Origin of the sequence: Streptomyces albiaxialis (genome assembly GCF_039530985.1) — a bacterium.
GTDB lineage: Bacteria > Actinomycetota > Actinomycetes > Streptomycetales > Streptomycetaceae > Streptomyces > Streptomyces albiaxialis.
Genome location: NZ_BAAAPE010000001.1, coordinates 113,227 through 170,897 on the forward strand (window position 1 = coordinate 113,227; position 57,671 = coordinate 170,897).

The following is a 57,671-nucleotide window of genomic DNA, read 5'->3' on the forward strand; positions in this document are numbered from 1 at the left end:
CGCATGAACGGCAGCGGGCCGCACAGGTAGACGCTCGCGTCAGCCGGGATCTCCGGCGCCCCCGGCGCGGCCAGGTCCATCAGCCCGGTGAGCGCGTCCGGCTCCGCACCCGGCTCCACGTCGGGCTGCTCGTACCAGAACGCGGCCCGCGCGCCCGGGAGTTCGTCGAGCAGCCGGTGGGTGTCGGCGCGCAGCGCGTGGGTGAGCGGCGAGGCGTCGGCGTGCAGCACCGTGACGGGGCGCGCGGAGCCGAGCGCCGCGAGATGTTCGAGCATCCCGACCATGGGCGTGCAGCCGATACCGGCCGACACCAGCACCAGCGGCCGGTGGCTGTCGTCGAGGACGACGTCCCCGAACGGCGCGGAGAGCGTCAGCTCGTCCCCGGGCCGCACGGTGCGGTGCAGCAGGCCCGACACCTCGCCGTCGATCCGCTTGACGGTGATCCGGCGGGTCTCCGCGCCGGGCGCCGAGGAGAGGCTGTACTGCCGGAGTTGGTGGACGCCGTCCGGCATCCGCGTCCGTACGCTCACGTACTGGCCCGCGCGCGCCGGAGGCGCCGGTTCGCCGTCGGCCGGGCGCAGGACGAACGAGACGGTGTCGGCGGTCTCCTCGTGCCGCCCGGTGACCGTCCACTGCCGCCACGGGTGACCGGGGCGCACGTGCGCCTCCAGATAGAGCCGGGCCTCCCGCGCGATGAGGGCACCGGCCATCAGCCAGTACACCTCGTCCCAGGCGGCCGTCACCTCCGGCGTGACGGCGTCGCCGAGCACGTCGGCGATGGCCGCGAACAGGTACTTGTGGACGATCGTGTACTGGTCGTCGGTGACCCCGACGGCGGCGTGCTTGTGCGCGATCCGCGACAGCAGGCCCTCGGGGCGGGCCTCCGGGTCGGCGAGCAGCGCGCCCGCGAACGCGGCGAAAGCCCCCGCGAGCGCCTGCCGCTGCGCGCCGCTGGCCTGGTTGCCGCGGTTGAACATCCCGTCCAGCAACTCGGGGCGCTCCTCGAACATCGAGCCGTAGAAGCGCGCGGTGATCTCGTCCAGTGCCCCGGTGACGGCGGGCAGCGTCGCCCGTATCACCGCGGCCGATTCGTCGGAAAGCATGCGTCCTGTCTAGCAGCGCGGACCCGGACGAAAGGGGCTCCGGCGGCCGATCCGGGACCAAGGTCCCGGAAGTGGGGACCAAGCGCCCGGGCCCCCGCCCGGACACGGCCCCGGGTGGCCCCGCCGCCCCGCTCCCCCGCGCGGTACGTTCGCAGCATGAGCGGAGCGGGAGCGGGAGCGGGAGCGACAGAGCCGGTGCGGATCTTCCTCGTCGACGACCACGAGGTCGTCCGGCGCGGAGTGCGGGACCTGCTGGAGGCCGAACCCGGGCTGGAGGTCGTCGGCGAGGCGGGCAGCGCGGAGCAGGCCCTGGCCCGGCTCCCGGCACTCCGCCCGCGGGTCGCGGTCCTCGACGTCCGCCTCCCGGACGGCAACGGGGTCGCCGTCTGCCGTGAGCTGCGCTCGCGCATGCCGGAGCTGGCCTGCCTGATGCTCACCTCGTTCGACGACGAGGAGGCCCTGCTCGACGCGATCATGGCTGGCGCCTCCGGGTACGTGCTCAAGCAGATCAGCGGCACGGACCTCGTCACGGCCGTACGGACGGTGGCCGAGGGCAAGTCGATGCTGGACCCCGGCGCGACGGCCCGCATCATGGCCCGCCTGCGGCAGGCCGACGGGGCGCCCGGGGTCCAGCAGGCCAAGGAGCCGGGCGGGCTCTCCTCGCTGACCGAGCGCGAGCGGGACATCCTCACGCTGATCGGTGAGGGGCTCACCAACCGCGAAATAGGCGCCCGCCTCTACCTCGCGGAGAAGACCGTCAAGAACAACATCTCCCGCCTCCTCGCCAAGCTCGGCGTAGAACGCCGGGTCCAAGCGGCAGTAATAGCCACCCAGTCCACAACTCCAGGGCTCGCCCCATAAGGGGCGCGGGCCTGTATCTGAACTGCGGCTCCGCCGCGCGGGCGCGACCGGTCACCACACCACGGGGCGTGCCCCTCAGGGGCGCGGGGAACTGCGCGACAAGCCACGACGCGGCGGCAGCCTGCGATGCACGCAGCGGGGCAGCCCGAACCCAGCCCTCTGGCACCGGGCACCCGGCATGGGGGCTGCGCTTGCCAGCCCTGCTCCCCCAAGCTCTTCGAGCAGGGGGTACCCCCAGTGGCAGACCTCCCAAGCACAGCGGGGGGGAGAAGCAGGGGCGCAGGGCTTCCGAGCGCCGCAGGGAGAGGTGGGCTGCCCCGAGTTCCGGGGGCGGGGTTAGTCGACGGGGAGGCCGGTGGGTTCCTTGATGCGCTTCATGATGATCTGGGAGTTGACCTCTGTCACACCCGACAGGGCAGTCAGCTTCTCGATCCAGAGCCGCTCGTATGCCCGCAGGTCCTCGACCGCGATGCGCAGCAGACAGCCGGGGCTGCCGAAGAGCCGGTGGGCCTCGATCACGTCGGGGATGTCCTGGAGCGCGGCCTCGAACTCCTCCACGACCTCGCGGTCCCGCTTGACCTCCACGGAGACCAGCACCTCGAAGCTCCGGCCCACCGCCTCGGGGTCGATCACCGCGCGGTACCCCTGGATCACCCCGTCCGCTTCGAGCTGCCGCACGCGCCGCATGCACGGCGAGGGCGTCAGCCCGACCCGCTGGGCCAGCTCCTGGTTACTCAGCCGTCCGTCACGCTGTAGCTCGCGCAAGATATCCCGGTCGATCGCGTCCATGGCGCAATCATCCACCCTTACCAGGCGGTAGCGCTTCCTGAACTAGCGATCGAATTGCGGACGTTTCCGCCTATCCTTGCGGCCGGTCGATCCCTCACCCCCGGATCGGGACGAAGGAGTACGCGCAGTGGGACGAGTCATCGTCATCAGCACCGGCGGCACGATAGCCAGCCGATGGCAGGGCGCCGGGTTCGCCGCCGAGGCCCAGGGCCGCGAGGTCATGGAGTCCACCGTGGTGCCCGACGGCGTCACCGTGGAGGTCCGCGACCTCTTCAGTCTGAACAGCTCGCGCCTGACCACGGCCCACCAGCTCACCCTGCTGCGCACCGTCCAGGACGTCCTCGCCGACCCCGGCGTGGACGGCGTCGTCGTCACCCACGGCACCGACACCCTGGAGGAGTCGGCGTTCCTGCTCGACCTGCACCACGACGACCCGCGCCCGGTGGTGTTCACCGGCGCCCAGCGCGCGTTCGACGCGCCGGACGGCGACGGCCCCAGCAATCTCCGCGACGCCCTGCTGGTCGCCTCGACGGCGCGCGGCCTCGGCGTCCTGGTCGCCTTCGACGGCACCGTGCACGCCGCGCGCGGCACGGTGAAGACGCACACCCTCGCCCCCGACGCCTTCGGCGACCCCTCCGGCGTCCGGCTCGGCAAGATCGGCTTCGGCAAGGTCACCATGCTGCGCCACCCCCGGCGCCCCGAGCCCCTTCCGATGCCCGCCGACGACGTGACGCCGCCCCGCGTCGACGTGATCGCCCACCACGCCGACGGCGACGCGACGCTGCTGAACGCGGCCGTGGACGCCGGCGCGCGGGGCCTCGTCCTCGTCGGCACCGGCGCGGGCAACGCGACGCCCGAGATCGCCGAGGCCGTCGCCGCCGCCGTCGCGCGCGGCGTGCTCGTCGCGCTGACGACCCGGGTGGGGTCCGGGCCCGTCGCCCAGCTCTACACGCTCGGCGGCGCCGTCGATCTCGTCGCCGCCGGTGCCGTGCCGACCGGGACGCTGCGCGCGGGCCAGGCCCGTATCGCCGTCCTGGGCGCGCTGCTCGCCGCCGACGACGCGGCGGGGCGCGTACGGGCCCTGCGGCACGCGCTCGGCCTGGAGCTGGAGCACGGACAGCACGACCTCGGCCGGGAGACCGCCCTCGACCACGGGGCGGGGCACGAACGGACCGTCCCCCATGCGGCCCGTACGTGCCCCGCTCCGCGCACCCACGAGCCCCGCACGGCCCCCGTCTCCTGACTCCGCCGGACCGTGGTCGCCCTCTGCCGTGACCACTGGGCAGGGGCTGCCCCTTCCTGTCCATCGCAGACCGCGGGTCGTGGCTGGTTGCTCGCGCATTCCCCCGTGCCCCTTGAGGGCGCTCCCCCGAGCGCCCCGTACCTCTAGGGGCGCGGAGAACTGCGCGCCCAGCCACGACGACAGCCGCACCCGGCAATGCACAGCCCGGGGCAGCCTCTCTCCCGCCCCAAAACGCCCTAGCGCAAAGGTGCCGTCCACGTCAGGCACGTACCGCCCGTCGGGGGCACCGTCAGGCGGAGCGTGCCGCCGACGTCCTCGGCACGGTCGGCCGCGTTGCGGAGACCGCTGCGGCGCCCGCCGTCGGGCACGCCGACCCCGTCGTCGGTGACGGTGAGCGAAACGCGGCCGTCGCCCGCCCGCAGGGAGACCCGTACGCTGCCGGCCCCGGCGTGCCGGGCCGCGTTGCTCAGTGCCTCGGACAGGACCGCGACCACGTGGTCGGCCACGTGCGGCGGTACGTCCGTGTCGAGCAGGCCCTCCAGGGAGAGCTGGGCCGGGAAGCCGAGCGGGCGGCGGGCGTCCTCGACGGCGCGGGCGGCGCGGGCGCGCAGGCCGCCACCTGCCTCCTCCTCGCGCGAGCGCAGCCCGAAGATCGCCGAGCGGATGATCTTGATGGTCTCGTCGAGGTCGCCCATGACCTGAGTGACGCGCTCCCCCGCGCCCGTCCCCTCGACCTCCGGCAGCCGCGTGGTGCTGCGCAGCGTCATCCCGGCCGCGAACAGCCGCTGGATCGCCAGGTCGTGCAGGTCCCGCGCGATACGGTCGCGGTCCTCCAGCAGCGCGAGCTGCTCCGCGTCACGGCGGTGGTCGGCCAGTTGCAGCGCCAGCGCCGCCTGGTCGGCGAAGCCCAGCAGCGGGCCGATCTCGTCCGCGCTGAACAGCCGTTCGCCCGCGTGCCGCGCCAGCAGCAGCACGCCCTGCACCTCGCCCGTCGCCGCCGCGAGCGGCACCGCGACCGCCGGGCCCAGGTCCTGGAAGCGGCGCGGGCCCGCCGTCAGCCGCGGATCGCCGTCGATGTCGGCGCTCGTGACCGGCGATCCGGCCGCGACGGCGGCGCCGGAGAGCGTGCCCGCCGTCGGTACGGTCAGGCCCAGCCGCTCCGGCGCCCGCGCGCCCAGCGCCAGCTCGACGCGGAGCCGGTCGGCGTCCTCCAACGGCACCGAGACGTCCGCGAGTTCCGCGCCGGTGATGTCCCGCGCCCGCTGCGCGACCAGCTCCAGCACCTCGGCGCGGGGGCTGCCGGACAGCAGGCTCCGGGTGATCTCCGCGCTCGCCCGCAGCCACGCCTGCTGCTGCCGGGCCTCCTCGTACAGCCGCGCGTTGTCGATCGCCACGCCCGCCGCGACGGCGAGCGTCTGGAGGACGGCCTCGTCCTCGTCGTCGAAGTCCTCCCCGCCGCGCTTGTCGGTCAGATAGAGGTTGCCGAACACCTCGTCGCGCACGCGCAGCGGGACGCCGACGAAGGTGCGCATCGGCGGGTGGTCCGGCGGGAAACCGGAGGACGCCGGGTGCCGGGTCAGATCGCTGAGGCGCAACGGCTCGGGGTGCCGGATCAGTTCGCCGAGGATGCCCTCGCCCCGGGGGTAGGGGCCGATGGCCTCGATCTCCTCGGGCGTCAGCCCGACCGTCAGCATCTGGTCGAGGGTGCGCCCGTCGGGGCCGATCACGCCGAGCGCCGCGTACCGCGCGTCGACCAGCGTCGCCGCCGCCTCCACGATGCGCTGGAGGACATGGGTGACGTCCAGCTCCCGCCCCACGGACAGCACGGCCTCCAGCAGGCTGTGCAGCCGGTCGCGGGCGCCCCGCGCGTCGTCGATCCGCGACTGGAGCTCGTCCAGCAGCCGGTCGAGCCGGAGCCGGGGCATCCGGGAGCCCCGCTCGCCGTCCCCGTCCACCCGCGCTCCTCCCGTACTCGTCCACATTTCCGCTCCACGGTATCCACACCTCCGTCACCGCCGCCGTCCGCCTCCGGCCCTAGGGCGGGAGGCGGATCCGCCGCCGTCCCGCGCTCGGTAGCGTCGCCGGGCATGACGATCACGGAACCGGCGCGCGGCGCCGGAGAGCGGAAGCGGAACGTCCTCGACCGGCTGGAGCGGGAGGAGGACATCTGGGTCGCGTCGGCCGACGGCGACGGGGTGCCGTATCTCGTGCCGCTGTGGTTCCTCTGGGACGGCGAGGCCGTCTGGCTCGCGACCCGGCTCACCAATCCCACCGCCCGTAATCTGCGGGCCTCGCGCCGGGCGCGGCTGGCGTTCCCGTCCACGCGGGACGTGGTCCTCATCGACGGCGGCGTCGAGGTCTTCACGGCGCAGGACGTACCCGCGGCGGCGGCCGAGGCGTTCGCGGAGCGGTACGGCTGGGAGCCCCGCCGGGACCACGCCTCGTACGGCTATCTGCGGATCCTGCCGCGCACGGTGCAGGCGTGGCGCGGGGAGCACGAGATGCCCGGCAGACACGTGATGCGCGACGGCCGCTGGACCGACTGACCCCGTACGGGCGGGAGTCGGGCGCGGCAGGGGCTCAACGGTATGACGTGAGCGGGCCGGAGGCGGGGCGGCGGAGAGGACACGGGGGAGCGAACAGGGCGCGGCCCGGCCCTGCGGCACGGGCGCGCACCCTGGGCCGGTTGGTGCCCGGAGCCGGACTCGAACCGGCACGGCCCGAAGGCCAACGAGGTTTAAGCTCGTCGTGTCTGCATTCCACCACCCGGGCACCGGCTCCTGGACCGCTGTTCGCACGCTCCGGAGCGCACGCGGCCCTCCCCAGGGCACGGGGAGAGCCTATCCAGGGTCATCCCCCGAACAGCGGATCGACAGACCGATGTTGTCTTATTTTATTGGCAACTGACGGCGCATCAGTACACCGTGTTCCACTTCGGAGCGATGCGCTGTCCGTGCCCGGCTCGCGAGAAATGACGGAAAGTCGCCGCTCGGTCACGCGTTCTGGGGGACGAGCCCCTCAGGGTCGCCCTCATCCCAGAGGATGACCGGAGTCGCGGGGAGTACCTCCCAAGGCTCCCCCGGAAACCGGAGCGCGGGCTGATCCGCGACGGCGGATCGGACGGAACGATGGAGCCATACGGAAAGTTCCGCCCGTCCCCAGTACCCGTCCCGACAGGAGCACCGCGCCGTGACGACCAGCACCCGCCCCCAGCACCCCGCCGGGAGCCCGCAGCAGGGCTTCCCCGCAGCGCCGTACGGAGCCGGTGGTCCCGCGGCGGCGCGGGCCACGGACCTCTCGAAGGTCTACGGACAGGGAGAGACCCAGGTGGTCGCCCTCGACCGGATCTCGGTCGAGTTCCGTAAGGCCGAATTCACCGCGATCATGGGCCCCTCGGGCTCCGGCAAGTCCACCCTCATGCACTGCATGGCGGGGCTCGACACGGTCTCCAGCGGCAGCGCCATGATCGGCGACACCGAGCTGACCGGCCTCAAGGACAAGAAGCTCACGCAGCTCCGCCGGGACCGCATCGGCTTCATCTTCCAGGCGTTCAACCTGCTCCCGACGCTCAACGCGATCGAGAACATCACGCTGCCGATGGACATCGCCGGCCGCAAGCCCGACAAGCAGTGGCTCGACCGCGTCATCCAGACCGTCGGCCTCTCCGACCGGCTCAAGCACCGGCCCAACCAGCTCTCCGGCGGCCAGCAGCAGCGCGTCGCCGTCGCCCGCGCCCTCGCCGCGCAGCCCGAGATCATCTTCGGCGACGAGCCCACGGGCAACCTCGACTCCCGCGCGGGCGCCGAAGTCCTCGGCTTCCTGCGGAACTCGGTGCGCGAGCTGGGTCAGACCGTCGTGATGGTCACCCACGACCCGGTCGCCGCCTCGTACGCGGACAGGGTCGTCTTCCTGGCCGACGGCCGCATCGTCGACGACCTCGCGAACCCGACGGCGGACTCCGTCCTGGAGCGCATGAAGTCCTTCGACGCGAAGGCTCGTACGAGCTGAGGCACCGCCCGAGACCGCACTGACGACAGGACCTCCAGGACTTCCCCATGCTCCGTACCGCCTTGCGCAATGTCTTCGCGCACAAGGCCCGGCTGTTGATGACGATGCTCGCCGTGCTCCTCGGCGTCGCCTTCGTCTCCGGCACCCTGGTCTTCACCTCGACCATCTCCGACGCGTTCAAGAGCAGCTCCCAGAAGGGCTACAGCAGCGTCGACGTCTCCATCCAGCAGGACGGCGACAGCGACAGCGACCAGGGCCGCCCCGACTCGGACACGCCGCTGACCCAGCACACCCTCGACAAGGCCGCCGCGCTGCCCGGCGCCAAGTCCGCGACCGGTGACGTCTCCGGCTTCGCCGCGCTCTCCGACAAGAAGGGCAAGCTCGTCGGCGACGGCTTCGCGACGAACGGCGGGAACTACTACACGGGCCGGGACGGCTCCGGCGACGACCCGCGGTACGCGATGAAGAAGGGCCAGGCCCCCTCGGCGCGCGGCGAGATCGCCATCGACCAGAAGACCGCCGACCGCACCGGTTACAAGGTCGGCGACACCGCGCGGCTCTCCGTCAACGGCCCCGTGCGCGACGAGAAGATCAGCGGCATCTTCTCCACCGACGACGGCAACGTCGCCGCGGGCGGCACCCTCGTCCTCTTCGACAACGCCACGGCGCAGCGGCTCTTCGCCAAGCCCGGCGAGTACACGAAGATCAACGTGCAGGCGAAGAGCGGCGTCTCGCAGGCCGCGCTCCAGAAGCAGGCCGCGAAGGTCCTGCCGCACGGCACCGAGGCCGTCACCGGCAAGAAGCTCGCCGACGACGAGGCCAAGGCGATCGAGAGCGGCATGTCCGGCATGCAGACCTCGATGCTGGCCTTCGCCGGGATCGCGCTGTTCGTCGGCATCTTCATCATCGCCAACACCTTCACCATGCTGGTCGCCCAGCGCACCAAGGAGCTGGCGCTGCTCCGCGCCGTCGGCGCGAGCCGCCGCCAGGTGACCCGCTCGGTGCTGATCGAGGCGCTCGTCGTGGGCGCCGTCGCGGGCCTCGCCGGGATGGGCGCGGGCATCGGCATCGGCGCCGGACTCCGCGCGCTGATCGGCAGCATGGGCGAGTCGATGCCGGAGGGCCCGCTCGTCATCGAGCCCGCCACGGTCGTGATCTCCCTGATCGTCGGCGTCGTCGTCACGGTCCTCGCGGCCTGGCTGCCCGCCCGCCGCGCCGCCAAGATCCCGCCGGTGGCCGCCATGAGCAGCGTCCACGCCCCGGCCTCGACCCGCTCGCTGGTCGTGCGGAACAGCATCGGCGCCGTCTTCGCGGGCCTCGGCACCGCCCTGGTGCTCTACTCGACGTCGATGGACGACGGCAAGGCCCCCATGGGCTTCGGCGCCGCCCTGCTGCTGATCGGCGTCTTCGTGCTGACGCCGCTGCTGTCCCGTCCGCTGATCGCCGCCGCGGGCCCGGTGCTCCGGCTCTTCCACGTCAGCGGCAAGCTGGCCCGGCAGAACGCGGTGCGCAACCCGCGGCGTACGGCGGCGACCGCCTCCGCGCTGATGATCGGGCTCACCCTGATCACCGGCCTGACCGTCATCGCGGGCGGTGTCCAGAAGGGCATCGACAAGATGGCGAGCGACTCCCTCAAGGCCGACTACACGGTCTCGATGGCCAACTTCACCCCCCTCTCGCCGGACGTGGAGAAGAAGGTCACCGCCCAGCCCGAGGTCACCGCCAGCTCCGCGCTGCGCAACGCCCCGGCGGCCATCGGCTCCGGCGAGGAGAACCTGACGGGCGTCAACGGCCGTACGATCGGCCAGCTCACCTCCCTCGACTTCCGCGAGGGCTCCTTCGCCGGGCTCTCCGGCGGCGGGAAGGCCGTGGTCGACATGGACACGGCCAAGGAGAAGGGCTGGAAGATCGGCTCGCAGTTCTCCGCGACGTTCCAGGACGGCAAGAAGGAGAGCCTCACGGTCTCGGGCCTCTACAAGGGCAACGAGATGATCAAGGGCATCATGGTCGACAACGCCGTGGTGACCCCGCACATGGACAAGATCGTCGACATGCAGGTCATGGCGAAGACCAAGGGCGGGGCCTCGACCGAGACCAAGGACGCCCTGGAGAAGGCCCTCGGTGACAACCCGGCGGTCCAGGTCCAGGACAAGAAGGACATCTCCGAGGGCATCTCGCAGATGATAAACATCCTGCTGAACGTGCTCTACGGCCTGCTGGCCATGGCCGTCATCGTCGCCGTCCTCGGCGTCATCAACACCCTGGCGATGTCCGTCTTCGAGCGCAGCCAGGAGATCGGGATGCTGCGGGCCATCGGCCTCGACCGCCGCGGCATCAAGCGGATGGTCCGCCTGGAGTCCCTGGTCATCTCCCTCTTCGGCGGTGTCCTCGGCATCGGCCTCGGCGTCTTCTTCGGCTGGGCCGCGGGCGACCTGATCGCCGGCGCCGGGATGGACACCTACGAGCTGGTACTGCCCTGGGACCGGATGGGCATCTTCCTCGGACTGGCCGCCGTGGTCGGCGTCCTGGCCGCCCTCTGGCCCGCCCGCCGCGCCGCCCGGCTGAACATGCTGTCGGCGATCAAGAGCGAGTGAGCGAGCAGCGGCACGGACCGCACACGACGGAGGCCCGCCCCGGGAAGGGGCGGGCCTCCGCTCGTTCAGGCGTCGTTCCACTCCCGGGCGCGCAGGGGCAGTCCGGACGCCCCCGACTCCGGGGTCTTCACGGCCAGCACCTGGTTGACGCCGATCCGGTTGCGTTCGAAGGCGAGCGCGGAGGCGGCCATGTAGAGCCGCCAGATCCGCGCCCGCCCCGGCGAGGAGAGCCGGACGGCCCGCCCGAAGTCGGACTCCAGGTTCGCGACCCAGGCCCGCAGCGTCAGCGCGTAGTGCTCGCGCAGCGACTCCACGTCCCGCACCTCGAACCCGGCCTCCTCCAGGGCGCCCACCGTGCGGCCCACGGGCGCGAGTTCGCCGTCGGGGAAGACGTACGCGTCGATGAACTCGTCGACCTCGTACGCCTCCTCGTCCGCGAGCGGGCGGCGCGCGATCTGGTGGTTGAGGAGCCGCCCGCCGGGCCTGAGGAGTCTGTGGAGGTCCGCGGCGTACTCGGCGTACCGCGCCTTGCCGACGTGCTCGGCCATGCCGACCGAGGAGATCGCGTCGTACGGACCGTCGGCCACCTCGCGGTAGTCCTGCACCCGGATCTCCACGCGGTCCGTGAGGCCCTCCTCCGCGACCCGCTTACGGGCGTACGCGGCCTGCTCGCGCGAGAGCGTGACGGCGACGGCGCTCACCCCGTACTCGCGCGCCGCGTGCAGCACCAGCGAGCCCCAGCCGCCGCCGACGTCCAGCAGCCGCTGGCCCTCGCGCAGCGCGAGCTTGCGGCAGATGAGGTCGATCTTGTCGCGCTGGGCGTCCTCCAGCGAACCGCCGTCCTGCCAGTACGCGCAGGAGTAGACCATGGACGGGCCCAGCACCAGCTCGTAGAACTCGTTCCCCACGTCGTAGTGGTGGCTGATGGCCGCGCGGTCGCGGCGGAGGGTGTGCCGCAGTCCGGTGCGGCGGCGGTTCTCCTCGCGGGGCGGGGGCGGCGGCAGTCCGGGGCCCGCGAGCCGCGCCAGGGAACGCGCCGCGGCGCGGACCTCCGGGTCCCGGGCGAGCGCGAGCGCCCCGCGCCCGGACCTCTCCCCCTCGGCGGCCTCGGGCCGCTCCCAGATCAGTTCGGCCAGCAGATCGAGTGCCTCGTACAGATCGCCCTCGACGTCGAGCTCCCCCGCCACCCACGCGCGGGCCAGGCCCAGCTCGCCCGGGCGCCACAGGATGCGCCGCAGTGCCCGCCGGTGCCGGATGACGAGGACGGGTGCGCCCGGCGGACCCGCCTCGCTGCGGTCCCAGGCCCGGATCCGTACCGGGACGGGACCTCCCAGGAGCTTCTCCGCCAGCGCGAGGAGCTGCGGCGCGGCAGCCGACATACGAACACACCTCCGTGGAATGAAGGGGTGGATTCCCCATACACGTAACGCGTTCGGGAACCGTCGTATGCCCACTGTGCACAGAAATCCATGGACACGCGAAAGGGGCGCGAGCCCCACGGATGGCTCACGCCCCTCGGCGTACTGTCAGCGGACGGAAGCGCCCCCTGAAGAGGCCGGAAACGTCCGGCGAGGACGCGTCCGGGTCAGGACGCCTTCGCCGTGTCCTTGTTCTTCGACTCGTCCTTCGCCACGATGCCCTCGGCGGACTGCGCGGGCACCGGAGCGGCCCCGGCCTCCGCCTTCTTGGCGGCGGCAGCGGCGGTCACCGGGGCGGCCGCCTCGTAGAACTCGCCGCGCGGGTGCTCCATGGCGCCGAGCGAGACGACCTCGCGCTTGAGGAACATGCCGAGCGCCCAGTCGGCGAGGACCCGGATCTTGCGGTTGAAGGTCGGGACGGCCATGCCGTGGTAGCCACGGTGCATGTACCAGGCCAGCCGGCCCTTCAGCTTGATCTTGGTCTTGCCGAAGACGATCATCGCGACGCCCTTGTGCAGGCCGAGGCCCGCGACGGCGCCCTTGTTGGCGTGCTTGTACTTGCCCTGGGGGAAGCCGCGCATGCCGGAGATGACGTTGTCACCGAGGGCCTTGGCCTGCCGCAGCGCGTGCTGCGCGTTCGGCGGGCAGAAGGCGTTCTCCTTGTCGGAGGCCAGATCCGGGACCTGGGCGTTGTCGCCCGCGGCCCAGATGTAGTCCGTCCCCTTGACCTGCATGGTCGCGTCGACGTCGACGTGGCCCTTGGGGCCCAGCGGCAGGCCGAAGCGGGCCAGCGCCGGGTTGGGCTTGACGCCCGCGGTCCACACGATGGTGGAGGAGTCGACCTCCAGGCCGTTCTTCAGCACCACGTGGCCGTCCACGCAGGAGTCCATGGAGGTCTGGAGGTAGACCTCGACACCGCGCTTCTTGAGGTGCTCCAGGCCCCACTCACCGAGCTTCGGGCCGACCTCGGGGAGGATGCCGGGCGCCGCGTCCACGAGGATGAAGCGCATGTCCTCGCGCTTCACGTTCGGGTAGTACTTGGCGGCGTCACGGGCCATGTCCTCGACCTCACCGATCGTCTCGGCACCGGCGAAGCCGCCGCCGATGAAGACGAACGTGAGCGCCTTGCGGCGGGCCTCCTCGTCCTGCGTGGAGTCGGCCTTGTCGAGCTGCTCGAGGACGTGGTTGCGCAGACCGATCGCCTCTTCGACGCCCTTCATCCCGATCCCGTTCTCGGCCAGCCCTGGCACGGGGAAGGTGCGCGAGACGGCACCCATCGCGATGACGAGGTAGTCGAACGGCAGCTCGTACGGGTCACCGACGAGCGGCGCCACCGACGCGACCTTGCGGTCCTGGTCGATGGAGGTGACGCGGCCGGTGAGGACCTCGGCCTTCGGGAGCACGCGTCGCAGAGGGACCACGACGTGGCGAGGAGAGATGCTGCCGGCGGCGGTTTCGGGAAGGAAGGGCTGGTACGTCATGTACGAGCGCGGGTCGACGACGGTGACCGTCGCCTCGCCGTAGCGCATCTTCTTGAGGATGCGCCGTGCCGCGTACAGACCGACGTACCCGCCACCCACTACGAGGATTCGGGGACGCTCCGTGGTGCTCATGAAATCGAGTATCCACCCAGGGGCCGGGGTGACTTCGTGAGGGTCTTCACAAGCATGAGGGGACCCTCTGCTACACTCCCCCGCCCCGCACAGGTCCGCTCCCCCGCGCCCGATCCCACCCCTCGCGAGCTGCACCGATTCCCGAGGGTCATCGAGCGCCCCGGAGCCCTTCCGCCGACACATCCGACTCGCGGATCGCTCAAGCCCTCGGAACGTCTCGTTCCGGCCCCCGTATGGCTCTCACCGGCGCCTTTTTCATGTGAAGAGTTTCACAAAACTCCCCGCGCAGGCTGCTCCGGCGGGCGCCGTGCCTCTCGCACATCCCTATCAGCGGAGTAGGAGGACGCTCAACTGAGACCTTTATGACCTCCTTGGCCCCCGCTCCTTGTCGCGGGGGCCAAGGAGGGACGGATCAGGTCCCCGGCTTCTTGACCCAGCCCTTGGCGACCAGGTTGTCGCACCGGGACACGGCGTCCTTCTTGCCCTGCCTCTTCGCTTCCTTGATGCAGTCCGAGTACGGGAAGGGGGGCCCGCCCGCCCGCGCCTGCGTCTGGTCGGCGGGGGCGGCCTGCACCGTGGCCCCCGAGAACATCACTCCGCTCACCGCAACAGCCGTAGCCAGGGCGAAGGTCATCCGTCGCATCGCTGTCCTCTCTGCCTGTGCCGGAGCCCGCTGCTCCGGACCCGTTCCAGCACAACGAGCCGACCGACCAGGAGAAACGTCCCCGGCCACCAGCCGAGTGCCTCAGGCGAGACTCCAGGCGATGCCGTCGAGGATGTCGTGCTCGCTGACCACCAGTTCCTCCGTGCCCGTGCGTTCCATGACCGTGAGGAGGACCAGGGCGCCCGCGTTGATGACGTCGACGCGGCCCGGGTGCATGACGGGGAGCGCGGCGCGTTCGTCGTGGGTGGCGGCGAGGAGGCGGGTCGTCTGGGCGCGGGCCTCTTCGTAGGTGAGGCGGGCGTGGTGGATGCGGCCCGGGTCGTAGGTGTCCAGGTCCAGGGCCAGGGCGCCCAGGGTCGTGACCGTGCCGGCCAGGCCCACCAGGGTGTGCGCGGACCGGAGGGGGACCGTCTTCTCCACCTCGTCCAGCGCCGACTCGACGTCCGCCCGGATCGCGGCGGTCTGTTCCCGCGACGGCGTCTCCGTGATCGTGCCGTCGGCGGACGTCAGGTGGCGCTCCGTCAGGCGGACGCAGCCCACGTCCACGCTGAGCGCCGCCTCCACCTCGCCGTCGCCGACGACGAACTCGGTCGAGCCGCCGCCGATGTCCACCACGAGGTACGGGGCCGGGTGGGCGGCGCGGTCGAGTTCGCGGGTGGCGCCCGTGTAGGAGAACTCGGCCTCCTGGTCGCCGGTGATGACCTCCGGCTCGACGCCGAGGATGTCCTTGACGCCGCGGACGAACTCCTCGCGGTTCTCGGCGTCCCGGGAGGCCGACGTCGCCACGAAACGGAGGCGGTCGGGGCCCACGCCGAACTCCTCCAGCGCCGAGGCGTAGGTGCGGCACGCCGCGAACGTACGTTCAAGGGCCTCCGGCGCCAGCCTGCCCGTACGGTCCACGCCCTGGCCCAGGCGGACGATCTCCATCCGCCGGTCCAGGTCGTGGAGTTCGCCCGTCGAGGGGTCCAGGTCGGCCACCAGGAGGCGGATGGAGTTGGTGCCGCAGTCGATCGCCGCCACTCGGGTCGTCACGGGGCCTCCCCCTCGTCCACCGTCTCGTCCAACGTCACGCACGGGCCCTTCTTCCACCACTCCGGCAGCATCGCCAGGGCCTCGTCGCCCAGCGGGTTCACGCCGGGCCCGGCGACCAGGGAGTGCGCCACCAGGACGTGCAGGCACTTCACGCGGTCGGGCATGCCGCCCGCGCTGGGGAAGCCGGTCAGCTCCTCGATCGCGTCGCGGCGCGCGAGGTAGTCCTCGTGCGCGGCGCGGTAGGCGTCGGCCAGTTCCGCGTCCTCGGCCAGGCGGGCCGTCATCTCCTTCATCACGCCGTTCGCCTCCAGCGTGCCGATGGCGGAGGCGGCGCGGGGGCACGTCAGGTAGTACGTCGTGGGGAACGGCGTGCCGTCCTCCAGGCGGGGCGCGGTCTCGACGACGTCCGGCAGTCCGCAGGGGCAGCGGTGCGCGATGGCGCGCAGGCCGCGCGGCGGGCGGCCGAGCTGCTCCTTGAAGGCCGCGATGTCCGCGTCCGTGGGCGTCGTCGGCTCGGTCTGAGGCGGTGGGGTGTCCATGCGTTCTTTCGTGAGGAGTCGCGGGGTCGCGGGATCGCGGGGCCGTCGCGGGGTGGTGTCAGTGGGCGCTCGCCTGATCGGCGTCCGCGGAGTCCACACCGTCCCAGAGGTTCTCGTACCAGGCCCGGTCGGCCGGGCGGCGGTCCACGGGGCGGTGCGGGTCGGCGGTGCCGTCCCGCATGATGAAGCCGGTCTCTCCCGGCCGTACGAAGTGCAGGTGCTCGCGGGCCTGTTGCTCGACGTACGCCGGGTCCTGCCAGCGGGCGCGCAGCTCCCGCAGCTCCCGGACCTCCTCGCGGGCGCGGTCGGCCTGGCGGCGCTGGTCCGCGATGTCCGAGCGCTGCGAGACGTACTGCCGCGTGGGGTACGCGAGCGCGACGACGAGCGAGCAGAGGACGAGCGCGAGCAGGGCGGCCCTGCCGGTCAGCCGCCCCTTGCGCGGGGCTCTGACGCGTTTGCTCTGCGCCCGGTAGACGCGCTCGGCGGCGCCTGCTCCCAGCGCGCGCAGCCGCGTGGCCGTCGAGAAGCGGTCCCGTGCCATTTTCCTCCCCCGGAGAGGGGCGATAGGTGCGAGGGGGTGCAACGAGGAGGCCGCCGGGGAGAAGGGGGCGGGCCCCCTTCTCCCCGGCGGCGCGGCGTCACCGCGTCAGCGCTTGTAGCGGGGGAACGCGGAACGGCCCGCGTAGACCGCGGCGTCGTCGAGGATCTCCTCGATGCGCAGGAGCTGGTTGTACTTCGCGACGCGCTCCGAGCGGGCGGGGGCGCCGGACTTGATCTGGCCGCAGTTCACGGCGACGGCCAGGTCGGCGATGGTGACGTCCTCGGTCTCGCCGGAGCGGTGGGACATCATGCACTTGAAGCCGTTGCGCTGGGCCAGCTCGACCGCGTCGAGGGTCTCGGTCAGCGAACCGATCTGGTTGACCTTGACGAGCAGCGCGTTGGCCGCGCCCTCCTCGATGCCGCGGGCGAGGCGCTCGGGGTTGGTGACGAACAGGTCGTCGCCGACGAGCTGCACCTTGTCGCCGATCTTCTGGGTGATGGTGACCCAGCCCGCCCAGTCGTCCTCGAACAGCGGGTCCTCGATGGAGACCAGCGGGTAGTCCTCGACGAGCCGCTCGTAGTACTCGGTCATCTCGGCGGCCGAGCGCTTCTGACCCTCGAACGCGTAGACCCCCTCCTCGTAGAACTCCGAGGCGGCGACGTCCAGGGCGAGGGCGATGTCCTGGCCCGCGGTGTACCCGGCCTTCTGGATGGCCTCGATGATCAGGTCGAGGGCCTCGCGGTTGGAGCCCAGGTTCGGGGCGAAGCCGCCCTCGTCGCCGAGGCCGGTGGCCAGGCCGCGCTCCTTGAGGACGCCCTTGAGCGCGTGGTAGACCTCCGCGCCCCAGCGCACGGCCTCCGAGAAGGACTCGGCGCCGATCGGGGCGATCATGAACTCCTGGATGTCCACGTTCGAGTCGGCGTGCGAGCCGCCGTTCAGGATGTTCATCATCGGCACCGGGAGCTGGTGCGCGTTCGGGCCGCCGAGGTAGCGGAAGAGGGGGAGGTCGGACGCCTCGGAGGCCGCGTGCGCGACGGCGAGCGAGACGCCGAGGATGGCGTTGGCGCCGAGCGAGGACTTGTCCGCGGTGGCGTCCAGGTCGAACATCGCCTGGTCGATCAGGCGCTGCTCGGTGGCGTCGTACCCCACCAGCTCGGGGCCGATCTGCTCGATGACGGCGAGGACGGCCTTCTCGACGCCCTTGCCGCCGTACCGGGCGGTGTCGCCGTCGCGGAGTTCAAGGGCCTCGAAAGCGCCGGTCGAGGCGCCGGACGGCACGGCAGCACGGCCCGTGCTGCCGTCGTCGAGGCCGACCTCGACCTCGACCGTGGGGTTGCCTCGCGAGTCGAGGATCTCGCGGGCTACGACGACGTCGATGGACGGCACGAGGATCTCCTTCGTATGTGTCTGGCTTTCTCGCACCCGAGCCTAACCGCCGGACAGAGCCGACACCCTCTTCCACCCCCTCCCACCCCGTCGCATTCCGGTCGCCCGCGAGTGAGGCACAAAGAAAGAGCACAGAGAAAGAGGGTGCCCCTTCTCCGCTCGGGAGAGGGGGCACCCTCGGTGTCAGTGCTGCCGGAGCAGGCTCAGGCGCGCGCTCAGGCGCAGGCCCAGGCGCTCATGCCCTGGATCGCGGCGAGGTTCTCGGCCACGTTGATCTGCTCGGCCTTGGTGGCGAGGTCCGCGCGCGGCGCGAACTTCGTGCCGCCGGCCGCCGCCCAGCTCGACTGGGAGAACTGCAGGCCGCCGTAGTAGCCGTTGCCCGTGTTGGTGGACCAGTTGCCACCGGACTCGCACTGGGCGATGGCCTCCCACTTGGCGGAGCTGCCGGACTGCGCCGGGGTGGACGCCTGCGCGCTGCCCGCCGCCATGAGCGGCGCGGCCACGGCGATTGCAGCGGCACCGGTGAGGGTCGCGATGCGGGTCGTGGTCTTGCGGGTGGTGAGCTGGCGAAGCATGGATCTTCTTTCTTACGGGGGTGGTGGCAGGTACCCGCTTCGATCAGCGAGTGGTCACGACCGTAAGAGCATCGCCGCAAAACGCTCAAGGGACGGAATACCGTCCCCAAAACGGACATCTTGACAGCTTCGGGGCATCGACCGCGCAGGTCATGGCGCCGCATCCGGACGGGCCGAAAGTCCCTTCAGGGGGTGGGCCGGATGAGGCTTGTCACAGCCACACCCCCCTGAACAGGGCTTTTTCGTGCCCCAGGTCACAGATCAACGGGCTCCTGCGGGCTCAGTAGCGCAGCCGCTGGCCCGGGAGGATGAGGTCCGGGTCGTCGCCCACGACCTCGCGATTGCGCTCGTACAGCTCGGTCCAGCCCCCGCGAATGTCCTGGTCAGCGGCGATCTGGGAGAGCGAGTCGCCGGCCTGGACGCGGTGCTTGCCGCTGCCGTGCCGGGGGCCGTCGCCGCGCGAGGGGTGCTCGCCGCGCTCCCCGTCCTGCCCGCGCTCGCCCTCGTCGGGCTCGCCCCGGTGCTTCCCGGTGCCGTCGCCCTTCTCCGGCTTCCCCGGCTCGGAGGGGTCCGAGGGGTCCGTGGGGTACGAGGAGTCCGGCGGGGTCGTCGGGGTGCCGGAGGGGTCGTCCGAGGGCTCGTCGGACGGGCGGTCCGACGGGTTGTCCGAGGGCGAGTCCGAGGGGCCCTCGGAGGGGCTGCCGGACGGCGACTCCGAGGGGCTGTCGGACGGGCTGTCGGACGGGCCGTCCGAAGGCGAGTCCGAGGGGCTGTCCGACGGGGAGCCGGAGGACGAGTCGGAGGGCTCGTCCGAGGGGGTGTCGGACGGCGTGTCCGAGGGCTCCTCGGAGGGCCCGGAGTCCGTGGGGTCGGAGGGCGAGGGGGCCGGCTCGTCGCCGAGGTCGCCGCCGCCGGGCGCCGGGTAGCCGCCCGGCTCGCCGCCGCTGGGATCCCCGGGGTCCGTGCCCGGGTCCACCTCGGGCGGCTCCGAACCGCTGTCACCCAGGCCCGCGATGTCCGCGCACTGCGGGAACGCCTCGGGGCCCTTGGCCGCGAGGATCTTCTCGCCGACGGATATCTGCTGGCTGCGGCTGGCGAGATCGGGGCGCTCCGCGTACGACGTGCCGCCGTACTGCTCCCACATCTCCAGCGTCAACTGGAGCCCGCCGTAGTACCCGCCGTTGTCGTTCGCGCTCCACAGGCCGCCGCTCTCGCACTCGGCGACCCTGTCCCAGGTGGCGGCGTCGGCGGCGTGCGCGCCGGTGGCGCCCAGCAGCGGAATGGCGATGCCGGCGCCCGTCACCCCGGCGGCGACGAAGAGTGCGGGGGCCTGGCGGGGGCGGCGATGCCGACCGTTCCCGGAGCGCATGGTGGACCTCTCGTAGGGACAGTTCACTTGACGCCGGGAAGGTAGCCGCGAACAGGGGTGCGTCACAAGCCAGTGTCGTGAATATCACGTACAGGTCACGCGGGTGACCTCCCGTCACTCCCGTACCGGCGTGAACTCCACGGGCAGCGTGCGCAGTCCGCGCATGATGAGCCCCCCGCGCCAGCGCAGCTCCTCCGGGTCGGCGGCCAGCCGGAGGTCCGGCAGACGGCGCAGCAGGGTCGCCAGGGCCGTCTGCCCCTCCAGCCGGGCGAGCGGGGCGCCGAGGCAGTAGTGGATCCCGTGACCGTAGCCCAGGTGCTGGTTGTCGCGCCGGGTGAGGTCCAGCCTGTCCGGGTCCGCGAACTTCGCCGGGTCCCGGTCGGCCGCCGCCAGGACGACCAGCACCGGGTCCCCGGCCGCTATCGGCTGCCCGCCGACCGTCAGCGGCTCGGTCGCGAACCGCCAGGTCGCCAGCTCGACGGGCCCGTCGTAGCGCAGCAGTTCCTCGACGGCTCCGGCCAGCAGCCGCTCGTCGCCCGCCGCCACGGCGTCCTGGAGCAGGCGCCGCTGCGCGGGGTGGCGCAGCAGCGCGTAGGTGCCGTTGCCGATCAGGTTCACGGTCGTCTCAAAACCGGCGAACAGGAGGATGAACGCCATCGCGGCGGCCTCGTCCTCGGTGAGGTGCTCGCCGTGGTCGGAGGCGCGGATGAGACCGGAGATCAGGTCGTCACCGAGGTCGGCGCGCTTGCGGTGGATCAGCTCGGCGAGATAGCCGCGCATCTTCTTCACCGCGCGCCCGACACCGCCGCGCGGCGAGCCCGGCTGATGGATCATCATGCCCGCCCAGGAACGGAAGTCGTCCTGGTCCTCCGACGGGACACCGAGGAGGTCGCAGATCGCGTAGATCGGCAGCGGGAACGCGTACTCGTGGATGAGGTCGGCCTCGCCGCGCCCCGCGAAGGAGTCGATCAGCGCGTCCGACAGCTCCTGGACGCGCGGCGCGAACGCGGCCACGCGGCGCGGGGTGAACGCCTTCGAGACCAGCCGCCGCAGCCGGGTGTGGTCCGGCGGGTCGATGTTGAGCAGGTGCGTCATCAGGTTCGCGCTGCGCTCGCCCGGGATGCCGACCTTGCCCTTGCCGTGGGAGCCGCGCTCGCTGTGGTGGTGCGGGTTCTTGCTGAGCCGCGCGTCCGCGAGGGCCTCGCGCGCGTCGGCGTACCGCGTCACGAGCCACGCCTCGACGCCGCTGGGCAGCTCCGTCCGCCGTACGGGCGCGTGCTCGCGCAGCCACGCGTAGGCGGGATACGGGTCGGAGGCGAAGCTCCAGTCGAAGAGCGGGGGCATGGGGGCGGTCTCGTCGTGCACCCCCCGACGTTACGCGGGCGCCGTGCGCTCCAGCCAACCGGTGGCGATCAGGTACTGGCCCGCGAGATAGCCCGCCATGACCAGCACCTCGTGCGTGGCCCTGGACGGCAGCTCGTGGCCCGCGGCCTGGAGCCCGATCAGCAGATCGGAGACGAGGAACGCGGCGGCCCCCGCGCCGACCTTCCCGCCGACGCCGAACGCCGCGGCGCCCATCGCGGTCAGCGCGAGGCTGTACCCGGCCACGGGCAGCCGCATGCGGCGGTCGAGGGCGGGCGCGAGCGCGGCGTTGGCCACGGCCCAGGCCGCGAGGCAGGCCGCCGCGCGGCGCGGGCGGCGGCGCACGCCGCGCACGGCGCCGAGCTGGGCGGCCATGCCCGCCGTGTAGCTGACCTGAGTGCCGAGGAAGGCGGCCATGCCGGTGAGGAAGGCGGTCTCGTGGTCGTCGAAGAGCAGCGCGGTGTCTCCGACGGTGGCGCAGCCGAGTCCGGCGAGCAGCGGCGCGTTGCGGCTGCCGCCGCCCTTCTTGGTGGCGTACGCGGTGAGGGCGGGCATCAGCAGGGGCTTGGCGGCTCTTGCGAGGCCGCGGGGGTGCTTGGCCGTCGCGAACAGGTCGACGGCCGCGAGCGCGCCGTACGTGGCGAGGGCGCCGCGCCCCTTGGAATGAGCCATCCGCGAAGTCTCCGCGCGCCCTTTCTCCAGGTCAACCCCCTGCCCCCAACAAACTACCGCCGGGTAGCGAATTGCCCCGTCCAAGGCACCGGGGCTTGCCCCTTCAGGGGCGCGGGCCTGTGTCCAATGTGCGGCTCCGCCGCGTGGGCGCGCCCGGTCACGACACATCGGGGCTTGCCCACTAAGGGGCGCGGGGAACTGCGCGACAAGCCACGACGCACTCGCAGCCCGCGAAGCACGGCCCGGGGCACCCCGAACCCCGCTCTTGCACGCGGGGCACCCGGCGAAGGGGGCTGCGCTTGCCAACCCTGCTCCCCCAAGCTCTTCGAGCAGGGGGTACCCCCAGTGGCAGACTTCCCAAGCACAGCAGGGGGGGGAGAAGCGGGGCGCGCCCCGCGACGCGCAGAGCAGCCCCTGCCCGGCTTGTCCGCGACGTACAGAGGGCACTCGGGGTCAGTGGGGGGACTCCGCTTCGCGGATCGTGTCGCGGTAGGCGCGGGCCGCCGCGCGGAGCGCCGCTTCGGGGTCGGTGCCCTCGCGAACCGCCCGTACCGCCAGAGCGAGCAGCTCGTACCCGACGCCCTCCCCGGAGGGCAGCGGCACGTCCAAGCCCGCGCCCCTGGCGCGGGCGTCGAGCTTGGCGGCGAGCGCCAGCGCCGGCTGGCCCATCGGGACGCCCTCTGTCGCGGACGTACGCTCGTGCTTCTCGACGGCCTTGCGGTTGACCCAGTGCGCCTTGACGTCCTCCGGCGTCTCGGCCGTCTCGTCGCCGAACACATGCGGGTGCCGGTGCACCAGCTTCTCCACGAGCCCGCCCGCGACGTCGTCGATCGCGAACGGGGACTCCGGGTCGTCCTGCGCGATGCGGGCGTGGAAGACGACCTGGAGCAGCACGTCGCCCAGTTCCTCGCACAGCTCGGCCTGGTCGCCCTCCTCGATGGCCTCGATCATCTCGAAGGTCTCCTCGACGCCGTACTTCAGCAGGTCGTCGTGGGTCCGCACGCTGCTCCACGGGCACTCGGCGCGGATGCGGTCCATGACCTGGACGACGTCGAGGAGCCGCGCGCCCGGCAGGTCGTACGAGCCGGGCAGCAGCTCCAGATCGGGCATCGCGGGCTCGCGGCCCGAGCCCGCGAGGCGGGCGAGGCCGTCGGTGAGCGCGGGCTCGCCCTCGGCCGTGGCGAGGACCACGACCGTACGGCCACCGTCCCCGCCGCGGCACAGGTCCACCAGCTTGCGCGCGTCCGGCGCCGCGCCGGTCTCGACCTCGACGCCCGCCTCCCGCACGTACGGGAGCTGGGGGTGCGCGGGGTCGGCGCACAGCACGCGGTCGGCGGCGCGCAGCGCCTGCCACGCGGGCCAGGACAGCAGGCCGGGGGCGACGCGGTGGGTGGTCGTGAGCAGGACGATACGGCCGGGAGCGGAGGAGTCATTCACCTCTCGAACGTAACCCAGCGCGCTCGGCAGTCCCTCCTGGTTTTCCGGAGGCCCGCGCCCGGGACCGCCCTCACGCGCGCCGCACGCGCTACATGCGCTGCTGCTGGCGGTCCTTCGCGTCGCCGGAGACATCGCGCAGCCAGGGCGTCTTCGCGTTGCCGAGCGTGGACTTGGCCGCGTTCCACTTCCCGTAGCGCGGGTTCACGTCGATCTTCATGTCCTTGGAGACCTGGGCGAGCTTCGCGTTGAGCTGCTCGTTGCCCTGCGGGGAGCGGGGGTCGATGCCGCCGGCCTGGGCGACCTTCTCGACGCGGACCTGCATCCGGATCCGGTCGTCGATCTCGCCGGGCGCGACGGCCTGCTGCTGGAGCAGCGCCTTCTCCAGGGCCTTGCGGCCGCCCGCCTGCTGCTCGATCTGGGCCCGCGCCTGCTGGACCTCCCGGCGCGAGACCTTCACCCCGGCGTCCTCGGCGGCGCGGGCGACGATCTTGTCGCGGATCATGCCGTCGAGCGTCGCGCGGGTGAGCTGGCCGCTCTGCTTGATCATCTGTGCGCCCTGCGGCGCCGCCCGCTGGGCGTCCCGGACCGTGCCGACCTTGGACTGGAGCTGAGCCATGCTGATCCGGTCACCCTCGACCACTGCCGCGGCGCCGGGATGCGCGTCCTTCCCGCACCCGGTCAGCAGCGGCGCCGCGACCACGAGCGCGGCGACGGACGAGAGGGTGAGCGCGGACCTACGGCGATGGCTTTCCATGGGGCCTCCTGGGCGGCAACGCATGCACGACCTAGCGATGATCGATGGTATGGAGTCGCGGGCGGCCTTGACCACCGCTTCGACGCCAAATCGACCAACGATTCGGGAGCAGTTGGGTGCCGCCCCGCTCTCCGGCCCCTCAGCGCTCAGCGGCACTGCGCGAGCATCGTGCTCTTGTCCGGCGCCGTCACCGGGAGGCCGTACTTCTTCGCGACCTGCGCGAAGCGGACCACGTACGCGCAGCGGACCGGCTTGTTCGGCGGCAGCCAGGAGGCGGGGCCCGAGTCGCCCTTGGAGGCGTTGGCGGGGCCGTCGGAGGGGAGCAGGTTCAGCGGGTCGTTCGCTATCTGCTTGCGCTTGTCCTCGGGCCAGCGGGCGGCGCCCATCTGCCAGTTGTACGAGAGCGGCACGACGTGGTCGATCTGTACGGCGATGGCGTGCCGCTTCGTCCAGGAGATGCGCTTGCCGGTGTAGGGGTCGTCGAGGGTCATCGACTCGACGACGCAGTCCGAGCCGGAGCGGTGCCGCACCTTCTCGCCGTCGCGCGCGAGCAGGTCGTTGCGGGTGTCGCAGCCGTTGCGGGCGAGGGGCACGCCGTCGGCGGTGTCCATCCAGGCGTAGCCGAACCTGCTCCGCTCGTACCCCGTCTTCGGTCCGCGGCCCTTGGTGGGCAGCTTGCCGATGAGGGCGCGCGCCTCGGCCCGGTCGCCGTCGGAAGTGAGGGGGGCGAGGCCCGGCTTGGTGCCGTCCGGGTTGTCGAGCGGGCTGACGGCCCGTCCGGAGCCGGAGCCCGGGCCGGAATCGGATCCGGAGCCGGAGCCGGATCCCTGGGACGGCTTCGCCGCGTCGTCCGTCAGTCCCTCGCAGCCGCTCAGGGCGAACGTCACGACGGAGACGGCGGCGAGTGCGGCGGCGCGTGTACGTATGTGCGACAAGTGAGGATCCGTTCCGGCTCGTTCGAGGTGTACCGGAAAAGGATCTCATCGGCCCACGGCACCGAGTGTTCACTCCCGACTCATCCCCTGTGTACCGGTGGGCGGTAGTCGTCTCGTTGGCGATACGGGGACGACCGGCACGACGGAACGACGGAACGACGGAACGACGGGACGACGGGACGACGGGACCATCGGGAGAGGGGGCGCCTTGGCGCCGGGGAGCGTACGCGAACCACGCTGGGACAACGTGCGGTTCTTCTCCGGGACGCTCGTCGTCATCGGGCACACCATCGAACCGCTGGGCCACATCGACGGGCTGCGCTGGCTCTATCTGACGAGCTGGGCGCTGCGCGTGCCCGTGTTCGTGCTGCTCGCCGGGTACTTCAGCAGCGCGGGCCCGCTCACCGCGCGGGAACTGCGGAGACTGAGCGAGTCGGTGCTGCTCCCCTATCTGGCGATCGGCCTGCTGCACACCGCGCAACTCCGGCTGATGTACGGCAAGTGGTCGGTCTTCGTCACCGAACCGGCCTGGGGCCTGTGGTTCCTCTTCGCGCTCTTCGTGTGGCGCATGCTGTTGCCGTACGTGGTGGTGCTGCGCTTCCCGCTGCTCATCGCAGGGCTGGCGGCGGTGGCCGTGGGCATGATGAGCAGCTTCGGCAACGCCTACTCGACCTCCCGCATCGTGTGCTTCCTCCCCTTCTTCCTGCTCGGCTGGAAGCTGCGGCAGGGCCTGGAGGAGACGCTGCTGGAGGCCCGCTGGTCCCGGTGGGCGGCGCTCGGCGTGCTCGCGGCGACGGCGGCGGTCGCCTGGGCGTTCCGGCACGACGTCAACCTCTCCTGGCTCGCGATGCGCACCCCGTACGCGGAGATGCACACTCCTGGCCCGCCCTGGGCGCCCCTCGTGGTGCGGGCTGTGGTGATCGCGGGCGGCGCCGTCGTCGCGCTGGCCTTCGTACGGCTCATGCCCCGGCGGCGGCTCCCCGTCCTCAGCTACCTGGGCGCGGGCGGCCTCTACATCTATCTGCTGCACCCGCTGATGCTCCGCCCGCTCACCGCCTACGGCGGCTTCCTCGGCAAGGTCGGCCCCTGGCACGAGCAGCTCGCGCTCCTCGCCGTCGTCACGGTCCTCTCGGCGGCGCTCGCCTCGCCGCCCGTACGGAAGCTGGCCCGGCCGCTGGTCCAGCCCCGGCTGCCGTGGCTGTACGCGGACGCGCGGCGGCACGGGCGGCACGGCGCGCCCCCGCCGGGCCTGCCCCGGGTCCCGTCGCCCTCCCCCTCGCCCTCGCCCTCGAACGAGGAGACGCTGGAACTGGCCCTCGTCTCCCCCGGCCCGGCCAAGGACACTTGACCTTGACGCTGGCGGGAGGGTCCGAAGGTGGGGCCATGAACACCGCACAGCGCACCCAGGGTCCCGTCGTCCTCGTCACCGGTGCCGGGACCGGCATCGGCAGGGCCACCGCACGGGCGTTCGCCGCCGACGGGGCGTACGTCCTCGCCGTGGGCCGCCGCGAGGAGCCGCTCGCCGGGACCGCGGCGGACTTCCCCGGCATCCGCCCGTACGCCGCCGACATCACCGCGGACGGGGCGCCCGAGCGGATCGTGAGCGCCGCGCTCGACGCGTACGGGCGGCTCGACGTGCTCGTCAACAACGCGGGGATCGTCGGCGACCAGGCCCTCGGCTCGCTCACCCCGGACGGCATCCGCCCCCAGTTCGACACCAACCTCTTCGCGCCCGCGCTGCTCACCCAGGCCGCGCTGCCCGCGCTGGAGGCGAGCGGGCGCGGCGCCATCGTCAACGTCAGCACGTCCGTCGGCCAGCGCGCCTGGCCCGGCAACTCGCTCTACGCCGCCACCAAGACCGCCCTCGAACTCCTCACCCGGAGCTGGGCGGTGGAGCTGGCGCCGCGCGGGATACGGGTCAACGCCGTCGCGCCCGGCGCCGTCGAGACCCCGATCGGCGCGCACCGGGGGCTCAGCGAGGAGGAGGAAGCGCGGGTACGGGAGTGGCAGATCGCGCACACCCCGCTGGGCCGGCGCGGCACCCCGGAGGAGGTCGCCTGGGCGATCCGGCAGCTCGCCGCGCCGGAGGCGTCGTTCGTCACCGGCGCCGTGCTGCCCGTGGACGGCGGTGCCGTGGCCGGGTGACGATGGGCCGGTGAGGATCGGCGAACTCGCCGCGGCCACCGGCACCACGCCGCGGGCCCTGCGGCACTACGAGCGCGAGGGCCTGATCGCCTCGGCCCGCGCGGCGAACGGTTACCGCGAGTACGACGAGGCGGCCGTGACCCGCGTACGCAACATCCGCCACCTGCTCGACGCCGGGCTCACGCTGGAGGACGCGCGGGCCTTCGACGGCTGTCTCGACGGCGACATGTCCACGGCCCCGCCCTCCCCCGAGGGCCTGCGGATCGCGCGCGAACGGCTCGCGGTGATCGACGCGCGCATCGCGGCGCAGGCCGCTGCGCGGGACCGTCTGGCCACCGCCCTCGCCAGAACGTCAGAGGGCACCCCACCGTAGGGCTGCACCCGGGCTGCCCCGTCCTGTGCGTCGCAGCCTGCGAGTACGTCGTGGCTGAGCGCGCAGTTCCCCGCGCCCCTGAAGCGCCTCTCCGGGGCTGCTTCAGAGCGCTGCCAGAAGTGCCCCGCCAGGGGCGCGGGGAACTGCGCGAGCAGCCGCAGCGGCGCGGCAGGCTGCGACGCGCGGGCAGGGGCACCCCGGACGCAGCGGCCCGGCGGAGAGTCAGAGGGCGTCCCTGGCTCGGCGTAGGGCGCCTCGCTCGGCGGTCGTTCCGGTGCGGGCGAGCGCCGTCTCGTAGGCCGTACGGGCCTCGTCCGTACGGCCAAGGCGGCGCAGCAGGTCGGCGCGGGCCGCGTGGAGGACGTGGTAGCCGTCGAGGGCGGGGGCGAGGGCCTCGACCAGGGGGAGGGCCGCCGCCGGGCCGTCCCGTTCGGCGAGGGCCACCGCGCGGTGCAGGGCGACGACGGGGCCCGGGTCGTGGGCCGTGAGCTGGTCGTAGAGGGCGACCACCTGGCCCCAGTCCGTAGCGGCCGCGGTCGGCGCGTCGCTGTGCACAGCGTTGATCGCGGCCTGGATCTGGTACGGCCCTGGGCGGTCGCGGCGCAGGCAGCGGCGGACCAGGTCCTGCCCCTCCTCGATCAGCGCGCGGTCCCAGCGGGACCGGTCCTGGTCGGCCAGCAGGATCAGCGTGCCCTCCGCGTCCGTACGGGCCGCGCGGCGGGACTCCGTCAGCAGCATCAGCGCGAGCAGCCCCGTCGCCTCGGGCTCGTCCGGCATCAGCGCGGCGAGCAGCCGGGCCAGCCGGACCGCCTCGGCGGCGGTCTCCACACGGCCGAGATGGCCCTGATTGAAGATCAGGTAGAGCACCGCGAGGACGCCTCGCAGCCGCTCCGGGAGGTCCGCCTCGTACGGCACCCGGTACGGGATCCCCGCGTCGCGGATCTTCCGCTTGGCCCGCACCAGACGCTGCGCCATCGTCGCCTCGGGCACCAGGAAGGAGTGGGCGATCTCGGCGATGTCCATGCCGCCCAGCAGCCGCAGGGTCAGCGCGACCCGCGCGGGCATGGCGAGCGCGGGGTGGCAGCAGGTGAAGATCAGCCGGAGCCGGTCGTCGCGCACGGCGCCCTCCTCGCGGGGCTCGTCGGCGGCGTGGAGCAGGGCGGCCTGGGCGTGCTTGTCCTCGCGCTTGGCCTCACGGCGCAGCCGGTCCAGCGCGGCGTTGCGGGCCGTGGTGAGGATCCAGCCCGCGGGGCTCGGCGGCGGCCCCTCGGCGGGCCAGCGCCGTACGGCCACCAGGAAGGCCTCCTGGACCGCCTCCTCGGCGACGTCGATGTCGCCGAAGCGGCGGACCAGGGACGCGACGGCTCGCCCGTGCTCCTCGCGGAAGACCCGGGCGACCGTCTCCTCCTCGTGCGGGACGCGCGGGGTCAGCAGCTCTCCCCGTCCTCCATGGGCCGCACCTCGACGGGCAGCGTCGTCGCCCGCGCGAGCTTGCGGCCCCACTCCAGCGCGGCGTCCAGGTCGGGCGCCCGTACGACCGTGAAGCCGCCGAGGTGCTCCTTGCCCTCGACGTAGGGCCCGTCGGTGACGAGCGGCGCCCCGTCCTCGTACCGCACCACGGTCGCGGTCGCCGTCGGGTGCAGGCCCGCGGCGAACACCCAGGCCCCGGCCTCCCGCATCTCCTTGTTGAGCGCGTCGAGGTTCTCGATGATCGGCGCGAGGAACTCCTCGGACGGCAGCTCGTCCTCGGTGGCCGTGACGGGCTGGTAGATGCTCAGCAGATACTGCTTCATGGCGTGCTCCCTGTGCGTACGGGTCTCTTCTCACCCTCTACACGAACGGGCCTCCGCCGAATCGACACCCCGCCAGGCGATTCTCAGGCCGTCACCGTCGTCAGGAACTCGCCCACCCAGGCCAGCAGCTCGCGGCCGACCAGGGGCTTGCCGCCGATGCCGTTCGGCTTCGGGCGGGGGACGAGGACCTGGTGGGTGGCCGTCTTGATGAGCGCGCCGGGGTAGAGCCGCTTGAGGCGCAGCTCCTGGGACTCGCGCAGCTCGACCGGGGAGAAGCGGATGTTGTTGCCCTGGAGGGTGATGTCCGTGACGCCGGCCGCGCGGGCGAGCATGCGCAGGCCCGCCACGAGCAGCAGGTTCTCCACGGGCTCGGGCAGCGGGCCGTAGCGGTCGGTCAGCTCCTCGCGGACGGAGGCGATGTCCTCCTCGGAGTTCGCCGAGGCGATCGCGCGGTACGCCTGGAGGCGGAGGCGCTCGCCCGGGGCGTAGTCGTGCGGGACGTGCGCGTCGACCGGCAGCTCGATCTTGACCTCCAGCGGGGCCTCCTCGACGGCCTCGCCGGATTCGAGGGCCGCGCGGTAGTCCGCGACGGCCTCGCCGACCATGCGGACGTAGAGGTCGAAGCCGACGCCCGCGATGTGACCGGACTGCTCGCCGCCGAGGAGATTGCCCGCGCCGCGGATCTCCAGGTCCTTCATCGCGACGTACATGCCCGCGCCCATCTCCGTGTGCTGCGCGATGGTCGCCAGGCGCTCGTGCGCGGTCTCCGTCAGCGGCTTCTCCGGGGGGTACAGGAAGTACGCGTAGCCCCGCTCGCGGCCTCGCCCGACCCGGCCGCGGAGCTGGTGGAGCTGGCTGAGTCCGAAGTTGTCGCCGCGCTCGACGATCAGGGTGTTGGCGTTGGAGATGTCGATGCCGGACTCGACGATCGTCGTGGAGACCAGCACGTCGGACTTCTTCTCCCAGAAGTCGACCACGACCTGTTCGAGCGCCTGCTCGGACATCTGGCCGTGCGCCGTGGAGATACGGGCCTCCGGCACGATCTGCCGCAGCCGCGCCGCCGCCCGGTCGATGGACTCGACCCGGTTGTGGATGTAGAAGACCTGGCCCTCGCGCAGCAGCTCGCGGCGGATCGCGGCGCCGATCTGCTTCTCCTCGTACGGCCCGACGAACGTCAGCACCGGGTGCCGCTCCTCCGGCGGGGTGGTGATCGTCGACATCTCGCGGATGCCGGTGACCGCCATCTCCAGGGTGCGCGGGATCGGCGTCGCGGACATGGTCAGCACGTCCACGTTGGCCCGCAGCTTCTTGAGCTGCTCCTTGTGCTCGACGCCGAAGCGCTGCTCCTCGTCGACGATGACCAGGCCCAGCTCCTTGAACTTGGTCTCGGAGGAGAAGAGGCGGTGCGTGCCGATCACGATGTCGACGGTGCCGTCGCGCAGGCCGTCGAGCGTGGCGCGGGCCTCGGTGTCGGACTGGAAGCGGGACAGAGCGCGCACGTTCACGGGGAACTGGCCGTACCGCTCGGTGAACGTGCCGAAGTGCTGCTGGACCAGGAGCGTCGTCGGGACGAGGACCGCGACCTGCTTGCCGTCCTGCACGGCCTTGAAGGCGGCCCGCACGGCGATCTCCGTCTTGCCGTAACCGACGTCGCCGCAGATCAGCCGGTCCATCGGGACCGACTTCTCCATGTCCTCCTTGACCTCGCCGATGGTGGTGAGCTGGTCGGGCGTCTCCACGTACGGGAACGCGTCCTCCAGCTCGCGCTGCCAGGGGGTGTCCGCGCCGAAGGCGTGGCCGGGGGCCGCCATCCGGGCGCTGTAGAGCTTGATCAGGTCGGCGGCGATCTCCTTGACGGCCTTCTTCGCGCGCGCCTTCGTCTTCGTCCAGTCCGCGCCGCCCAGGCGGTGCAGAGTGGGCTGCTCGCCGCCGACGTACTTGGTGATCTGTTCGAGCTGGTCGGTCGGCACGAAGAGGCGGTCGCCGGGCTGGCCGCGCTTGGCCGGCGCGTACTCCACCAGCAGATACTCGCGGGTCGCGCCCTGCACCGTGCGCTGCACCATCTCGATGTAACGGCCGACACCGTGCTGCTCGTGCACGATGAAGTCGCCGGGCTCCAGCGTCAGCGGGTCGATCGTCTTGCGGCGCCGCGCGGGCATCCGCGCCGCGTCCTTGCCCGCCGCCTTCTGCCCCGACAGGTCGGTCTCGGTCAGGACGGCGAGCTTCAGCTCGGGCGCGAGGAACCCGTTGTCGAGCGAGCCGCAGGCCACGTGCACCAGGCCGGGCTCCACGGGCCCCTCCAGCGCGCCCTGCTCCGCGAGCCGCGCCGCGACGCCCTCGCCGCCGAGCACCTCGACCGTACGGGCCGCGGGGCCGTGACCCTCCGTGACGTACACACAGCGCCAGCCGTCGGACAGCCAGCCCTTGGTGTCGGCGAGCGCACGGGCCGTGTCGCCCCGGTACGTCTCGGGGGCGTGCAGGCCGAGCTGCAGCGTGTCATCGCCGTCGTCCGTCTCCAGGTCCGCGTCGGACGCGAACTGGCTGACGGACCACCACATCATCCCCAGCTCGCGCGCGTGCTCCCGTACGTCCGCGATGCCGCGCAGCGAGGCCGCGCCCACGTCGATCGGGGCCTCGCCGCCGCCCGCCGTCGCCGCCCAGGAGGCCTGCAGGAACTCCTGGCTCGTCGCCACCAGGTCCGCGGCGCGCGTCCGCACCCGCTCCGGGTCGCAGACCACGGCCATGCTGCCTTGGGGCATCACATCGAGCAGCAGCTCCATGTCGTCCACGAGGACGGGCGCCAGCGACTCCATGCCCTCGACCGCGATGCCCTCCGCGATCTTGTCGAGCATCTCGGCCAGCTCGGGGTGCTCCCGCGCGAGGGCCGCGGCCCGCTCCCGTACGTCGTCCGTCAGCAGCAGCTCGCGGCACGGCGGCGCCCACAGCCCGTGCTCGGCGACCTCCAGCGAACGCTGGTCGGCGACCTTGAAATAGCGGATCTCCTCGACGTCGTCCCCCCAGAACTCCACCCGAAGGGGGTGCTCCTCGGTCGGCGGGAAGACGTCCAGAATGCCGCCGCGCACGGCGAAATCGCCCCGGTTCTCCACCAGCTCCACGCGCTGATACGCCGCTGCCGCGAGCGCGTCCACGACCTCGTCGAGATCGGCGCTCCCGCCCTGCCTCAGGGCGACCGGCTTGAGGTCGCCCAACCCCTTGACCTGCGGCTGGAGCACGGAACGGATCGGCGCGACGACGACCTGGACGGGCCCCGTCGCCGGGTCCGACGGGTCCGGGTGCGCGAGCCTGCGCAGCACGGCGAGCCGTCGCCCCACGGTGTCGCTGCGCGGGCTCAGCCGCTCGTGCGGCAGCGTCTCCCACGACGGGAACTCCGCGATGCCCTCGCCGGGCAGCAGCGAGCGCAGCGACGCGGCCAGGTCCTCGGCCTCGCGGCCCGTCGCGGTCACGGCCAGCACGGGCCGCCCCGCGTCGCGCGCGAGCGCGGCCACGGCGAAGGGGCGCGCGGCGGTGGGGCCGACCAGGTCGACATGGTGCCGCCTCCCGTCGGCCGCCGCCTTGGCGGCTTCGCCGAGTGCGGGGTCCTTGACGACGGCGTCGAGCAGACCGTGCAGGCTCATGGGCTCCTGAGCTTCCATCTGAGGGCAACGCGAAGAACCCGGCACGCGTGCGGACCGGGGGTACCCAGACAGAGTACGACGCGCAAGTGACACCCGCCGTGCCCAGTCGCGCCCCTGGAGAGGCAAGCCCCACTTCTCCCTTCCGCGAAGCTTGGGAGGTCTGCCACTGGGGGTACCCCCTGCTCGAAGAGCTTGGGGGAGCAGGGCTGGCAAGCGCAGCCCCCCTACGCCGGGTGCCCGAGCACGGGGCTGGGTACGGGCTGCCCCGTGCCGTGCTTCGCAGGCTGCGAGTGCATCGTGGCTTGTCGCGCAGTTCCCCGCGCCCCCAGTGGGCACGCCCCGACGTGTCGTGACCCGGCGCGCCCCGCGCCCCTGGCACACCTCGCCCTCGTCACGCCGCCCGCCCCACTCCCGGCCCGGGACGACGGGGCGCCCGGCGGCGTCCGTCGTCTCCACGAAGAGGCTCTCGCGGCGCAGTGCGAAACCGGTCGCCACCATCAGCATCTCGGGGCGGTTGCCCAGCGTCGGCGGGATGGCGTCCACCGCCTCCTCGTACGCGGCCACCGTCGCGCCCCATTCGCGCTTGCTCGCGTGCAGCCCCGCGCGGCGCGCCAGCGCGTCGGCGAGGTTCAGGGGGTCACCGGTCTCGCGGTACGCCCTGGGCATTCTGCCCCGGGGCCGTCCGACTCACCAACGGGGCACGGGAGTTGGGCCGGGCCAGGGGGTGTCCGGGAGTGCAGGGGAACTGATCCGCGTACCAGCCCTGAACTCCTGTCACGCGCGCCGGAGCGCGTGCCAGACTCCGTCTCCCGCGCAGACACGTAGGGACACCAGTGCGTACAACGATCTTCATAGCGACCGCTTCCGCCGCCGCGCTGACGCTCTTGCTGAGCGGCTGCTCCAGCGACGGGGGCGGCGACGAGGCGAGGCCCGAGGCCGGGAAGAGCGCCCGCGAGAAGACCGGGCGGGAGCACACCCGGTCGCCGAGCCCCAGCCCGAGCCGGACGAGCGCCTCCCCGTCCGCGAAGCCGAGCGCGAGCCCCAGCCGGACGAGCGCCTCCCCCGGCCCCCGCCGGACCGCCCCGTCCCGGACGGCCACGCCCACCCGTACCGCTTCCCGGCCGCCCTCCGGCGCGTCCGCCGCCCAGGGCACCTGGTACTACGCGTCCCGGGACCCCCAGGGACGGCTTGTCACGCTCCGGGTCCGCGGAACGTCCTGGACCGTCTCCGCCGCGGGGGGCGACTCCTGTTCGGGCACCATCAGCGGCAGCATGGCCCTGATGTCGGGGAACTGCGACACCACGTCGAAGCCCGGCACGGCCGTGGTCAGCGAGGGCGGCCAGAAGCTCACGTTCAGGTGGAACACCGGCCAGGCCGACCAGATGCGGCGCACCCCGCCCTCCTGAACGGACAACAGAGTGCGGGGCGTGGAGCCCCCCGCGCCCCACGCCCCGCACCCTCGCGCCCCGTAGGCCCCGCGCTACTCCGTAGCGATCGCGTTCAGCACGTTCATCCGGCCCGCGCGGAACGCCGGGACCAGGGCCGCGATCAGGCCGACGAGCGCCGAGCCCGCGAAGACCCCGAGGATCGTGGACCACGGGACGGCCAGGACTCCCAGGCCCTCCAGGGCGAGGATCTGCTGGGCCGTGGCGCCCCAGCTCATGCCCAGTCCGAGGCCGAGGAGGGCGCCGAAGAGGGCGATGACGACCGACTCCAGGCGGATCATGCGCCGCATCTGGCGGCGGGAGAGGCCGATCGCGCGCATCATGCCGATCTCCCGGGTCCGCTCGACGACGGACAGGGCGAGGGTGTTCACGACGCCGAGGACGGCGACGACGATCGCGAGGGCCAGCAGCCCGTAGACCATGTTGAGCATCTGCCCGACCTGGTCCTTCAGCGTCTGCTTGAAGTCGGCCTGGTCGCGCACCTTGAACTGGGGGTACGGCTTCAGGTCGGCCTTCAGCGCCTCGTACGCGGCGTCGGCCCGCCCGTCCTTCGCGGTGCCGAACATGATCGAGTTGAGCGGCATCCGGTCGGCGGGCACATGGGCCTTGACGGTCGTGATGTTGACGTACATCGCGCCCTGGTCGACGGCCGTGTCGTCCTTCGTGATGGCGCCGACCCGCAGTTCCGCGGTCCGGCCGTGCTCGAAGGCGACGGTCAGCGGGTCGCCGACCTTGATCCTGTGGTCCTTGGCGAAGTCCTCGCCGACGGACATGGCGTTCTTCGCGTAGGCGTCGGCCAGGTCGCCGGAGGCCGTCTCGCGCCGCAGGTCCTTCATGTACGAGGGCTGGGTCGCGGACAGCTCGGTGTCGAGCTTCTTGCCGTCGGGCGCGGTGATGTCGGCCTTGACGTTCTTGTAGGCGGTGACGGTCTCCAGGTCGCCGGAGGCGCGGACCTTCTTCTCGACGGCCGGGGTGATCGGCTGGCCCATGTCGGACTGGATGATGAAGTCGGCGCCGACGGACTTGTCCAGCTCGTCCGTGGCCGAGGCCACCATCGAGGAGCCGACGACCGACAGCGAGGCGACCAGCGCGAGGCCGACCATGAGGGCGGCGCCCGTGGCGCCCGTACGGCGCGGGTTGCGCAGCGCGTTGCGCTCGGAGAGGCGGCCGACGCGGCCGAAGGGACGGGCCACGACGAGGGAGAGGGCGCGGACGAAGAAGCCCGCGACGACCGGGCCGATGACGACGAAGCCCACGAGGGTCAGCAGCACCCCGGCGCCCAGCAGCATCGAGCCGTCGCCCGCCTTCTCGGCCTGCGCCGCGCCGTAGAGCGCCGCGGCGCCGCCGCCGGTGAGCAGCACGCCGAGCACGGCCCGCACCAGGCCCGTACGGCCGTCGGCGGGGGTGCCCGCGTCGCGCAGCGCGGCCATCGGCGAGACCCTGCCCGCGCGGCGGGCCGGGAGCCAGGCGGCGAGGACGGTGACGACGATGCCGAGGGCGAGGCCGATGACCGGGGTGGTCCAGGCGACGGTGAGTTCGGAGGTGTCCAGCTCGATGCCCATGCCGCCCATGAGCTTCATCAGGCCGACGGCCAGCCCGACGCCCGCGCCGACGCCGAGGACGGAGCCGAGGACGCCCAGCATCAGGGCCTCGACCAGCACGGACCTGTTGACCTGCTTGCGGCTGGAGCCGATGGCCCGCATCAGGCCGATCTCGCGGGTGCGCTGGGCGACCAGCATCGAGAAGGTGTTGACGATGAGGAAGACGCCGACGAGGAGCGCGATCCCGGCGAAGCCGAGCATGGCGTACTTCATGACATCCAGGAAGCCGCTCATGTCCTCGCGGCTGGCGTCGGCGGTCTCCTTCTGCGTCTGGTACTTGAAGGCGCCCGCGCCCAGTTCGGAGGCGACGTTCTTCTTCAGCAGCTCGTGCGTGACGTTGGTGTCGGCGGAGACGGAGACCTGGGTGAAGCGGCCGGTGGCGCCGAGGAGCTTGCGCTGCGCGGTGGCGGTGTCGAAGTAGACGACGGCGGCGCCGGGGTTGGTGACGCGGAAGGTCGCGATGCCGGTGATCTTCGCCCTGATGTCGCCGGTGACGGCGACGGTGCGCAGCTCGTCGCCCAGCTTGAGGCCGTGCTTGTCGGCGGTGTCGGCGTCGACCATCATCTCGGTCGGCCCGCGCGGGGCGTGGCCGGAGGTGATGTCCATCGACTTGCGGTCGTTGGAGGTCCAGTTGCCCGCGATGGTGGGGGCTCCGGTGGTGGAGCCCATGTTCTCGTTGTCCTTGTCGACGACGGTGACGCTGGTGCTGACGACGTTGCCCTCGGCCCTCTTGACCCCGTCGGCCTTCTGGACGCGGGCGACGGTGGAGGCGGGCAGCGACTCGGGCTTGCCGGTCTCGGGCGTCTCGTCGCCGCCCTTCGTGTTCTTCGGGGAGACGGTGACGTCGGCGGACGTCGCGGCGAACAGCTTGTCGAAGGTGGCGCCCATGGTGTCGGTGAAGACGAGCGTCCCGCTGACGAACGCCACGGACAGCATGACGGCGACGGCGCTCAGCGCCATCCGCCCCTTGTGCGCGAAGAAGCTGCGCATCGAGGTCTTGAGGACGGTCACGACACCCTCCCGAAGGTGTCGAAGTCTCCGGGGGTGTGGGGGTCGTCCCCCACAAAATTCCGCATGCGGTCGAGGACGGCCTCGGCCGTCGGCCGGTGCATCTCGTCGACGAGGCGCCCGTCGGCGAGGTAGAGCACGCGGTCCGCGTACGAGGCGGCGACCGGGTCGTGGGTGACCATCACGATCGTCTGGCCCAGCTCGTCCACGGAGCGCCGCAGGAAGCCGAGGACCTCGGCGCCCGCGCGGGAGTCGAGGTTGCCCGTCGGCTCGTCGCCGAAGATGATCTCGGGCCGCGCGGCGAGGGCACGGGCGACGGCGACGCGCTGCTGCTGGCCGCCGGAGAGCTGGTTGGGCCGGTGCTTGAGCCGGTCGGAGAGGCCGACCGTCTGGATCACCCGGTCCGTCCACTCGCGGTCGGGCTTACGGCCCGCGATGTCCATCGGCAGCGTGATGTTCTCGTACGCGTCGAGCGTCGGGAGCAGGTTGAACGCCTGGAAGATGAAGCCGATACGGTCGCGCCGCAGCCTCGTCAGCTTCTTGTCCTTGAGCCCGGTGATCTCCTGGTCGCCGACCCAGATCCGCCCCTCGCTCACCGTGTCGAGCCCGGCGAGGCAGTGCATCAGCGTCGACTTGCCGGACCCGGACGGGCCCATGATCGCCGTGAAGGCGCCGCGGGCGATGTCCACGTCGACGCGGTCCAGCGCCACGACGCGGGTCTCGCCCGAGCCGTACGCCTTGACGACCTGGCGTGCGGCGGCGGCAACGGCCGTGACTGCCCCATTGCCCCCGGTCCTTGGGTTCGCTACAGCCGTTGACATGGCCTGACTCCTCGTCGGTCCTGTGGTCCAGTGGTGGAAGGCTTCGCTGACTTGAGCTTCCTGGAGTCGCGGGCCGCGGACGATGGTGCGTATCAGTGTCTTCGCGGTGGTGCTAACCCCACCCCGGTGCTGCGGGAGCCCGTATCCGTCCAGGTAGCAGCACGCTACGGAGCGCGAGCACGGGCGGCGTCGTACGCCGGAAGGAAGCGGTGCCCGGTGTTTGTCGGGGCCGACCCGTAGGGGTGGGGAGGGCCGCCGGGCCCGCCGTATGGGGGATCCGGACGGGCGGGCCACACCGTCCTGGGTCACCTTCGGTTCATGGGTGAGATGGGTGGGCCCGCGCCGAACGTGCCGTACGGCCAGTCCAGCAGCACGCTCTACCGCGCCCGGCGCCGCCCGCGCCGCCCCCGGCGCCGCGCGGGCCGTCCCCGGTGGAGCCGGCCGCGCCGTCTCGGGGTCGCGGTCCTGGTCCTGGCGGCCGTCCTCGTGATCACGGCCGTCGCCACGTACTTCTGGGCGTCCGCCCGCCTCCAGAAGACCGACGCGCTCGCCGACTACCCTGGCCGCCCCGGCGACTCGAAGGGCGTCAACTGGCTGATCGTCGGCTCCGACACCCGCGCCGACCTCACCCGCGAGCAGCGCCGCGACCTGCATGTGGGCGGCGGCGGGGAGCGCAACACGGACACCGTGATGGTGCTGCACCACGGCGACGCCGGCCCGTACCTGGTGAGCATCCCCCGCGACAGCTACGTCACGATCCCCGGCCACGGCCGCGGCAAGATCAACTCGGCGTACGCGCGGGGCGGCCCGGAGCTGCTGTCCCGCACCGTCGAGCAGGCGACGGACCTGCGCCTCGACCACTACGCGGAGGTCGACTTCCTCGGCTTCACCCGGATCGTGGACGCCCTCGACGGCGTCCACCTGTGCCTGAAGGCCCCGCTGCGCGACGAGAAGGCGGGTGCCGCCCTCGACGCCGGGTGCCAGACGCTGGACGGCAAGCAGGCCCTCGCCTACGTACGCGCCCGTTACAGCGACCCCGAGGGCGACCTCGGCCGGGTGAAACGGCAGCGCGCGCTGCTGAGTGCGCTCGTCCATGAGGGCACAGGCGCCTCCGTGATCCTCAACCCTTTCCGGCTCTATCCCTTCCTCGGCTCCGCCCTCGACGCCGTCACCGTCGACAAGGGCAGCGGCGTGCTGTCACTCACACGGATGGCCTGGAACGTCAGAGGGCTGACGGGCGGCGACGGCGGTACGACAACCGTCCCGGTGACGAATGCGGGGCTCAGCGTGCCGGGCGCCGGTGACGTCGTCCTGTGGGACCCGAACGGGTCACGTGAACTTTTTGATCAGTTGCGCCGGGATGTGCCGATTACGGCAACGAAGGTGAAGTAGCGCATCCTGGGGTACAGGCTCGGGCGGAGTGTGGCGGTATGGCCCCTTCGCTCGATGTGTCGCTGAGGTGTGTCACTGAGATTGGGGCTCATATGAGTGCGTCGTCGCCGCACGGCTTCGTCGTCGTCCGGGGCCGGGGCTACCGGCCCGAGCAGGTGGACGGCCGTGTGACCGACCTGAACGAGGAGCGGGACGCGGCGTGGGAGCGCGTCGCGAGGCTCACCGTGCTCAGCAAGGACATGGCGGGGGAGGCCGAGCGCCTCCAGGCCCTCGCGGCCTCGCTCCCCCCGCAGACCTACGAGACGCTCGGCGAGCGCGCCCAGTCGCTGCTCGCCACGGCGGAGGCGGAGGCCGCGGACGTACGGGCCGCCGCCGAGGCCGAGGCGCAGGAGCTGCGCGAACGGGCCGAGGCCGAGGCCCGCGCCCTCAAGGACGCGGCCCGCGAGAAGTCCACCCGGCTGCGGGCCACCGCCGAGGCCACCGCCGTCCACACCGTCGACACCGCCCAGGAGCGCGCCGACGAACTGCGCTCCGAGGCGCGCGCCCAGGCCGAGAAGATCAGCCGCGAGGCCGCCGAGGCCCTCAAGGAGATGTCCCGCCGCTGCGCCGCCCTGCTGGCCGAGCAGGAGAAGGAGCAGGCCGCCGAGTCCGAGGCCGCCGACCGCGAGCTGGCCGAGAAGGAGGCCGCCACCGACAGCCACGTCGCGGCCATGGAGGAACAGGGCGAACGCGCCCGCGCCGACGCCAAGCGCGCCTACGCCGAGGCCGAGGAGGCCTCCCGGCACCGCAAGGAGGACGCCGAGGCCCAGGCCGCCGAACTGCTCGCCCAGGCCCGCGTCCGCGAGGAGGGCATCCAGCGCGAGACCGAGCGCGTGCTGCGCGAGCACGAGGAGCGCCGCGAGGAGCTGCGCCAGCACATGGCCCACGTCCGCTCGTCCCTCGCCGCCCTCACGGGCCGCTCCCCCGAGGAGGACACGGCCCTCCCGACCCAGCAGACGGGCTGACCAGGGCTGACCAGGAAGCCGAGTGAGGGCGCTCCCCGGGGCGCCCTCAAGGAGCGCGGGGCGGCCCCTGCCCAGCAGCCACGGCAGAGGGCAACCACGAACCGCCGGGCACGGCCCGGTCCGCGCTAGGGGGTGTCCACGGGGAAGCGCCGGGGCGCCGCGCACAGCGCGAGCACGGCCAGGCCCGCCGCGAGCGCCCCCGCCAGATAGACGTGGCCCACGGCGGACCGCACCACGGCCCCGGACACCTCGGCCGCCTCCCGCCCGGCGAACGTCGCGTTCGCGATGGCGCCCAGCAGCGAGGCACCCACGCTCTGCCCCAACTGCCGGTTGAACAGCACCGAGGCCGTCGCCGTCCCCCGCTCCCGCCACGGCACGGACGACTGCACGCCGACGATCAGCGGAAGCTGGAAGAGGCCCAGCGCCGCGCCCAGCGCGAACGACAGCGCCCCCGCGTGCCACGGCGAGGACGGCGGCCACAGCGGGAACGCCAGCAGCACCAGCCCCGCCAGCCCCATCCCCAGCAGCGCCGACTGCCGGAACCCCACCCGCCGGTACACGTGCTGGCTCAGCGCCGCCGACACCGGCCAGCTCAGCGTCATCACCGACAGCACGAACCCCGCCGCGACCGGGCTCAGCCCCAGCGCGTACTGCGCGTACGTCGGCAGGAACACCGTCGGCGCCACCATCAGCAGCCCCAGCGCCGCCATCGCGACATTGACGGGCGCGATCGTCCGGCGCCGCCACACCCAGCCCGGAATGACGGGGTCCGCCGCCCGGCGCTCCAGCCCGAACGTCACCCCCGCGGCCACCGCCGCGCCCGCGAACAGCGCCAGCGACGGCACCGACAGCCACGGCCACGCCACCCCGCCCTGCACCAGCGCCGCCAGCAGCAGCCCGCAGGCCGTGAACACGCCCAGCGCGCCCGGCCAGTCCACCCGCACCCGGCCGCCCGTACCCGTAGTCGCACGACGTACCGGCTCGCGGAAGCGGCGCGCCAGCAGCCACATGCTCACCGCGCCCACCGGCAGGTTGATGAGGAAGATCCACCGCCAGTCCGCGTACGACACGAACAGCCCGCCCACCGCCGGGCCCGCCACCGCCGACACCGCCCACACCGTGGACAGCGCGGCCTGGATCCTCGGCCGCTCCTCCAGCGGGTACAGATCGGCGGCCACCGTCTGCACCGTGCCCTGTATCGCACCGCCGCCCAGCCCCTGCACGACGCGGAACGCGATCAGGCTCGCCATGTCCCACGCGCCCGCGCACAGCGCCGAGCCCAGCAGGAACAGCGCGATCCCCGTCAGCAGCACCGGCTTGCGGCCGAAGGTGTCCGACAGCTTCCCGTAGACGGGGATGGTCACCGTCAGCGCCAGGAAGTAGCCGGAGAAGAGCCACGAGAAGTACGAGAAGCCGCCGAGGTCGCCGACGATCTGCGGCACCGCCGTCGAGACGATCGTCCCGTCCAGCGCTTCCCCCAGCTACCGCTGGGAGGTGCCCCCAGCGCCATCGCCAGCATCAGCGCCGCGACGACCGGCCGCCGGCTCGGCGGCCGGGCCCCGGAAGGGGAGGGCGGGGCGGCGGACGGAGGCGCCGGGTCGTCCTTCCCCGTACGTTCGCGGCCGCCGCTCAACCGGACCCCCTCCGTCAGCTCAGAACAACCCGTCCCACATCTGCTCCAGCAGCACCGCCCACCAGTTCTCCGGCGACGAGAGCGCCGCCGGGTCCAGCGCCGCGAGCTGCGTCTGGAAGTCGACCGTCCAGCGGCCCGCCTGCTCCTGCGTCAGCCCGTACCGCAGCCGCCACATCCGGCCCAGCATCGCCATACAGCGCGTGAACTCCGGCAGCCCCGTGTTCACGAACTGCGGCTGCGCCGCGGGCTGCCCGGGCGCGGGCCCCTCCAGCGGCACGGCCACGATGTGCGCCGTCCCGTACTGCACGCAGAGCTGCTTGCCGAAGTCCGTGCCCATCACGAGGTACGAACCCGCGTCCGCGGCGGGCTGCACGCCCCGCTCCTGCGCCAGCTCCGCCAGCGTCGGCACCGGGCGGCCCGGCTGGGCCTGGCCCCAGAAGAACGGGCCCATGTCGATCGGCACGCCCGCCCACACCAGCGTCTGCGCCACGATGTCCGGCACTCCGGCCCGCGACACGGCCCGCTGGTCGAAGCGGAACACGCCCTGCGGCCCGAACGACTGCATCAGCTCCTGCCCGATCACATCCGGCGTCACCGGCGGAACGGGCTGGATCTGCTGCGGCGGCGGCAGCGGCACCCGGTTCGGCGCGGGCCGTGCCGGGCCGTCCGCGACCTGGTGCAGCTCGCCCTGGTGCTCGACCAGATGCCGCATGCCCTGCTGCCGCGAGGCGTGGTCCGTGCCGTACGCCGCGGTGTGGCTGACCCGCACCTGCGGCCAGGTCTCGCGGATCATGCGCGTGCAGTACCCGCCCGGCAGGTCGCAGGACTCCAGCTCCGTGTGCAGCTCCACCACCTGCTGCGGCGGGATGTTCATCCCCCGCAGCTCGTGCAGGAGCTGCCACTCGGGGTGCGGCGTGCCCGGCGCGGAACGCCGGATGAGCTGCTGCTCCGAGCCGTCGGGGGCGCGGTAGCGCAGCACCGCCATGTAGCCGGGGCCCACGGTCGGCTGGCCGGTGGGCTGCTGCGGATAGCCGTACGCGGGCGGGGGCGGGGTCCCCGGACCGCCGACCGGACCTCCCGGCCCGCCCGGCATGCCGGGGCCACCGGGTCCGCCGGGACCGGGTCCGCCCGGGCCGCCGACCGGGCCCGGCGGGGCCGGGGGCGGCGGAGCGCCGGGGCCGCCCAGCGAGGGCCCGCCGCCCTGCGAGGGGTCGGCCAGCATCGTCGCGGCCTGGTGCACGCTGTCGCCGCCGCCGGGGCCGCCGCCCGTGCCACCTTCGCCGGGCTTCCCCGGCTTGTCCATGACCGGCTGCTGCCCGCTCTCCTCGATCTGCTGCGCGAGGTCGTCGGCCGACACCATCTGCGTCGGCACATAACCGCCGCCGGGAGCTCCGGGCGCGCCCGGAGCGCCGGGCGCCGAGGGCGGCGGCGGAGTGCCGGGACCGCTCTGGCCACCCTGACTGCCCTGGCCGCCCTGGTTCGGGCGCGCGCCCGGAGCGCCGGGGGCGCCGGGCGGCGGCGGCACGGACGGGCCGCTGCCGCGCGAGGAGCGCGACGGCCGCGGGGGGACCGAGCCGCGCGGCGCACGGCTGGTCGCGGCGTCCGCGATGTCACCGGCGCCCTGGCCCGGCGGGGCCGGGGGCGGCGGAGTGCCGGGGCCGCCCTGCGAGGGGTCGGCCAGCATCGTCGCGGCATGGTGCACACCGCCGCCGTCGGACGGCGGATTCGGCCCGCCCTGCGGCGGCTGCGGCGGCTGAGGCGCCTGGGGCTGCTGCGGGGCCTGCGGAGTCTGGGGCGGTGGCGGAACGTTCTGGCCACGGCCGTCGGAGGGGTCGGCCAGCATCGTCGCGGCGTGATGCACACCGCCGCCCGAACTCCCGCCGTCCCCAGGCGCGTTGGGCCCACCGTGCTGCGGAGGCTGGGGCGCCTGCGGGGCCTGGGGGCCCGGAGGGGTCTGGGGGCCCGGCGGGGTCTGGGGGCCCGGCGGAGCCATCGGCGGCCCGGCCTGGGCGGGCTGACCCGGCTGACCCGGCTGGGCAGGCGGGCCCGGTTGACCCGGTTGGCCCGGCTGGGCCGGGTCCGGGATCTGCGGGGCCACGGCCGTCTTCGGAAGAGCGCTGCCCTCCGGCAACAGCTCGGTCGCCGCCTCCGAACGCGAACTCGGCGGCGGCGGGGTGTCGTCCTCGTCGCTCCCCGCCAGCGGCGGCGCGAAGACCGTCGCGGGCGGCCCCTGCTCCTCGCCCCCGCCGACGCCCGAGGTGTCGGCGGCGTCCCACGGGTTCGCCCCCGCGGGCGCGGACGGCGCCGGAGCGGGCGCCGGCGCGGCAGGCGCGGGAGCCGACGGGGCGGGCGCGGCGGGCGGGGGCGTGCCGGGCGCCGACGGCGGCGGCGCGTCCTGCCTGCGGTCCGGGATGCCCATCTGGTCCGCCGCCTGCTGGAGCCACTCCGGCGGCGACAACAGGAACGACGTCGCCTCCAGGTCGAGCCGCTGCTGCGGCGCCGGGCCCGCGTCCGCCGGGGCCGCGGCGACGGAGCCGTACTCCTCCTCGTAACGCCGGATGACCTCGCCCACCGGGAGCGCGGGCCACAGCGTCGTCTCGCCGCTGTCGCGGGCGATCACCAGGCGCGTGTTCCCCCCGTCGGGGACCGGCACGCCCTCCCTGCTCTCGGCCCAGGCCACGAAGCCCAGGTCGAACTCCCGCACCCGCACCTCGCGGTGCTGGTGCGCGGGCACATCGCCGTTGACCCAGCGCTCGGCGCGCTCCTGGGCCTGCGCGAAGGTCACCATCGCGCCCTCACCTCTCCACAGGGACGGCGCGCGCGAAGCCGCCGTCCACCATCAGGTTCGCCACCGTGTCCAGCTCCGGCGGGCTTCCGGCAAGACGCAGCAGGAACTCGTCGAAGTCCGCGCCGCACGGGCGCAGCAGCCGCTCCACGCGCTCCTGGACGGCCAGCCCGTCGGCGTCCCGCGCGTCGTCGTACGCGCAGAACCACACCGAGCCGATCCCCTCGCCCCGCACCTTCACCGCGATCAGACCGCCCTGGACGAAGGCCACGCCCAGGAAATCCTTGGTGAGGTGGTCGCGCAGACACTTGTTGATGTAGACGACATCGTTGATCGCCGCCTCGTCCCGCACCGTGAAGAACGGCTGGTCGACCAGGAGCCCCAGCTCCGCGTCGAGCGCGACACCGCGCGGCGCGCAGCCGCCCGCCGCCTTCAGGAACGTCCGGTAGGCGCCCGGCAGCCGATAGCCCAGCCGCTCCTCGATGTCCAGGACCTGCTGCTCGCCGACGGCGGGCTCGCTGCCCTTCGGCACCTCGAAGTGCACGGGCCGGGTCTCCTGGAGCGGACGCGTCCCCGTCTTCGCGTGGTCCACGGGCGCCGTCGCCAGCCCGCCGTGGTGCCGCAACAGCGCCTTCACCTCGACCGGCACCAGCTCCATGCGGCGGCTGCGCGCCACGTGGTGCCACGTCCAGCCGTGCGGCGTGGCCACGGCGGGCAGGTCGCGCCACAGCTCGTGACCCGACGCGTGCAGCGCCGCGTTCGCCGAGACGTAGTCCGTCAGCCGCAGCTCGTCGCCGCCGAAGCCCTCGGGGGGCTCGGCGATCTCCGCGGCGGCGCGCGCGTACGGCGAGAAGTCCGGGAAGCCGTCCTGGTCGATCCGCACCCCCCGGGGATGGCGGGCGGCCCGGACGGGGTCCGGGAAGTTCACGACCTGCCCGGCGTATCCCCGGTTCGGTGGCGCGGCGTGCTGCTGCCCGAGCCGACCTGTCGTCATGGCGGTAGCCCCCTGCTGGCATCTGGCTGGTACGCAACAGCCTATGCGGTACGGGGAGAGGCGGTCACTGCCCCTGGTGACCAGGGAAGATCACAAGGATCCGGAGGATCCCGGAAAGCCCCGGTCACGCCGCGGCCCCTCCGGCAGACAACCGCCGCCCCTCCAGCGGGCGGCTGTCAGCCCTCCGCCGCCGACTCCAGCTTCGCCAGTTGCCGGTCCACCACCGGCTTCGCCACCGGCACCGGCTTCCCCGACAGCGACACCGACATGAACGTCGCCGTGTTCGCCCCGGAACGCACCACCGTGAACACCGTGGGCGCGTCCTTCCCCTTCGCGTCCTTCATCGTGAACTGCACCGAATCGTCCCCCGCGTCGGCACTCCCGCCGCCCCCATCCGGCTCGACCCGCACCCGCGCCTGCTCCCCCGTACCGCTCTTACCGGTGAACTCGCGGCACCCGTCCCCCTCCAGCGCCCCCCTCAGCTCCCCCAGCCACTTCTCCGCGTCCCCCGGCGCGTACGCCGACAACAGCACCTGCTGCACCGACTGCCCCGTGCTGAAGTCCCCCTTCATCACCGTCCCGCTCGCATACGCCGTACGCGCCTGCTCCGGCTTCGAGTCCACCGCGTCCGTGACCGGCGCGCACTCCGCCTCGTCCGCCTCCAGCGTGTTCCGCGGCGGCAGCGCGTCCTTCTTGCTGGGCTGCACCCGATAGCCCTTCACCTCGCCGGTCCGCAGCAGCGCCCCGCGCAACGCCTTCTCGTCCAGCGGCGGCACCTGCTCCGACTCGTCGCCCCCGGAGGCCTGCTGCTCACCACCCCTGCCCTTCTTTCCGTCGCCGCCCCCGTCGTCGCTGCACGCCGCCACCGACAGCGCCAGCACAGGAACCGCCACGGCCGCCGCGACCGTACGGCGAAGGGTCGTACCGCGCATCACAAACTCCCGCCCCGGAAAGGCCCGTTCACTCCGACGTCACGCCGGCGCAGCGCCGACGCAGCCCGATGCTGGCCGCCCCCACCGGAACTCACCACCCCTGTTTCACGTCACCCCGAAAACCGTCACAAGGCCATGACATGACCGTCGGAATGATCGACTCATGGAGCACACTGCATACTTGGCGCTGATCCCCGGCACAGAGGGGGACGCACGGGGAGGAAGCTCCAAACATGCACACCGCACAACAAGCCCATACGCCACAAAGCCGCGGGCACCACGACCCGCGCATCGGCTGGACCACCGCCGACGACACCGCCACCACGGCCGCGCCCGCCCTCCGGCAGCGCCGCGACAGCATCCTCCCCGCCGTCGCCGCAGCCCTCTCCATCCGCGGCCAGACCCTCACCTGCACCGGCAGCAGAGGCGACCGCCCCCCGACCCTCCACCCCCTCGTGCAGGACTTCCTCGACACCCTCACCACCGACCGCCGCGTCCGCCAGACCGGCCGCTGCCCCGAAGCCGTGCTCCTCTCCCGCTACCTCACCGCCACCGAGACCGCCCGCTCCACCAAGCGCGCCGTCCGCAAACCCACCAGGTCCGGCAGCAAGCCCGGCAAGAACACCAAGCCCCCCAAGCCGCTCACCCTCAGCGAGGCCAAGCGCGCCCTCAAGCACGCCAAGCTCACCGCCCGCCGCATCCGCGAGGACGGCGACCCCCTCCACGGCACCTACGCCCCGCCGTGCCGCTCCTGCGCCGAGATGCTCGCCCACTTCGGCGTACGCGCCGTCGACCCGGCCGAGGAGCACGCCAAGTGACGACCCGCTTCCCCGTCGCCGTCGACGACCCCCTCCGCACCGCCGGCTGGCAGCCAGGACGCTGGGACATCCGGCAGGCCGAACAGTGGGCCGACACCCTGCGCGGCCACACCTCCCCCAGCGGCCACCGGCACGCCGTCTTCCCCGCCGCCGTCGAGGTCTGGGCCGAGTTCGGCACCCTCCACATCGCCCCCTCGGGCCCCGGCCGCCACATCGCCCCCACGTCCGTCCACGTGGATCCGCTCCACGGCCTGCACGCCGCCCGCACCCTCTCCGCGTTCGGCCGCGCCCTGGAGACCGAGGTCTGCCCGCTCGGCGCCGAGGGCGACGGCGAGTCCCTCCTCGTCATCGACGCCGACGGCCGCGTCTACAGCCTCGACCCCAGCGGCGACTGGTACCTCGGCCCCGACTTCGACACGGCCCTCTCGTCCCTGCTCATGGGCATCGCCCCGAGCCGTCTCGCGGCCCCGGCCACCGACCCGACGACGGCCGCGACGGCTGCGGGCACGAGTACGGGCACGGGTACGGCTACGGACGTACGTACGGAATGATCGCCGACACCCGGAACCCCCCGGCGTCCGTCGGCCCCGACACGAAGCCCCCGCCCAGCGCGGCCACCCGCTCCCGCATGCCCACCAGGCCATTGCCCCCGCTCGGCAGCCCCGCGTCGGCCGCCCCGTCCACCGGCGCGGCCTCGTTCTCCACCTGCAGCGCGACCTCCGCCTCGCGGTGCGCCACCCGCACCCGCGTACGCGCGCCCGCCGCGTGCTTGTGCACGTTCGTCAGAGCCTCCTGCACGACCCGGTAGGCGGTCTGCTCCACCGGCGGCGGACACTCCTCCCCCGGCTCCCCCTCGACGTTCAGCTCCACCGCCATGCCCGCGGCCCGCGACTGCCCCACCAGCGCGTCCAGCTCCGCCAGCGTCGGCGCCGACTCCTCCCGCGCCTGACGCGCCTTACGGGCCTCCCGCACCAGCGAGACCCGGCCACCACCCGGGGCCGAGCCCTCCCGCCCGGCCCCGGACCCGGACGCGGATCCGGACGCGGACTCCGGGGCCGCCTCCGCCCCCGGGCCGTCCGACGCCGCAGGCGCCGACGACGCCGAGGCCGCGGCCGCCACCGCGAACTCCGCCAGCCGCGAAGGCCCCTCCTCCGTCTCGGCCCCGACCTGCTGCTTCTTCTTCTCCGGCTCGCCGCCCTCGCCCGACCGCAGCACACCGAGCATCGTCCGCAGCTCGTTCAGGGCCTGCCGCCCCATGTCCCCCACGAGCGCCGCGTTCCGCGACGCCTTCTCCGGGTCCTTCAGCGCCACCGCCTGCAACGCCGCCGCGTGCACCACCATCAGGCTCACCCGGTGCGCGACCACGTCATGCATCTCGCGCGCGATCCGCGTGCGCTCCTCGTTGCGCGCCCACTCCGCGCGCTCCTCCGCCCGGTCGGCCAGCAGCGACAGCTCGCGCTCCAGCCCGTCCGCCCGCTCCGTCAACGACTCCACGAGCCGCCTCCGCGCCCCTATATAGAGGCCCAGCAGCACGGGCGGCGCCGTCATCCCGAGCGACATCAGGAACGCCACGAGCGGCACGAACCACGAGGAAGGATTGAAGTCCGGGTCCTGCCCGATGTCCTGCTGGAGCCGGATCGTGGTGATCACCATCATGCCCATGGCCGACATCCCGGCCAGCAGCGCGGTGATCCGCCGCGGCACCTCGGTCGCGGCGAGCGTATAGAGGCCGACGACACCGAGCGTGATCCCCATCTCGGCCGGCGACACCGCCACCGACACCAGCACGACGGCGATCGGCCAACGCCGCCGCAGCACCAGCATGGACCCCGCCACGACGCCGAGCACGATCGCGATCAGCGGCGGAATCCCCGCCTGACGCGCGAATCCGACCCCTTGCAGGGCGCACTCGGCCGCGGATATCGCCGCGAGGACGACATCCAGCACCGCGCTCCTGGGCCGCGACCACCACCACGGCCCTCCCCCGGCACGGTTTTCCCCCGTCTCGGTCATACCGCCCAGCGTACGACCGCCCGCCACCCCTTTTCCGCCCGAGCCCCGGAACGCCCGATTCCGCAGCTCTGTCACGGACAGTGAGAATTCGCAGGGGAACGGAGGTACTCCACTCGAACGATTGATGGGAACCCGTTTTCGCAGCGCACGGCCGCGAGAGCGACACAGGGTGACCCCATGAGCACCTACGAAGAACTCCGCGCCCAGGCGGTCGCCCTCCGCCGCGAGGGCCTCAGCCGCCGCCAGATCCGTGAGCGCCTAAACCTCTCCAGCAACCACCTGCTGAGTCGCCTCGTCGAGGGAGAGCCCCCGCCCGAGTGGACTCGGCGCCCTCGCGCGAAGGACGACCTTTGCGAACGGGCACGGGAACTGCGGAAGGAGGGGAAGACGTACCCCGAGATCGAGCGCGAACTGGGGGTCTCACGGAGTTCGGTCTCCGCATGGGTGCGCGATCTCCCCATGCCGCCCCGCCGGACCCGCGAGGAGGCCTCGGCCATCGCCCGTCGCGGCTGGGACATGAGACTCCGGCTCCGCGAGGAGGAGCGGCAGCGCACGACGGCCGCCGCGAAGGCGGAGATCGGCACGCTGTCGGACCGGGAGCTGTTCCTGATCGGGGTGGGGCTGTACTGGGCGGAGGGCGCGAAGAGCAAGCCGTACGAGCGCCGGGAAATCGTCACCTTCGTCAACAGCGACCCGGGCATGATCAAGCTCTACCTGGCCTGGCTCGACCTGCTCGGTGTGGAGCGGGAGCGATTGCGCTTCTGCGTAATGATCCACGAGTCCGCCGATGTCGCCGGGGCCGAACGCTATTGGGTCGACCTCGTGGGAGCGGGGCCGGACGCCTTCAACAAGACGACGCTGAAGAAGCACAACCCCAAGACCGTCCGCAAGAACGTCGGCGCCGATTACCACGGCTGCCTGGTCGTGCGCGTCCAGAAGGGAGCGGACCTGTACCGTCGCATCGAAGGCTGGTGGTACGGCATAGTGTTGGGGGCCAGTTCGGGGACCCGGCAGGGGTGTCCGAATTAGCCACCTTTGCTATCCCCCATGGTGTAATCGGCAACACACTCCGCTTTGGACGGAATATTGCAGGTTCGAGTCCTGCTGGGGGAGCCCAAACCGGAGACGCGGGTCCGGGACCCGCCCTCCCAACCGGACATAAACCCACCGGTATCCTGCGGAGTGTTCCCCGCCCCCCGAAGTCGAAGGGCACACCCGTGAGCGCCAATCGCCCGGCAGCCGTCGTCGTTCTCGCAGCGGGTGAGGGCACCCGCATGAAGTCGGCGACACCCAAGGTCCTGCACGAGATCTGCGGCCGTTCCCTCGTGGGACACGTCGTGAATGCCGCGCGTGTCCTCGATCCCCGGCATCTCGTCGTGATCGTCGGGCACGGGCGCGAGAAGGTGACCGCGCACCTCGCGGAGACGGACGCCGACGCGCGTACCGCCGTGCAGCACGAGCAGAACGGGACCGGGCACGCCGTCCGTATCGGTCTGGAGGAGCTGACGCAGAGCGGGGTCGCGCTCGACGGGACCGTGATCGTGACGTGCGGCGACACCCCGCTGCTGACGGGTGCCACGCTGCAGAAGCTGTCCGACGCGCACGCGCAGGACGGCAACGCCGTGACCGTGCTGACCGCCGAGGTTCCGGACTCGACCGGTTACGGCCGTATCGTGCGCGATCCCGCTGGGGGCACCTCCCAGGCCCCAGGGCCTGGGGGAGGCAGCGTGACCGCGATCGTCGAGCACAAGGACGCGACCGAGGCGCAGCGGGCGATCCGGGAGATCAACTCGGGGGTGTTCGCGTTCGACGGGCGGCTTCTGGTGGAGGCGTTGGGGAAGGTCCGTACGGACAACAGCCAGGGCGAGGAGTATCTGACCGACGTGCTCGGGATCCTGCGGGAGGCGGGGCACCGGGTGGGTGCGGCCGTGGCGGGTGATCACCGGGAGATCGTGGGGATCAACAACCGGGTGCAGCTCGCGGAGGCGCGGCGGATGCTGAACCAGCGGGTGCTGGAGGACGCGATGCTGGCGGGTGTGACGGTCGTGGATCCGGCGTCGACGTGGATGGACGTGTCGGTGACGTACGAGCCGGACGCGGTGGTGCACCCGGGTTCGCAGCTTCTGGGCGCGACGCATCTGGGTTCGTACAGCGAGGTGGGTCCGGGGGCGCGGCTGACGGACACGCGGGTCGGTGAGGGTGCCGTCGTGCTCCATACGGTCGCGGTGGGCGCGGAGATCGGTGCGCGGGCGAACGTCGGGCCGTACACGTATCTGCGGCCGGGGACGCGGCTGGGTACGAAGGTGAAGGCCGGCAGCTTCGTGGAGATGAAGAACTCGGAGATCGGCGAGGGCACGAAGGTGCCGCATCTGTCGTACGTGGGGGATGCGGAGATCGGTGAGTACAGCAACATCGGTGCCGCGAGTGTGTTCGTCAACTACGACGGCATGAACAAGCACCGCACGACCGTGGGCTCTCATTGCCGTACGGGTGCGGACAACATGTTTGTGGCTCCTGTCACCGTCGGGGACGGTGCCTACACCGCCGCGGGGTCGGTGATCACGAAGGACGTGCCCGCGGGTTCGCTGGCGGTGGCGCGTGGCCAGCAGCGCAACATCGCAGGCTGGGTGGCCAGGAAGCGTCCGGGGAGTCCGGCGGCGCAGGCGGCCGAGGCGGCGGGGACGCAGGACGACAAGACGGACGAGAGCGCCTGACCGGGTACACGTCCGTATGAGGCGGGGCGTACGGTTGAGGTGACCGGACCGGCCACACGGCCGAAACCCGTTGTTCATCCTGTCCCCCTCTCCCTCCCCACCCCCCTATGCCGCGCGTCGGCGCAGCGAACAAGGAGACACAGCAGTGACCGGGATCAAGACGACCGGCGAGAAGAAACTCATGCTCTTCTCCGGCCGCGCACACCCCGAGCTCGCGGAGGAGGTCGCGAAGCAGCTCGGTATCGGCGTGGTCCCGACCAAGGCCTTCGACTTCGCGAACGGCGAGATCTATGTCCGCTTCCAGGAGTCCGCGCGCGGCGCGGACTGCTTTTTGATGCAGAGCCACACGGCTCCCATCAACAAGTGGGTCATGGAGCAGCTCATCATGATCGATGCCCTGAAGCGGGCTTCGGCACGGAGCATCACCGTCATCGTCCCCTTCTACGGATACGCGCGGCAGGACAAGAAGCACCGGGGCCGTGAGCCCATCTCGGCGCGGCTGATGGCCGATCTCTTCAAGACGGCGGGTGCGGACCGGATCCTCACGGTGGACCTGCACACCGACCAGATCCAGGGTTTCTTCGACGGCCCGGTGGATCACCTGTTCGCGCTGCCGCTGCTGGCGGACTACGTGGGCGCGAAGGTGGACCGGGACAAGCTGACCGTCGTCTCGCCGGACGCGGGCCGGGTGCGGGTCGCGGACCGCTGGGCGGACCGGCTGGGCGCCCCGCTGGCGATCGTCCACAAGCGGCGTGACCCGGACGTGGCGAACCAGGTGACGGTGCACGAGGTCGTGGGTCATGTCGAGGGCCGGGTGTGTGTGCTGGTCGACGACATGATCGACACGGGTGGCACGATCTGCGCCGCGGCGGACGCGCTGTTCGCGAACGGTGCGGAGGATGTGATCGTGACGGCGACGCACGGTGTGCTGTCGGGTCCGGCGGCGGACCGGCTGAAGAATTCGAAGGTGAGCGAGTTCGTGTTCACGAACACGCTGCCGACGCCGGGTGAGCTGGAGCTGGACAAGATCACGGTGCTGTCGATGGCGCCGACGATCGCGCGGGCCGTCCGCGAGGTCTTCGAGGACGGTTCGGTGACGAGCCTCTTCGACGAGCAGGCGTGATCCGGTCCGAAGCCGAACGGGCGTGATCCGGGCCGAGCAGGCGTGATCCGCGCCGCTTCTGCTTGATCGATTTCTGAGGGGCCTCCCTCGCCGCGTAGACTCGTGGAGTCGCTCGGCGAGGGAGGCCCCTCACGTCTGTGGACGTCGGGATCTCCGTTATCGACGCGCGCTCTCCGTAGCAGGTCCGTCGGGACCGAGTGGCACCGCAGTTTTCCGTACGTACCACTTCGTCTACGAGGAGCGCAGTCATGGCTGAAGTCAATGTCGCCGCCACCGTCCGCACCGAGTTCGGCAAGGGCGCGTCGCGCCGTCTGCGTCAGGTCGAGAAGGTTCCGGCCGTGATCTACGGTCACGGTGCCGAGCCGGTCCACGTCGTGCTGCCGAGCTACGACATGATGATGGCGCTCAAGAACTCGAACGTCCTGATCAACCTGGACATCGAGGGCAAGAAGGAACTGGTCATCCCGAAGGCCGTGCAGCGTGAGGCCATCCGTGGCTTCCTGGTCCACATCGACCTGCTGACGGTGAAGAAGGGCGAGAAGGTCCAGGTCGAGATCCCGCTGCACACCGAGGGCGACCTGGGTCCGGGCCAGAACCTGGTCGAGCACGTCTACAACGCGCTGCCGGTCGAGGCCGAGGCCACGCACATCCCGGAGTCGGTGTCCGTCTCGATCGAGGGCCTGGTCGCGGGCGACCAGATCCTGGCCAAGGACATCGCCCTGCCGAAGGGCACCTCGCTGGCCATCGAGGGTGACGAGACCGTCATCCAGGTCCTCGCGGCGCAGGCCGAGGAGCCGTCCGCCGAGGGCGAGGGCGAGGAGTCCGAGGGCGAGGGCTCCGCGGAGTAATTCCGCCCGCTGTCTTTGACGTCCCGTACGCCGGACGGGCCGGGGAGGCCCGTCCGGCGTTCTTCTTTCTTCTCCACGAGGAGTATCGATGTCGGCGGAGAACACGCCCTGGCTGGTGGCGGGCCTGGGCAACCCTGGCCCCGGCTATGCCGGCAACCGGCACAACGTCGGGTTCATGGTGGCCGACCTGCTCGCGTCGCGCGTGGGCGGGAAGTTCACGTCGCACAAGGCGGGCCGCGCGCACGTTCTGGAGGGGCGGTTCGGGACGCCGGGGGTCTCGTCGCAGCGGGTGATCCTGGCGAAGCCGATGTCGTACATGAATCTGTCGGGCGGCCCGGTCAAGGCGCTGCTGGATTTCTACGGGCTTCCGCTGGAGCGGCTGGTCGCCGTCCATGACGAGCTGGACATCGACTACGGCGCGCTCCGCCTCAAGCTGGGCGGCGGCGACAACGGGCACAACGGCCTGAAGTCGATCACGAAGGCCCTGGGCCGTGACTACCACCGCGTCCGCTTCGGCGTGGGGCGTCCCCCGGGCCGCATGCCGGTCGCGGATTTCGTCCTGAAGGACTTCTCCAGCACGGAGCGCAAGGAGCTGGACTATTTCGTCGACCGCGCGGCGGATGCGACGGAGGCCCTGATCGTCGACGGCCTGGAGCGGGCGCAGAGCACGTACAACTCCTAGCCGGTCCTGGCCCGGACAGACTGCCGCGAGTGTAGGGGACCTGTCGTCCTCGCGTGCGGGAAATGGGGAACCCAGGGTGATCGTGGAGAACTCGCGGTAAGGAGGTGGTCCCGCGAGTTGACGCTGTGGCGTCCCTTCACCAAGGATCACGGCCATGTCCACTGACAACCCCGTCAAGCGCAGCCGCACTCGCCGGATGGGTGAGAGCGCGTACGGGCTGCTGCTGCTCGCCAGGACCGGACTGATGGGTCTGATCGCACTGCTGCTCGTGCTGGCCGGGGTGTGGACGTCGTGGGGGACGGCGAAACCCGCGATGACGGGGAAGGAGACCGGGACGGTCACCGTGCGGACGTGCGGGGACGACGAGTGCACGGGGCTGTTCGCCCGCGAAGGGGCCGCGGGGAAGCCGGAGAAGGTGACCGTGGCGCGCTCGGTGTCCGGGGAGACCGGCGAGACGCTGGACGTGGCGGTGAAGCCGGGCACGGACCATGTCGTACGGACGGGGCCCGCGGGGATCCTCTACGCGTGGGTGCCGCTGGGCGGTTCGCTGCTGCTGGCCTCGCTCGTGGTGGCGGGCGGGCTGCGGCTGAAGAAGACGGCGCTGGGGATGGGGCTGTTCGGGGCCCTGGTGATGGGCGGGGCCTGGGCCCTGCTCAACTTCTGAGCAGGGCCCGGGGGCCCGCGGCCCCGCGACGTGGCGTCAGCCGGTGTTGCGGAGGCCCGCCGCCACGCCGTTGACGGTGAGGAGGAGGGCCCGGCCCAGGGCCTCGTCCGGCTCCTCGCCCGCCTCGGCGGCCTGGCGCTGGCGGTGCAGCAGGGAGACCTGGAGGTAGGAGATCGGGTCGAGGTAGGCGTCGCGGATCCTGAGGGTCTGCTTGAGGACCGGGTTGGCCTCCAGGAGTTCGCTCTCTCCGGTGACGCGGAGGACCTCGCGGACCGTCAGTTCGTGTTCGGCCTTGATGACGTCGAAGACGTGCTTCAGCTCGTCCGGCACGAGGGTGTCGACGTAGTGCTGGGCGATGCGCAGGTCGGTCTTGGCGAGCGTCATCTCCACGTTGGAGAGGAAGTTCTGGAAGAAGTGCCAGTGCTCGTAGGCCTCTTCCAGGACGCTGTCGAGGCCCGCCTCGCGCGCCGCGCGCAGGCCCGTGCCGACGCCGAACCAGCCGGGGACGATCTGCCGGGACTGGGTCCAGCCGAACACCCACGGGATGGCGCGGAGCCCGTCGAGCCCGGCGCCGGTGTCGGGGCGGCGGGAGGGGCGGGAGCCCAGGTGCAGCTCGGCGAGCTGGTCGACGGGGGTGGAGGCGAAGAAGTACGCCGGGAGGTCCGGGTCCTCCACCAGGCGCCGGTAGGCGCTGTGCGCGGCGTCGGAGACCGTGTCCATGGCCGCGTCCCAGCGGGCGAGGGCCTCGTCGGACTGGCGGGGCGCGGTGTGCAGGGCGGAGGCCTGGAGCGTCGCGGCGACCGTCAGTTCGAGGTTCTCGCGGGCGAGGGACGGGACGAGGTACTTGTCGGAGATGACCTCGCCCTGCTCGGTCACCTTGATCTCGCCCTCCAGGGTGCCCCAGGGCTGGGCGAGGATCGCGTCGTGGGTGGGGCCGCCGCCGCGGCCGACGGTGCCGCCGCGGCCGTGGAAGAGCCGGAGCCGGACGCCGTGCCGGTGGGCGACGTCGCGCAGGCGGCGCTGGGCGCGGTGGATCTCCCACTGCGAGGTGGTGATGCCGCCGAACTTGGAGGAGTCGGAGTATCCGAGCATGACCTCCTGGAGGTCGCCGCGCAGGGAGACGAGGCGGCGGTAGGAGGGGTCGGAGAGCATCGCGTCGAGCAGCTCGTCGGCGATCTTCAGCTCGTCCGTGGTCTCCAGCAGCGGGACGATGCCGATCTTGGCCCAGCCGCCGTGCAGGTCGATGAGCCCGGCCTCGCGGGCGAGGACGGCGGCGGCGAAGACGTCGTCGGCGCCCTGGCACATGGAGATGATGTACGACTCGATGACCTCGGGCCCGAAGGTCGCCAGGGCCGTGCGGACGGTCTCGAAGACGCCGAGGGTCTTGGCCCCGGCGGCGTCCAGCGGCGCGGGCGCCGGGGAGAGCGGGCGGCGGGAGCGCAGCTCCTTGGCGAGCAGCCGCTGCCGGTACTCGCGGGGCATGTCCGCGTACCGCCAGGACTCCTCACCCAGGCGGTCGAAGAGCTGGCCGAGGGCGTGGTGGTGGGCCTCGGCGTGCTCCCGTACGTCCATGGTGGCGAGCTGGAGGCCGAAGGCGGCCAGGGTGCGCAGGGCGCGCTCCAGGCGGCCGTCGGCGACGAGGCCGCCGCGGTGCTCGCGCAGGGAGTGCTGGATGAGGGCGAGGTCGGCCAGCAGCTCGCCGGTGCCCAGGTAGTCCCATCCCTCGGTGTGGGGGAGCTTCTCGGCGAGGCGGGTGCGGGTGTTGAGGAGCTTCTGGCGGATGCAGGTGGCCTTGAGGCGGTACGGCTCCTCGGCGTTCAGCCGCTTGTAGCGGGGGCTGATCTCGGGGAGGCGGGCGAGGTCCTGCTCCAGGGAGTCCAGCAGCTCCTGGGTGGCGCCGCAGTTGCGGATGGAGTTGGAGAGGGCGCCGCGCAGCTCGTCGACATGGGTGAGGGCGTCGGTGATGCCGTGCTCGTGCTGGAGGATCAGCACGTCCCAGGTGACCTGCGGGGTGACGTTGGGGTTGCCGTCGCGGTCGCCGCCGATCCAGGTGCCGAAGGTGACGGGGCGCGTGCCCTCGGGGAGGGGCGCTCCGGCGCGCTCCAGCTCGGCGGCGAGGTCTTCGAGGACGTCGCCGACGGCGCCGCGGTGCAGCTCGTCGAGGTAGTAGATCGCGTTGCGGGCCTCGTCGGCGGGCTCGGGGCGGGCGACGCGGAGCTCGTCGGTCTGCCAGATGAGGTCGACGTTCTCGGCGAGGCGCAGGTCGGTGCGGCGGCGCTCGCTGGGGTCGGTCTCCTCCAGCAGCTCGGCGATGCGGCGGAGCTTGGTGAGGACGGAGCGCCGGGCGGCCTCG

At 72.4% G+C, this 57,671-nt stretch carries 45 protein-coding genes, 2 tRNA genes and 2 pseudogenes (2 of these 49 only partly in view); 20 read left to right on the top strand and 29 right to left on the bottom strand.

Going from position 1 to position 57,671, the window contains the following annotated elements:
- Positions 1 to 1,103: the 5' portion of a globin domain-containing protein gene (locus ABD343_RS00515; protein ID WP_344522749.1), read on the bottom strand. It extends 175 nt beyond the left edge of the window; the window shows 1,103 of its 1,278 coding nt (coding positions 1–1,103); the start codon lies at positions 1,101 to 1,103; its stop codon lies beyond the left edge, outside the window.
- Between the two features lie 156 nt (positions 1,104 to 1,259).
- On the opposite strand from ABD343_RS00515, the gene ABD343_RS00520 reads away from it, so the two are divergent.
- Entirely contained in the window at positions 1,260 to 1,964 is a 705-nt protein-coding gene (locus ABD343_RS00520) for a response regulator (protein ID WP_344522751.1), read from the top strand.
- Between the two features lie 336 nt (positions 1,965 to 2,300).
- Here the strand turns inward: ABD343_RS00520 and ABD343_RS00525 are convergent, their stop codons facing one another.
- Positions 2,301 to 2,753: an Lrp/AsnC family transcriptional regulator gene (locus tag ABD343_RS00525; protein WP_344522753.1), complete on the bottom strand. Its 453-nt coding sequence runs from the start codon at positions 2,751 to 2,753 to the stop codon at positions 2,301 to 2,303.
- Between the two features lie 127 nt (positions 2,754 to 2,880).
- On the opposite strand from ABD343_RS00525, the gene ABD343_RS00530 reads away from it, so the two are divergent.
- The gene (locus ABD343_RS00530) at positions 2,881 to 3,996 is read left to right on the top strand and encodes an asparaginase (RefSeq protein ID WP_344522755.1); all 1,116 of its coding nucleotides are present in this window, start codon (positions 2,881 to 2,883) and stop codon (positions 3,994 to 3,996) included.
- Between the two features lie 236 nt (positions 3,997 to 4,232).
- On the opposite strand, the gene ABD343_RS00535 is transcribed toward ABD343_RS00530, so the two are convergent.
- Positions 4,233 to 5,978, bottom strand: a complete 1,746-nt coding sequence (locus tag ABD343_RS00535) for a sensor histidine kinase (RefSeq protein WP_344522757.1) — start codon at positions 5,976 to 5,978, stop codon at positions 4,233 to 4,235.
- A 105-nt stretch (positions 5,979 to 6,083) separates the two neighbouring features.
- On the opposite strand from ABD343_RS00535, the gene ABD343_RS00540 reads away from it, so the two are divergent.
- Complete coding sequence (locus ABD343_RS00540; protein ID WP_344522759.1) at positions 6,084 to 6,542, top strand: pyridoxamine 5'-phosphate oxidase family protein; 459 nt, start codon at positions 6,084 to 6,086, stop codon at positions 6,540 to 6,542.
- 141 nt (positions 6,543 to 6,683) lie between these two features.
- Here the strand turns inward: ABD343_RS00540 and ABD343_RS00545 are convergent.
- Positions 6,684 to 6,768, bottom strand: a tRNA-Leu gene (locus ABD343_RS00545).
- A gap of 417 nt (positions 6,769 to 7,185) precedes the next feature.
- On the opposite strand from ABD343_RS00545, the gene ABD343_RS00550 reads away from it, so the two are divergent.
- Both ABD343_RS00550 and ABD343_RS00555 read left to right on the top strand, forming a co-directional pair.
- Positions 7,186 to 8,004 (top strand): ABC transporter ATP-binding protein, encoded by an 819-nt coding sequence (locus ABD343_RS00550; protein ID WP_344522761.1) that lies wholly within the window; start codon positions 7,186 to 7,188, stop codon positions 8,002 to 8,004.
- A 47-nt stretch (positions 8,005 to 8,051) separates the two neighbouring features.
- Positions 8,052 to 10,598, top strand: coding sequence for an ABC transporter permease (locus ABD343_RS00555; RefSeq protein WP_344522763.1), 2,547 nt, complete (start codon positions 8,052 to 8,054; stop codon positions 10,596 to 10,598).
- Positions 10,599 to 10,663: 65 nt separating this feature from the next.
- Here ABD343_RS00555 and ABD343_RS00560 read toward each other — a convergent pair whose 3' ends face one another.
- The 14 genes and pseudogenes from ABD343_RS00560 to ABD343_RS00625 all read right to left on the bottom strand — a co-directional run bounded on the left by ABD343_RS00560 (position 10,664) and on the right by ABD343_RS00625 (position 24,895).
- Positions 10,664 to 11,977 (bottom strand): class I SAM-dependent methyltransferase, encoded by a 1,314-nt coding sequence (locus tag ABD343_RS00560; protein ID WP_344522765.1) that lies wholly within the window; start codon positions 11,975 to 11,977, stop codon positions 10,664 to 10,666.
- A 206-nt stretch (positions 11,978 to 12,183) separates the two neighbouring features.
- On the bottom strand, positions 12,184 to 13,629 hold the full coding sequence (locus ABD343_RS00565; RefSeq protein WP_344522767.1) for an NAD(P)/FAD-dependent oxidoreductase: 1,446 nt from the start codon (positions 13,627 to 13,629) through the stop codon (positions 12,184 to 12,186).
- 412 nt (positions 13,630 to 14,041) lie between these two features.
- On the bottom strand, positions 14,042 to 14,233 hold the full coding sequence (locus tag ABD343_RS00570; RefSeq protein WP_344522769.1) for a hypothetical protein: 192 nt from the start codon (positions 14,231 to 14,233) through the stop codon (positions 14,042 to 14,044).
- A 141-nt stretch (positions 14,234 to 14,374) separates the two neighbouring features.
- On the bottom strand, positions 14,375 to 15,325 hold the full coding sequence (locus ABD343_RS00575; protein WP_344522771.1) for a Ppx/GppA phosphatase family protein: 951 nt from the start codon (positions 15,323 to 15,325) through the stop codon (positions 14,375 to 14,377).
- Entirely contained in the window at positions 15,322 to 15,864 is a 543-nt protein-coding gene (locus tag ABD343_RS00580; protein WP_344522773.1) for a DUF501 domain-containing protein, read from the bottom strand. Before ABD343_RS00580 ends, ABD343_RS00575 begins: the two co-directional genes overlap by 4 nt.
- Before the next feature lie 58 nt (positions 15,865 to 15,922).
- On the bottom strand, positions 15,923 to 16,405 hold the full coding sequence (locus ABD343_RS00585; protein WP_344522775.1) for an FtsB family cell division protein: 483 nt from the start codon (positions 16,403 to 16,405) through the stop codon (positions 15,923 to 15,925).
- Between the two features lie 105 nt (positions 16,406 to 16,510).
- Positions 16,511 to 17,791, bottom strand: coding sequence for a phosphopyruvate hydratase (gene eno, locus ABD343_RS00590; protein ID WP_344522777.1), 1,281 nt, complete (start codon positions 17,789 to 17,791; stop codon positions 16,511 to 16,513).
- 218 nt (positions 17,792 to 18,009) lie between these two features.
- Positions 18,010 to 18,366, bottom strand: a pseudogene (locus tag ABD343_RS00595) (transglycosylase family protein); the annotation flags it as partial.
- 280 nt (positions 18,367 to 18,646) lie between these two features.
- Positions 18,647 to 19,735: a transglycosylase family protein gene (locus ABD343_RS00600; RefSeq protein ID WP_344522779.1), complete on the bottom strand. Its 1,089-nt coding sequence runs from the start codon at positions 19,733 to 19,735 to the stop codon at positions 18,647 to 18,649.
- 114 nt (positions 19,736 to 19,849) lie between these two features.
- Positions 19,850 to 21,079, bottom strand: coding sequence for a cytochrome P450 family protein (locus ABD343_RS00605; RefSeq protein ID WP_344524304.1), 1,230 nt, complete (start codon positions 21,077 to 21,079; stop codon positions 19,850 to 19,852).
- Between the two features lie 30 nt (positions 21,080 to 21,109).
- On the bottom strand, positions 21,110 to 21,769 hold the full coding sequence (locus ABD343_RS00610; protein WP_344522781.1) for a lysoplasmalogenase family protein: 660 nt from the start codon (positions 21,767 to 21,769) through the stop codon (positions 21,110 to 21,112).
- Positions 21,770 to 22,222: 453 nt separating this feature from the next.
- A complete protein-coding gene (locus tag ABD343_RS00615) occupies positions 22,223 to 23,206 on the bottom strand; it encodes a nucleoside triphosphate pyrophosphohydrolase (RefSeq protein ID WP_344522783.1) in 984 nt (327 codons plus the stop codon).
- Positions 23,207 to 23,294: 88 nt separating this feature from the next.
- On the bottom strand, positions 23,295 to 23,960 hold the full coding sequence (locus ABD343_RS00620) for a SurA N-terminal domain-containing protein (RefSeq protein ID WP_344522785.1): 666 nt from the start codon (positions 23,958 to 23,960) through the stop codon (positions 23,295 to 23,297).
- Between the two features lie 146 nt (positions 23,961 to 24,106).
- Positions 24,107 to 24,895, bottom strand: coding sequence for an HNH endonuclease family protein (locus tag ABD343_RS00625; RefSeq protein ID WP_344522787.1), 789 nt, complete (start codon positions 24,893 to 24,895; stop codon positions 24,107 to 24,109).
- Positions 24,896 to 25,142: 247 nt separating this feature from the next.
- Between ABD343_RS00625 and ABD343_RS00630 the strand changes: the two genes are divergently transcribed.
- From ABD343_RS00630 to ABD343_RS00640, 3 genes are read left to right on the top strand one after another with little or no spacing between them, the layout of a single operon-like run.
- The gene (locus tag ABD343_RS00630; RefSeq protein WP_344522789.1) at positions 25,143 to 26,243 is read left to right on the top strand and encodes an acyltransferase family protein; all 1,101 of its coding nucleotides are present in this window, start codon (positions 25,143 to 25,145) and stop codon (positions 26,241 to 26,243) included.
- A 35-nt stretch (positions 26,244 to 26,278) separates the two neighbouring features.
- A complete protein-coding gene (locus ABD343_RS00635) occupies positions 26,279 to 27,040 on the top strand; it encodes an SDR family NAD(P)-dependent oxidoreductase (RefSeq protein WP_344522791.1) in 762 nt (253 codons plus the stop codon).
- Positions 27,041 to 27,050: 10 nt separating this feature from the next.
- Entirely contained in the window at positions 27,051 to 27,413 is a 363-nt protein-coding gene (locus tag ABD343_RS00640) for a MerR family transcriptional regulator (RefSeq protein WP_344522793.1), read from the top strand.
- 222 nt (positions 27,414 to 27,635) lie between these two features.
- Here ABD343_RS00640 and ABD343_RS00645 read toward each other — a convergent pair whose 3' ends face one another.
- The 3 genes from ABD343_RS00645 to mfd all read right to left on the bottom strand — a co-directional run bounded on the left by ABD343_RS00645 (position 27,636) and on the right by mfd (position 32,841).
- The gene (locus ABD343_RS00645; protein ID WP_344524306.1) at positions 27,636 to 28,844 is read right to left on the bottom strand and encodes an RNA polymerase sigma factor; all 1,209 of its coding nucleotides are present in this window, start codon (positions 28,842 to 28,844) and stop codon (positions 27,636 to 27,638) included.
- The gene (locus ABD343_RS00650; protein WP_344522795.1) at positions 28,841 to 29,206 is read right to left on the bottom strand and encodes a YciI family protein; all 366 of its coding nucleotides are present in this window, start codon (positions 29,204 to 29,206) and stop codon (positions 28,841 to 28,843) included. The genes ABD343_RS00645 and ABD343_RS00650 overlap by 4 nt, the downstream gene beginning before the upstream one ends.
- An 83-nt stretch (positions 29,207 to 29,289) precedes the next feature.
- Positions 29,290 to 32,841, bottom strand: a complete 3,552-nt coding sequence (gene mfd, locus ABD343_RS00655) for a transcription-repair coupling factor (protein WP_344522797.1) — start codon at positions 32,839 to 32,841, stop codon at positions 29,290 to 29,292.
- A gap of 833 nt (positions 32,842 to 33,674) precedes the next feature.
- Here mfd and ABD343_RS00660 point away from each other — a divergent pair.
- Entirely contained in the window at positions 33,675 to 34,247 is a 573-nt protein-coding gene (locus ABD343_RS00660; protein ID WP_344522799.1) for a hypothetical protein, read from the top strand.
- Between the two features lie 74 nt (positions 34,248 to 34,321).
- Here the strand turns inward: ABD343_RS00660 and ABD343_RS00665 are convergent, their stop codons facing one another.
- Entirely contained in the window at positions 34,322 to 36,898 is a 2,577-nt protein-coding gene (locus ABD343_RS00665) for an ABC transporter permease (RefSeq protein WP_344522801.1), read from the bottom strand.
- A complete protein-coding gene (locus ABD343_RS00670) occupies positions 36,895 to 37,716 on the bottom strand; it encodes an ABC transporter ATP-binding protein (protein WP_344522803.1) in 822 nt (273 codons plus the stop codon). The genes ABD343_RS00665 and ABD343_RS00670 overlap by 4 nt, the downstream gene beginning before the upstream one ends.
- A 318-nt stretch (positions 37,717 to 38,034) precedes the next feature.
- On the opposite strand from ABD343_RS00670, the gene ABD343_RS00675 reads away from it, so the two are divergent.
- Positions 38,035 to 39,108, top strand: coding sequence for an LCP family protein (locus ABD343_RS00675; protein ID WP_344522806.1), 1,074 nt, complete (start codon positions 38,035 to 38,037; stop codon positions 39,106 to 39,108).
- 92 nt (positions 39,109 to 39,200) lie between these two features.
- A complete protein-coding gene (locus tag ABD343_RS00680) occupies positions 39,201 to 40,112 on the top strand; it encodes a coiled-coil domain-containing protein (RefSeq protein ID WP_344522808.1) in 912 nt (303 codons plus the stop codon).
- A gap of 125 nt (positions 40,113 to 40,237) precedes the next feature.
- Here ABD343_RS00680 and ABD343_RS00685 read toward each other — a convergent pair.
- From ABD343_RS00685 to ABD343_RS00700, 4 genes and pseudogenes are all read right to left on the bottom strand, one after another.
- Positions 40,238 to 41,745: pseudogene (locus ABD343_RS00685) on the bottom strand (MDR family MFS transporter).
- A 19-nt stretch (positions 41,746 to 41,764) separates the two neighbouring features.
- Positions 41,765 to 44,533: an SUKH-4 family immunity protein gene (locus ABD343_RS00690; protein WP_344522810.1), complete on the bottom strand. Its 2,769-nt coding sequence runs from the start codon at positions 44,531 to 44,533 to the stop codon at positions 41,765 to 41,767.
- 7 nt (positions 44,534 to 44,540) lie between these two features.
- Positions 44,541 to 45,524: an SMI1/KNR4 family protein gene (locus tag ABD343_RS00695; protein ID WP_344522812.1), complete on the bottom strand. Its 984-nt coding sequence runs from the start codon at positions 45,522 to 45,524 to the stop codon at positions 44,541 to 44,543.
- Between the two features lie 176 nt (positions 45,525 to 45,700).
- Entirely contained in the window at positions 45,701 to 46,456 is a 756-nt protein-coding gene (locus ABD343_RS00700) for a hypothetical protein (RefSeq protein ID WP_344522814.1), read from the bottom strand.
- 233 nt (positions 46,457 to 46,689) lie between these two features.
- Here ABD343_RS00700 and ABD343_RS00705 point away from each other — a divergent pair, with 233 nt between their 5' ends.
- The gene (locus ABD343_RS00705) at positions 46,690 to 47,274 is read left to right on the top strand and encodes a YwqJ-related putative deaminase (protein ID WP_344522816.1); all 585 of its coding nucleotides are present in this window, start codon (positions 46,690 to 46,692) and stop codon (positions 47,272 to 47,274) included.
- Positions 47,271 to 47,825: an SUKH-3 domain-containing protein gene (locus tag ABD343_RS00710; RefSeq protein WP_344522818.1), complete on the top strand. Its 555-nt coding sequence runs from the start codon at positions 47,271 to 47,273 to the stop codon at positions 47,823 to 47,825. Before ABD343_RS00705 ends, ABD343_RS00710 begins: the two co-directional genes overlap by 4 nt.
- Here ABD343_RS00710 and ABD343_RS00715 read toward each other — a convergent pair.
- Positions 47,803 to 49,287, bottom strand: coding sequence for a sensor histidine kinase (locus ABD343_RS00715; protein WP_344522820.1), 1,485 nt, complete (start codon positions 49,285 to 49,287; stop codon positions 47,803 to 47,805). The two genes, ABD343_RS00710 and ABD343_RS00715, sit on opposite strands and share 23 nt — an antisense overlap.
- A 177-nt stretch (positions 49,288 to 49,464) precedes the next feature.
- Here ABD343_RS00715 and ABD343_RS00720 point away from each other — a divergent pair, with 177 nt between their 5' ends.
- From ABD343_RS00720 to ABD343_RS00750, 7 genes are all read left to right on the top strand, one after another.
- Entirely contained in the window at positions 49,465 to 50,316 is an 852-nt protein-coding gene (locus tag ABD343_RS00720; protein ID WP_344522822.1) for a type I phosphoribosyltransferase, read from the top strand.
- A gap of 12 nt (positions 50,317 to 50,328) precedes the next feature.
- Positions 50,329 to 50,400: transfer RNA gene (locus ABD343_RS00725), tRNA-Gln, on the top strand.
- A 104-nt stretch (positions 50,401 to 50,504) separates the two neighbouring features.
- Positions 50,505 to 52,001, top strand: coding sequence for a bifunctional UDP-N-acetylglucosamine diphosphorylase/glucosamine-1-phosphate N-acetyltransferase GlmU (gene glmU, locus ABD343_RS00730; RefSeq protein WP_344522823.1), 1,497 nt, complete (start codon positions 50,505 to 50,507; stop codon positions 51,999 to 52,001).
- Positions 52,002 to 52,146: 145 nt separating this feature from the next.
- The gene (locus tag ABD343_RS00735) at positions 52,147 to 53,124 is read left to right on the top strand and encodes a ribose-phosphate diphosphokinase (RefSeq protein ID WP_344522825.1); all 978 of its coding nucleotides are present in this window, start codon (positions 52,147 to 52,149) and stop codon (positions 53,122 to 53,124) included.
- Between the two features lie 248 nt (positions 53,125 to 53,372).
- Positions 53,373 to 53,972, top strand: a complete 600-nt coding sequence (locus ABD343_RS00740; RefSeq protein ID WP_344522827.1) for a 50S ribosomal protein L25/general stress protein Ctc — start codon at positions 53,373 to 53,375, stop codon at positions 53,970 to 53,972.
- Between the two features lie 88 nt (positions 53,973 to 54,060).
- A complete protein-coding gene (gene pth / locus ABD343_RS00745; protein ID WP_344522829.1) occupies positions 54,061 to 54,654 on the top strand; it encodes an aminoacyl-tRNA hydrolase in 594 nt (197 codons plus the stop codon).
- 154 nt (positions 54,655 to 54,808) lie between these two features.
- A complete protein-coding gene (locus ABD343_RS00750; protein ID WP_344522831.1) occupies positions 54,809 to 55,318 on the top strand; it encodes a hypothetical protein in 510 nt (169 codons plus the stop codon).
- A gap of 36 nt (positions 55,319 to 55,354) precedes the next feature.
- Here the strand turns inward: ABD343_RS00750 and ppc are convergent, their stop codons facing one another.
- Positions 55,355 to 57,671: the 3' portion of a phosphoenolpyruvate carboxylase gene (gene ppc, locus ABD343_RS00755; RefSeq protein WP_344522833.1), read on the bottom strand. It continues 440 nt past the right edge of the window; the window shows 2,317 of its 2,757 coding nt (coding positions 441–2,757); its start codon lies beyond the right edge, outside the window; it ends in the stop codon at positions 55,355 to 55,357.

Excerpts from the sequence above, each read along its gene's own strand:
- ABD343_RS00680 (WP_344522808.1), top strand. The coding sequence starts at position 39,201 with ATGAGTGCGTCGTCGCCGCACGGCTTCGTCGTCGTCCGGGGCCGGGGC.
- ABD343_RS00565 (WP_344522767.1), bottom strand. The coding sequence starts at position 13,629 with ATGAGCACCACGGAGCGTCCCCGAATCCTCGTAGTGGGTGGCGGGTAC.
- ABD343_RS00705 (WP_344522816.1), top strand. The coding sequence starts at position 46,690 with ATGCACACCGCACAACAAGCCCATACGCCACAAAGCCGCGGGCACCAC.
- ABD343_RS00695 (WP_344522812.1), bottom strand. The coding sequence starts at position 45,524 with ATGACGACAGGTCGGCTCGGGCAGCAGCACGCCGCGCCACCGAACCGG.
- ABD343_RS00585 (WP_344522775.1), bottom strand. The coding sequence starts at position 16,405 with ATGGCACGGGACCGCTTCTCGACGGCCACGCGGCTGCGCGCGCTGGGA.
- ABD343_RS00740 (WP_344522827.1), top strand. The coding sequence starts at position 53,373 with ATGGCTGAAGTCAATGTCGCCGCCACCGTCCGCACCGAGTTCGGCAAG.
- ABD343_RS00715 (WP_344522820.1), bottom strand. The coding sequence starts at position 49,287 with ATGACCGAGACGGGGGAAAACCGTGCCGGGGGAGGGCCGTGGTGGTGG.
- ABD343_RS00690 (WP_344522810.1), bottom strand. The coding sequence starts at position 44,533 with ATGGTGACCTTCGCGCAGGCCCAGGAGCGCGCCGAGCGCTGGGTCAAC.
- ABD343_RS00525 (WP_344522753.1), bottom strand. The coding sequence starts at position 2,753 with ATGGACGCGATCGACCGGGATATCTTGCGCGAGCTACAGCGTGACGGA.
- ABD343_RS00720 (WP_344522822.1), top strand. The coding sequence starts at position 49,465 with ATGAGCACCTACGAAGAACTCCGCGCCCAGGCGGTCGCCCTCCGCCGC.
- ABD343_RS00700 (WP_344522814.1), bottom strand. The coding sequence starts at position 46,456 with ATGCGCGGTACGACCCTTCGCCGTACGGTCGCGGCGGCCGTGGCGGTT.
- ABD343_RS00540 (WP_344522759.1), top strand. The coding sequence starts at position 6,084 with ATGACGATCACGGAACCGGCGCGCGGCGCCGGAGAGCGGAAGCGGAAC.
- ABD343_RS00535 (WP_344522757.1), bottom strand. The coding sequence starts at position 5,978 with ATGTGGACGAGTACGGGAGGAGCGCGGGTGGACGGGGACGGCGAGCGG.
- ABD343_RS00620 (WP_344522785.1), bottom strand. The coding sequence starts at position 23,960 with ATGGAAAGCCATCGCCGTAGGTCCGCGCTCACCCTCTCGTCCGTCGCC.
- ABD343_RS00610 (WP_344522781.1), bottom strand. The coding sequence starts at position 21,769 with ATGGCTCATTCCAAGGGGCGCGGCGCCCTCGCCACGTACGGCGCGCTC.
- pth (WP_344522829.1), top strand. The coding sequence starts at position 54,061 with ATGTCGGCGGAGAACACGCCCTGGCTGGTGGCGGGCCTGGGCAACCCT.
- ABD343_RS00650 (WP_344522795.1), bottom strand. The coding sequence starts at position 29,206 with ATGAAGCAGTATCTGCTGAGCATCTACCAGCCCGTCACGGCCACCGAG.
- ABD343_RS00520 (WP_344522751.1), top strand. The coding sequence starts at position 1,260 with ATGAGCGGAGCGGGAGCGGGAGCGGGAGCGACAGAGCCGGTGCGGATC.
- ABD343_RS00605 (WP_344524304.1), bottom strand. The coding sequence starts at position 21,079 with ATGCCCCCGCTCTTCGACTGGAGCTTCGCCTCCGACCCGTATCCCGCC.
- ABD343_RS00555 (WP_344522763.1), top strand. The coding sequence starts at position 8,052 with ATGCTCCGTACCGCCTTGCGCAATGTCTTCGCGCACAAGGCCCGGCTG.
- ABD343_RS00750 (WP_344522831.1), top strand. The coding sequence starts at position 54,809 with ATGTCCACTGACAACCCCGTCAAGCGCAGCCGCACTCGCCGGATGGGT.
- ABD343_RS00600 (WP_344522779.1), bottom strand. The coding sequence starts at position 19,735 with ATGCGCTCCGGGAACGGTCGGCATCGCCGCCCCCGCCAGGCCCCCGCA.
- ABD343_RS00635 (WP_344522791.1), top strand. The coding sequence starts at position 26,279 with ATGAACACCGCACAGCGCACCCAGGGTCCCGTCGTCCTCGTCACCGGT.
- ABD343_RS00560 (WP_344522765.1), bottom strand. The coding sequence starts at position 11,977 with ATGTCGGCTGCCGCGCCGCAGCTCCTCGCGCTGGCGGAGAAGCTCCTG.
- mfd (WP_344522797.1), bottom strand. The coding sequence starts at position 32,841 with ATGAGCCTGCACGGTCTGCTCGACGCCGTCGTCAAGGACCCCGCACTC.
- ABD343_RS00675 (WP_344522806.1), top strand. The coding sequence starts at position 38,035 with ATGGGTGAGATGGGTGGGCCCGCGCCGAACGTGCCGTACGGCCAGTCC.
- ABD343_RS00670 (WP_344522803.1), bottom strand. The coding sequence starts at position 37,716 with ATGTCAACGGCTGTAGCGAACCCAAGGACCGGGGGCAATGGGGCAGTC.
- ABD343_RS00580 (WP_344522773.1), bottom strand. The coding sequence starts at position 15,864 with ATGGACACCCCACCGCCTCAGACCGAGCCGACGACGCCCACGGACGCG.